Origin of the sequence: Empedobacter sp. UBA6745 (assembly GCF_002453775.1) — a bacterium.
In the GTDB taxonomy this organism is placed as follows: Bacteria; Bacteroidota; Bacteroidia; order Flavobacteriales; family Weeksellaceae; genus Empedobacter; species Empedobacter falsenii_C.
Window position 1 is genome coordinate 1 of the sequence record NZ_DKHL01000034.1, and the last position, 41708, is coordinate 41708.

General features: G+C 30.8%; 41 protein-coding genes and 1 pseudogene. 26 read left to right on the plus strand and 16 right to left on the minus strand.

Annotated features, from left to right (window positions below; translation table 11 throughout):
- Nucleotides 1–180 (plus strand): annotated as a pseudogene (locus B4H69_RS10290) (ferritin); the annotation flags it as partial.
- Nucleotides 181–763: 583 nt separating this feature from the next.
- Here B4H69_RS10290 and B4H69_RS10295 read toward each other — a convergent pair.
- The 3 genes from B4H69_RS10295 to B4H69_RS10310 form a co-directional block, all read right to left on the minus strand.
- Nucleotides 764–982, minus strand: a complete 219-nt coding sequence (locus B4H69_RS10295) for a hypothetical protein (RefSeq protein WP_180906538.1) — start codon at nt 980–982, stop codon at nt 764–766.
- 628 nt (nt 983–1610) lie between these two features.
- The gene (locus B4H69_RS10305; protein ID WP_291093851.1) at nt 1611–2792 is read right to left on the minus strand and encodes a hypothetical protein; all 1182 of its coding nucleotides are present in this window, start codon (nt 2790–2792) and stop codon (nt 1611–1613) included.
- A 1253-nt stretch (nt 2793–4045) separates the two neighbouring features.
- The gene (locus B4H69_RS10310) at nt 4046–4627 is read right to left on the minus strand and encodes a hypothetical protein (protein ID WP_180906536.1); all 582 of its coding nucleotides are present in this window, start codon (nt 4625–4627) and stop codon (nt 4046–4048) included.
- 469 nt (nt 4628–5096) lie between these two features.
- Here B4H69_RS10310 and uraH point away from each other — a divergent pair, with 469 nt between their 5' ends.
- The 11 genes from uraH to B4H69_RS10365 all read left to right on the plus strand — a co-directional run bounded on the left by uraH (nt 5097) and on the right by B4H69_RS10365 (nt 12758).
- Nucleotides 5097–5426, plus strand: a complete 330-nt coding sequence (gene uraH / locus B4H69_RS10315; RefSeq protein ID WP_244958040.1) for a hydroxyisourate hydrolase — start codon at nt 5097–5099, stop codon at nt 5424–5426.
- A gap of 9 nt (nt 5427–5435) precedes the next feature.
- Nucleotides 5436–6908 (plus strand): phytoene desaturase family protein, encoded by a 1473-nt coding sequence (locus B4H69_RS10320; protein ID WP_291093855.1) that lies wholly within the window; start codon nt 5436–5438, stop codon nt 6906–6908.
- Between the two features lie 6 nt (nt 6909–6914).
- Nucleotides 6915–7751 (plus strand): phytoene/squalene synthase family protein, encoded by an 837-nt coding sequence (locus B4H69_RS10325; RefSeq protein WP_180906533.1) that lies wholly within the window; start codon nt 6915–6917, stop codon nt 7749–7751.
- Nucleotides 7748–8206 (plus strand): hypothetical protein, encoded by a 459-nt coding sequence (locus tag B4H69_RS10330; RefSeq protein ID WP_180906532.1) that lies wholly within the window; start codon nt 7748–7750, stop codon nt 8204–8206. The genes B4H69_RS10325 and B4H69_RS10330 overlap by 4 nt, the downstream gene beginning before the upstream one ends.
- Nucleotides 8207–8209: 3 nt before the next feature.
- Nucleotides 8210–8668, plus strand: a complete 459-nt coding sequence (locus tag B4H69_RS10335; protein ID WP_180906531.1) for an SRPBCC family protein — start codon at nt 8210–8212, stop codon at nt 8666–8668.
- Between the two features lie 4 nt (nt 8669–8672).
- A complete protein-coding gene (locus B4H69_RS10340; protein WP_180906530.1) occupies nt 8673–9131 on the plus strand; it encodes a sterol desaturase family protein in 459 nt (152 codons plus the stop codon).
- Nucleotides 9128–9829 carry a lycopene cyclase domain-containing protein gene (locus tag B4H69_RS10345; RefSeq protein WP_280046520.1) on the plus strand — a complete coding sequence of 234 codons (702 nt, stop codon included), beginning with the start codon at nt 9128–9130 and terminating at the stop codon, nt 9827–9829. The genes B4H69_RS10340 and B4H69_RS10345 overlap by 4 nt, the downstream gene beginning before the upstream one ends.
- A complete protein-coding gene (locus B4H69_RS10350; RefSeq protein WP_280046519.1) occupies nt 9819–10364 on the plus strand; it encodes a lipocalin family protein in 546 nt (181 codons plus the stop codon). The genes B4H69_RS10345 and B4H69_RS10350 overlap by 11 nt, the downstream gene beginning before the upstream one ends.
- Nucleotides 10365–11669, plus strand: coding sequence for a cryptochrome/photolyase family protein (locus tag B4H69_RS10355; RefSeq protein WP_291093859.1), 1305 nt, complete (start codon nt 10365–10367; stop codon nt 11667–11669). It begins immediately after the preceding gene.
- Nucleotides 11670–12013: 344 nt separating this feature from the next.
- Nucleotides 12014–12433 carry a transposase gene (locus tag B4H69_RS10360; RefSeq protein ID WP_180906526.1) on the plus strand — a complete coding sequence of 140 codons (420 nt, stop codon included), beginning with the start codon at nt 12014–12016 and terminating at the stop codon, nt 12431–12433.
- A gap of 46 nt (nt 12434–12479) precedes the next feature.
- A complete protein-coding gene (locus tag B4H69_RS10365) occupies nt 12480–12758 on the plus strand; it encodes a helix-turn-helix domain-containing protein (protein WP_260442850.1) in 279 nt (92 codons plus the stop codon).
- A gap of 597 nt (nt 12759–13355) precedes the next feature.
- Here B4H69_RS10365 and B4H69_RS10370 read toward each other — a convergent pair.
- Complete coding sequence (locus B4H69_RS10370; RefSeq protein ID WP_291093862.1) at nt 13356–13829, minus strand: DUF4265 domain-containing protein; 474 nt, start codon at nt 13827–13829, stop codon at nt 13356–13358.
- A 98-nt stretch (nt 13830–13927) separates the two neighbouring features.
- On the opposite strand from B4H69_RS10370, the gene B4H69_RS10375 reads away from it, so the two are divergent.
- The 4 genes from B4H69_RS10375 to rimO all read left to right on the plus strand — a co-directional run bounded on the left by B4H69_RS10375 (nt 13928) and on the right by rimO (nt 18218).
- A complete protein-coding gene (locus B4H69_RS10375) occupies nt 13928–15085 on the plus strand; it encodes a THUMP domain-containing class I SAM-dependent RNA methyltransferase (protein ID WP_221855924.1) in 1158 nt (385 codons plus the stop codon).
- Between the two features lie 5 nt (nt 15086–15090).
- Nucleotides 15091–15525: a DUF2750 domain-containing protein gene (locus B4H69_RS10380; RefSeq protein WP_286512850.1), complete on the plus strand. Its 435-nt coding sequence runs from the start codon at nt 15091–15093 to the stop codon at nt 15523–15525.
- 6 nt (nt 15526–15531) lie between these two features.
- Nucleotides 15532–16569 (plus strand): glycosyltransferase, encoded by a 1038-nt coding sequence (locus tag B4H69_RS10385; RefSeq protein ID WP_291093864.1) that lies wholly within the window; start codon nt 15532–15534, stop codon nt 16567–16569.
- Nucleotides 16570–16913: 344 nt separating this feature from the next.
- On the plus strand, nt 16914–18218 hold the full coding sequence (gene rimO, locus B4H69_RS10390) for a 30S ribosomal protein S12 methylthiotransferase RimO (protein ID WP_291093866.1): 1305 nt from the start codon (nt 16914–16916) through the stop codon (nt 18216–18218).
- A 53-nt stretch (nt 18219–18271) separates the two neighbouring features.
- Here the strand turns inward: rimO and B4H69_RS10395 are convergent, their stop codons facing one another.
- From B4H69_RS10395 to B4H69_RS10410, 4 genes are all read right to left on the minus strand, one after another.
- Nucleotides 18272–18403: a hypothetical protein gene (locus tag B4H69_RS10395; RefSeq protein WP_257468234.1), complete on the minus strand. Its 132-nt coding sequence runs from the start codon at nt 18401–18403 to the stop codon at nt 18272–18274.
- An 85-nt stretch (nt 18404–18488) separates the two neighbouring features.
- Entirely contained in the window at nt 18489–20774 is a 2286-nt protein-coding gene (locus tag B4H69_RS10400; protein WP_291093868.1) for a GH92 family glycosyl hydrolase, read from the minus strand.
- A gap of 89 nt (nt 20775–20863) precedes the next feature.
- Nucleotides 20864–21520 carry a 3-oxoacid CoA-transferase subunit B gene (locus B4H69_RS10405; protein ID WP_291093870.1) on the minus strand — a complete coding sequence of 219 codons (657 nt, stop codon included), beginning with the start codon at nt 21518–21520 and terminating at the stop codon, nt 20864–20866.
- A 6-nt stretch (nt 21521–21526) separates the two neighbouring features.
- Nucleotides 21527–22240, minus strand: coding sequence for a CoA transferase subunit A (locus B4H69_RS10410; protein WP_038331757.1), 714 nt, complete (start codon nt 22238–22240; stop codon nt 21527–21529).
- A 149-nt stretch (nt 22241–22389) separates the two neighbouring features.
- On the opposite strand from B4H69_RS10410, the gene B4H69_RS10415 reads away from it, so the two are divergent.
- Genes B4H69_RS10415 through B4H69_RS10450 form a run of 8 tightly spaced genes read left to right on the plus strand, consistent with a single transcriptional unit; the run spans nt 22390 to nt 28342 of the window.
- Complete coding sequence (locus B4H69_RS10415) at nt 22390–23025, plus strand: hypothetical protein (RefSeq protein WP_180904552.1); 636 nt, start codon at nt 22390–22392, stop codon at nt 23023–23025.
- 20 nt (nt 23026–23045) lie between these two features.
- Entirely contained in the window at nt 23046–23786 is a 741-nt protein-coding gene (locus B4H69_RS10420) for an intradiol ring-cleavage dioxygenase (protein WP_115002068.1), read from the plus strand.
- Nucleotides 23787–23792: 6 nt separating this feature from the next.
- Nucleotides 23793–24599, plus strand: a complete 807-nt coding sequence (locus tag B4H69_RS10425) for an intradiol ring-cleavage dioxygenase (protein ID WP_180904551.1) — start codon at nt 23793–23795, stop codon at nt 24597–24599.
- A complete protein-coding gene (locus tag B4H69_RS10430; RefSeq protein WP_180904550.1) occupies nt 24586–25098 on the plus strand; it encodes a hypothetical protein in 513 nt (170 codons plus the stop codon). Before B4H69_RS10425 ends, B4H69_RS10430 begins: the two co-directional genes overlap by 14 nt.
- Nucleotides 25091–26131 carry a sensor histidine kinase gene (locus B4H69_RS10435; protein ID WP_180904549.1) on the plus strand — a complete coding sequence of 347 codons (1041 nt, stop codon included), beginning with the start codon at nt 25091–25093 and terminating at the stop codon, nt 26129–26131. The genes B4H69_RS10430 and B4H69_RS10435 overlap by 8 nt, the downstream gene beginning before the upstream one ends.
- The gene (locus B4H69_RS10440) at nt 26124–26810 is read left to right on the plus strand and encodes a LytR/AlgR family response regulator transcription factor (protein WP_291093874.1); all 687 of its coding nucleotides are present in this window, start codon (nt 26124–26126) and stop codon (nt 26808–26810) included. Before B4H69_RS10435 ends, B4H69_RS10440 begins: the two co-directional genes overlap by 8 nt.
- Before the next feature lie 12 nt (nt 26811–26822).
- Nucleotides 26823–27734 (plus strand): hypothetical protein, encoded by a 912-nt coding sequence (locus B4H69_RS10445; RefSeq protein ID WP_291093875.1) that lies wholly within the window; start codon nt 26823–26825, stop codon nt 27732–27734.
- Complete coding sequence (locus B4H69_RS10450) at nt 27734–28342, plus strand: class I SAM-dependent methyltransferase (protein WP_291093877.1); 609 nt, start codon at nt 27734–27736, stop codon at nt 28340–28342. Before B4H69_RS10445 ends, B4H69_RS10450 begins: the two co-directional genes overlap by 1 nt.
- A gap of 34 nt (nt 28343–28376) precedes the next feature.
- On the opposite strand, the gene B4H69_RS10455 is transcribed toward B4H69_RS10450, so the two are convergent.
- From B4H69_RS10455 to B4H69_RS10470, 4 genes are all read right to left on the minus strand, one after another.
- Nucleotides 28377–29132 (minus strand): acyl-CoA desaturase, encoded by a 756-nt coding sequence (locus B4H69_RS10455; protein WP_038331764.1) that lies wholly within the window; start codon nt 29130–29132, stop codon nt 28377–28379.
- 203 nt (nt 29133–29335) lie between these two features.
- Nucleotides 29336–30421, minus strand: a complete 1086-nt coding sequence (locus tag B4H69_RS10460; protein WP_291093879.1) for an NAD(P)-binding domain-containing protein — start codon at nt 30419–30421, stop codon at nt 29336–29338.
- A 49-nt stretch (nt 30422–30470) separates the two neighbouring features.
- Nucleotides 30471–31334, minus strand: coding sequence for a hypothetical protein (locus B4H69_RS10465; protein WP_180904544.1), 864 nt, complete (start codon nt 31332–31334; stop codon nt 30471–30473).
- A complete protein-coding gene (locus B4H69_RS10470) occupies nt 31335–32045 on the minus strand; it encodes a hypothetical protein (RefSeq protein WP_180904543.1) in 711 nt (236 codons plus the stop codon).
- Nucleotides 32046–32605: 560 nt separating this feature from the next.
- Between B4H69_RS10470 and B4H69_RS10475 the strand changes: the two genes are divergently transcribed.
- Together B4H69_RS10475 and B4H69_RS10480 are read left to right on the plus strand one after the other, a co-directional pair.
- Nucleotides 32606–33292, plus strand: a complete 687-nt coding sequence (locus tag B4H69_RS10475; protein WP_180904542.1) for a hypothetical protein — start codon at nt 32606–32608, stop codon at nt 33290–33292.
- 43 nt (nt 33293–33335) lie between these two features.
- The gene (locus B4H69_RS10480; protein WP_291093882.1) at nt 33336–37109 is read left to right on the plus strand and encodes a carbohydrate binding domain-containing protein; all 3774 of its coding nucleotides are present in this window, start codon (nt 33336–33338) and stop codon (nt 37107–37109) included.
- Between the two features lie 575 nt (nt 37110–37684).
- Here B4H69_RS10480 and B4H69_RS10485 read toward each other — a convergent pair.
- The 4 genes from B4H69_RS10485 to B4H69_RS10500 all read right to left on the minus strand — a co-directional run bounded on the left by B4H69_RS10485 (nt 37685) and on the right by B4H69_RS10500 (nt 41523).
- Nucleotides 37685–37945 (minus strand): hypothetical protein, encoded by a 261-nt coding sequence (locus B4H69_RS10485; protein ID WP_280046248.1) that lies wholly within the window; start codon nt 37943–37945, stop codon nt 37685–37687.
- A gap of 438 nt (nt 37946–38383) precedes the next feature.
- On the minus strand, nt 38384–39310 hold the full coding sequence (locus tag B4H69_RS10490) for an alpha/beta hydrolase (RefSeq protein WP_280046249.1): 927 nt from the start codon (nt 39308–39310) through the stop codon (nt 38384–38386).
- Nucleotides 39311–39400: 90 nt separating this feature from the next.
- On the minus strand, nt 39401–40261 hold the full coding sequence (locus B4H69_RS10495) for a helix-turn-helix domain-containing protein (RefSeq protein ID WP_280046250.1): 861 nt from the start codon (nt 40259–40261) through the stop codon (nt 39401–39403).
- A 281-nt stretch (nt 40262–40542) separates the two neighbouring features.
- A complete protein-coding gene (locus tag B4H69_RS10500) occupies nt 40543–41523 on the minus strand; it encodes an IS110 family transposase (RefSeq protein WP_280046252.1) in 981 nt (326 codons plus the stop codon).
- Between the last annotated feature and the right edge of the window lie 185 nt (nt 41524–41708).

Here is a 41708-nt window from a genome sequence, read left to right on the forward strand (position 1 = left end):
CAATGGTTGGTTGCTGAACAAAGAGAAGAAGAGAAATTAGCACTTGATTTATTAGACAAAGCTGAATTGGAAGGAGGAGCTACAATGTCGGATGTAGCAAAATTTGAACTGAATAAAACAATTGGGACTACTGGACAAGATTTTCCTACTGCAGACCAAATCAACCCATTAGCAGAATAAATTAATTCTTGTAAAATCAAAAACCCCTTAAGTTTTATTAAACTTAAGGGATTTTTGATTGCTAGAAAATAAAGAGAAAATATTAGAGATTATTCTTAATCTCTTGATCTAAATGATATTGAACAACTTCTATTGCATTAGTTNNCCACATCACTTAAAGCAACTACAAAATCACCTTTTTTAGCCATAGCTATACTATGTGCTATTGCTTCGGTTTCTTTTGAAATAATTTCATAAGGAAAACTTGAATTAACTTCATGAATTCCTTTTACAAGCAAATCTATAATTTCTTCTTCTGTTCTACCTCTCAAATTTATATATCGAATATTGTTATAGGATTTAATTTATTAAAATTTTGTAGATTTTAAAAAAAACATTGTCTGGAATTCAATGAGAACATTGAATATAACATTTTGAATTTCTTAATTTTAGTTGGATGCCTCAAGTTTACAAAAGAATTAAAAAAATAAATGATAGATTTTATAATAAATCGCAACTCATAGATATCAATAAAATTATGTAAAATTCAAAATATAAAGAATACGTTTTAATGATTCTTAGTAATTAAGGAAAAAACAAATTATTATTTTAATGCTTTTTTTAAAATTTCGTCTAGATTTTTAAGAGTTTGTTCATTAACTAAAATAGTAGATTTTTCAATCATTTTAGTTTTAAAATTTTCACAACAAGCTATAATACTATAACCATTAGCACTTTCAATAAATTTGGGATTTTCATTATGTTCAGGACAAACTTCAAATTCTATTTTATATTTAAGGAATTTATAATCGAAGCGATTCATAGTTATTGTTTTAATAAATATAGTGATAAAACATTATTGTAATTAAATGAACATTCATTAAAAAATAAAACCCAATGAATATAAAAAATATCATTAGGTTTTATTCTTTAATTTTGAAACTTCAAATTTTTATTTCCAATAGTTCCAATTTGTTCCATCAAATACAGCGAGCGTTTTACTCACTGTATCATAACACATCATTCCTGCATAGGGACTTTTGACGGTCAAATGAGGATTCGAAATTTTTGGTAATACCATGGCTTTATCCGTAGCCTCTAATACTAAAATACCTGTTGCTGCAGAAGTTTCAGCACCCATAATGACCCCATTTCCTATATCATTGGATGTATTTGAAATAAGGTTTGATGTATTTCCTATATCGCTGAGATCTTTCCATACATTATTTTCAACCATACGTACCTTTTTTGTATTAATGTCAAAGACAAATGTTCCATTAGTAGGTGATACATTTGTAGTATTGGTTACAGCAGGTAAAATAATGCCTTTTGAATTTGTAGGACTCTGATCAAAATCTAATAAAGTATTTGAACCTACAACGTTTGTTTTTCCTATTGCAACTTGAGCATAAGAAAAACCNNATAAACAAGATTTTTCATAATTAAAACCATTATTCGTTACAAGATTTTGATATACATTTCCAAGTCGCTCCATTGTACAATTTGATACAACTCGCACTGGTATCATAAATTAACATTCCTTCCTGTGGTTGTAGTACATTTGCTGGATTAGATACTCTCGAAATGACAAAACCTTTATCCTTAGATTCTAATACAACAAAGCCATTTGGCACATCAGCAGGCCATGTTGATCTTGGAGAAGCTAAAGACGATATTCCTATACCTGTAGATGGTATACCTGCAGTTGAAAAATCACCTTGTTTAACACATACATTATTTTGACAAATTAGATTTCCATCATTCGCAGTTGGATTACTTACATCTATTTTTAGATTATATATATTGATAGTATTAATTACACTTGCTAAAGAAGATATTTCAAATTTTACTTCATTAAACGGTTTGGTTGTTTTAAAGCCATAATTTGTTTGACCCGTACCTACATTTATTATTCCCAGTAAAGATAAATCTAATAAATCAGTTCCTGCTATTGTTTCTTGCAAATTGCCATTTAAATAAGTTTTAATAAAAAATGTTTCTAAAAGATCTAATTTTACAATACCGACTACATCTGCAATTGTAAATCCTACATTAGTACCAGTTGGATAAATATTTGTTAAATCTAACACGCTTATTCCTGCCTTTCCTGCAACACCAATACCTAAACTTAATGTTGCATAATCTGTAGTAGAAGGACTAATCAAATTTTGAGAATTACTTACACTACATAAAGCACAAACAATACCTTCTAACCCTGTTTTAAACTGATTAATAACAACTGGATGAGTAGGTGTGTTTTCAATAGGATGATTAGTACTACAATCAATTGGATTTTGACATGGATTCAGGAGATATAGATCGTATATCTTAATAGTTCCTAACGAAATTCCTACAGGTTGTTCATAAATTAATTGTATTTCATCAAATGCGGCAGGCGCTTTAAATCCTAATGTCTTTCGGATGTTGGTCGCGACATTTGCTCCCAAAAGGAAATTGCTTCCTTCTATAATCCCTACTTGTGCATTATTTCTTAATAATCGAAGTTTTAGTTTAGGCAGAACAGCTACATTAATCAAACTTGTAAATTCAACATCAAAAGAAACATATGCTCCTACACTAAATGGTGTCAATTGTTTGTGAATAGCTATTGTCGCTGTACTAAGTGCTCCCACCGGAATATTAATGCTAGCATATGTTAAAGGATCATTATCTAATATATGATCAATATCTACAATATTACCGACTGTTGCAATGCCTGTAACTCCTGTATTATTACCAATACTAACAGGATATTGATTCTTCCCTATTAATGTATTCGTATTACACGCAAATGCTGGTCCTTCACAAAATTGTTTGACAATCATATTATAAATCCNNCATCAAATGGTTTTGTTGTAACAAAACCGACAACACTGCGAGGCGCACTACCTAAAACGCCTACATTTAATAATAACGAATTTGAAGTTGAAGTTTCTTGCTCTACTCCATTTAAATAAGTTCTGATTGAAATTCCTCCTAATAGATTAACATTTAACAAATTTGCATTCGAAATTTCAAATCCTGCAAAATAGCCTGCATTGAATTGCTGACCACTTGCCACAGATAGAGTAGCTGTACCTGCTACTGCTGCAGTTATATTAATTGAAGCATAATCATTTATGTCACTATTCACAACATTATTTGAATTACTTATTGAAGCAACAGTCACTCCTCCCGTTCCGGTACGAATTTGTTGAACAACCGCTGGATATGTAGGAGCTACAATTCTAGTATCTACATTACAAGAGGGCGCTGATCCTAAACATAATTTTTTCACTATCATATTATGAATTCGTGTGCTACCTAATAAATTAAGATTCAATAAAGTTGATATTCTAAATTGAACCTCATCAAATGGTTTTGTTGTAATAAAACCCATAACACCTCGGGACGTACCACCTAAAGCACCTACATTTAATAATAAATTATTTGCATTGGATGTTTCTTGTTCTACACCATTTAAATAAGTTCTGATTGAAATCCCTCCCAATAAATCAACATTTAACAAATTTGTACTTGAAATCTCAAATCCTGCTAGATGTCCTGCATCAAATTGCTGACCACTTGCCACAGATAGAGTAGCTGTACCTGCTACTGCTAGAGTTATATTAATTGAAGCGTAATCATCTGTATCATTATTCACAACATTGCCTGCATTAGCTATAGAGCCTACTGCTAATCCAATAAGGCCCGTTCTTTGCGAAACAATAGATGATGAAAAACTTGGAGCTACAATTTTAGTTTCCACATTACAATTAAGTTGGGCAAATGTCAAATTAGGTGATATAGTTATAAAAAATAGAAAAAAAATCTGTATAATATTTTTCATGTTTATAGTAGTTGTTTAATTAATAAATCTTTGATTGGCAGTAGAAATATTAATTAATTAACTAAATAATGAAGGAGAGCGTATTTCTAAGTGAGACAAGCAAATTGCATAATCACAAAAAATATAATTATAAGTTGAAAGTTTTAATTTAATCTTAGGTTCGTAATTCTTATTAAAAGAATTTGAATAAAAAATAATTATATTAAAAGAATTGATAGTATAGAGTGCTAAAAGAATTGATTTACTACTAATGAAAAATGTTGATTCTTTATATGGTAAATAACATATTTTTTTATTTATTAGTGTAGATAAATCATACGAATTATTTCTGCTTTTTTTAAGATTTGAGTTATTTGTATTTTTTCTTTTGATTTTTTCTTTTGATTTTCTTTTTTTTATATTTTTTTCATGGTTAATAGAATCTTTAATTTCACAATTAGATATAATTGTATTTTTAGAAATGTAAAAAGTCGTATTTTCTTTTATTGTTACTAAACCTTTAGAAATTGTTGGAATAGAATCATCTCTTTCTTTTATTTCAACATTATAAGCATTAACATAAATTGAACAAAAAAAGCAAAACAATAAAAGGTAAGTAGATGAGAAATGATCGAGAAATAGAAATAAAACTCGTCTCATAGTCATATTAAATTAGTTAATTTAACTAAATTTAGTTATTATTAAATAAATAACGAAATTTTTTATAGAATTTATCAAATAATATAAACATTACCTAACAAATCAATAAAATATTTATAAAAACATAAATTATTATTTTTTGAATAAATCTTTTATTAACTCTTAAAAATAATAATTTAACTAGATAGCTATAATTTTTTAATTCAATGTAAACTACATTTAAATAATACCTTTTTAAAATCTCACCGTAATCATCATTTCAATTCTTTTAAAATTATATATAAATAGATTTGGCTACAACAAATAGTGTGTTTTAAAATTTATTTTATATTTATTAGTATTTTATTATACTATTATTTATTACATTTGCTAAAATTATTAAATAAGAAAAAATATGAAAAGAAGAATTTTAATATTACTCATAGTAGTATTTTCTACTTTTTGTAGTGCTCAAGTAGAAATCTATCAATTGTCCAGTCATATTTTAGATAACTCTACAGGAGAGCCTGCACCATCTGTTTCGGTTACATTAGAGAAAATGAATGTAGACAATTCGTGGACTAAGGTAAGTACTCAAATAACAGATAAAGATGGTAGAATAGGGAATTTTTTACCTTATGGCCAGAATAATGACGGTGTTTATAAACTCGTATTTCATATTCAATCTTATTTTGATAGTAAAAAATTGCAAACACTTTATCCTTTTATCGAGATTGTTTTTCGTATTAAAGGGAATAAGCATTTCCATGTACCATTGACTGTATCTCCTTATGGTTATTCTACATATAAAGGAAGTTAAAAACGAGATATGAAAAAAAGAATAGCCATTATTGGGTCTGGATTTTCTGGTTTATCAGCTGCTGCTTATACAGCGAAACAAGGACATGAAGTACATGTATTTGAGAAACATAATCAGCCAGGCGGAAGAGCAAGACAATTAAAAACAGAAGAAGGTTATGTATTTGATATGGGACCTAGTTGGTATTGGATGCCAGATGTTATACAAGATTTCTTTGAGGATTTTGGTTATGCCACTTCTTCTTTTTTTGAATTGATATCGTTAAATCCTCAATTTGAGATGATTTTTTCTGACGAAAAATTAGATATACCTGAAAATTTTGAAGTATTAAAAGAAACCTTCGAAAAAATAGAGAAAGGAGCTAGTTTTCAATTAGAAAAATTTATGAAATCTGCCAAATTTAAATATGAAGTAGGAATGAAGGATTTTGTACATAAACCTTGTACTAATTGGACTGAATTTGTATCTCTTAAAATTGCTAAAAATGCATTGAAATTGGATTTACTTTCTAATTTCAGAACATATGTTGCACGATATTTTAAAGATAAGAAATTGAGAGCTTTGATGGAGTTCCCAGTTATATTTTTGGGAGCATCTCCTGAAAAGATTCCTGCATTGTATAGTTTGATGAATTATGGCGGTTACGTATTAGGTACTTATTATCCTAAAGGAGGTTTTTATCAGCTGGTATTAGCAATGAAAAAAGTAGCAGAAGAACAAGGGGCGCACTTTCATTTTAATTGTAATGTTGATAAAATAAATGTAATAGATAAAAGAGTAAGTTCCATTGTTATAAATGATGAAATCTATGAATTTGATGAAGTGATTGCTTCTTCTGATTATCATCATACAGAAACACTTTTGAACGCAGAATATAGAAATTATACGGCTGACTATTGGGAAGAAAGAACATTTGCTCCATCTAGTCTGATTTTTTATCTTGGTTTTAATGAAACTATTCCGCATTTAAAACATCATACATTATTCTTTGAACATGAATTAGATCTACATATAGATAGCATATACGAAAAGAAAAGATGGCCTGAAAAACCTTTGTTTTATGCTTGTTGTCCATCAAAAACTGATCATTCTGTTGCACCAGAAGGGAAAGAAAATTTGTTTTTACTAATGCCGATTGCAACAGGAATAGATGACAATGAATTTGTGCGTCAGAAGTATTTAATGGAAATGCTTTCACGATTAGAAAAGCATACAGGTATTGTAGATTTGCAATCTAAAATTGACTTTAAAAGAAGTTATTGTGTCAAAGATTTTGTGTCCGATTATAATGCTTATGGTGGTAATGCTTATGGATTGGCTAATACACTTGATCAAACAGCAGTATTAAAACCTAAAATAAGAAATAAAAAGCTAAAAAATTTATTTTATACCGGTCAGTTAACTGTTCCTGGACCAGGAGTTCCTCCCTCTATTATATCTGGTAAAATAGTGGCCAATGAGATCAACAAAATAAAAAAATAATTCTATATGAAACAATTATTTGATGAGCTTTCTTATTCGGTGAGTAAGATGACAACTCAAAAATATAGCACAAGTTTTTCTTTGGGGATTCTCGCTTTAAAACCTTGTATTCGATCGGCTATTTATGCGATATATGGTTATGTAAGGTTGGCAGATGAAATCGTAGATAGTTTTCATGCATATAACAAAGAGAAGCTTTTAAAAAGATTAAGAAAAGAAACTTTACATGCATTAAATGAGAGGATATCGCTTAATCCCATCTTACAATCATTTCAAGAGACTGTAAATTATTATAAGATTGATAAAGAACTTATCGATCAATTTTTGAGTAGTATGGAAATGGACTTGCAACAAATAGAATATGACTCGGACTTATACAAAACCTATATTTTAGGTTCTGCTGAGGTAGTAGGACTCATGTGTTTACAGGTTTTTACAGATGGTAATAAAGATAAGTATGCAGAATTAAAACCTTATGCAATGAAATTGGGTTCTGCTTTTCAGAAAATTAATTTTCTTCGAGATTTGAAAGAGGATTATCATATTTTGGGAAGGACTTATTTTCCGAATGTGGATATAAGTGGTTTTGATAATAAGATAAAATACGCAATTGAAAAAGAAATAGAAGAAGAATTTGATGAAGCGTTGATTGGGATTAAAAAACTTCCAGCTTCTTCAATTTTTGGTGTTTATCTTGCTTACAAATATTATCTTTCTTTGTTTAAGAAGATCAAAAAAAAATCATCCAAAGAAATTTTAAATGGAAGAATTAGAATAGCTAATTCTGAAAAAGCTTTTGTTGCGTTTAAAAGTTACATAAGATATAAAGCTGCTTGGTTATGATTAAAATGTTAGGGTTTCTCATTGTGGGATTTTTAGGTTTTATAAATGACACTGAGGTAGTTCTTGAAGAGGTAAGGGCTAATTATTCTAAGTTATCTAATGACAAAGAATTATGTGTAAATGTAATAGCTGAATTAGAACGTATAAAAAATAAATCCGCTATTTATTTGGGTTATCTAGGAGCTGTACAAACGATCAATGCTAAACATGTGTCTCATCCTTTAAATAAACTTAAAACTTTTAATAAAGGTAAAAAGAATATAGAGGAGGCGATACGTATAGAACCTGAAAATTTGGAATTGCGATTCATTCGGCTATCGGTACAAAAAAACGCACCCTCATTTTTGAACTACTATTCAAAGGTTGAAGAAGATACGCAAATCTTATCAGAAAACTGGCATAAAATAACGTCTATAAATTTGCGTAGAAATATTGAAAAAATTTTAAACAAATAAGTGATGAAGTACCGTTTGTATAGAGAACAACAGCTGTATTGTGATATTGATACAGCTTGGCGATTTTTTTCTTCTCCAATGAATCTTTCGGAAATCACACCTAAAGATATGGCTTTTACAGTTTTGTCAGAAGATCAGGATCAGCCAATTTTTGAAGGTATGCTTATCGATTATAGTGTGTCACCGCTATTGGGTATTCCTTTGAAATGGCAGACAAAAATTATTCAAGTAGAGCCGCAGCAAAGTTTTACAGATTTTCAACAAAAAGGTCCATATAAATATTGGAAACATTTTCATGAATTTATTCCCAATGAAAAGGGGATTTTAATGAAAGATACAGTAGAATATGAGCTTCCTTTTGGAGTTTTGGGAAATGTTGTTCATTCTCTTTTGGTGAAAAAAAAGTTGAATAGAATATTTGATTATCGTCATCAAGTATTAAAGCAATTATTTAATACTTAGGTGTATGAATTTATTTTTAGTATTGCTAGTATTTGTACTTATGGAGCCTGTCACATGGTTTATTCATAAATATGTGATGCATGGATTTTTATGGTTTCTCCACAAAGATCATCATGATCATAGCCATAAAGGATCAGTTGAAAAAAACGATTATTTTTTTGTGATATTTGCGATTCCGACTATTGCTTTGATGTATTTTGGTTCGCTCAATAATTATAGTTACTTGTTTTTTGTAGGGGTAGGAATTATGCTTTATGGCATGGCGTATTTTTTTGTGCATGATGTTTTTATTCATCAACGACTAAATTATTTTAAACGAATAAAGAATCCGTATTTTCTTGCTCTTCGTAGGGCTCATAAACAACATCATAAGCATCTAAATAAAGATGATGGAGAATGTTTTGGGTTTCTATATGTTCCTTTCAAGTATTTTAAAATGTACTTTAATTCTGCGCAAAAATGATGTCCTATACTTATATTTTGATTTTATTTTTTACAATAATTATTTGTTTCTTATCATCTTTTGATTCTCGTATTCTTTTTCACCGTCATTTTGGAGCTTTTTTTAAGGCAGCACTTGTTGTAGCTGTTCCATTTATTGCATGGGATATTTATTTTACAGCTAAAGAAGTATGGTGGTTTAATACAGATTATACACTTGGTTTTTTTATAGGAGGTCTACCTTTAGAAGAATGGTTGTTTTTTATTTGTATACCATTTTCCTGCATATTTACCTATTTCTGCTTTGATAAATTTTTTAAATTAGATTGGCTTTCCTGTTTTAATAACCTGATTGTTTTTTTTAGTGTGATTGTTTGTTCAATCGTCGCTTTACTTTATTATGATAGAATTTATACCCTATTAACAGCTGTTATAACATTGGTTGTTTTACTGTACTTACACTTTGTTCGTTGTGTAGATTGGATAGGAAAAGCTTCGTTTGTTTTCACTATTCTTATGCTTGGTTTCTTTCCTGTAAATGGTATTCTAACAGGTACAGGATTAGAGTCGCCAATTGTAAATTATAATCCTGATGATTTTTTGGGAATCAGAATGGGAACTATACCAATAGAAGATGCTGTGTATGGATATACGCAATTTCTTTTAGTTCTCTATTTTTTTAAACAATTTAAATCAAAATCTCATGAAAATGAAAAATAAAATACTATTGAAAACAGCTTGTATAGGATTGTTAATACTTTCCAATTCATGTTCCTCTATTCCTAAAAAGGCAGAAGCTGTTCGAAATTTTGAAGTTGATCGGTATTTAGGTATTTGGTTTGAAATCGCTCGTTTAGATTTTCGTTTTGAAAAAAACTTGGATAATGTCTCCGCTAACTACACTTTTGATAAAAAAGGAAATCTGATGGTTTCAAATAGCGGATTTAATAAGGATAAACAAGTATGGAAGCAAGCTATAGGTAAAGCAAAATTTAGAGACGGTAAGCAAATAGGAAAGCTAAAAGTAAGCTTTTTTGGACCTTTCTATGCTGGTTATAACGTAATTGCTTTGGATAAAAACTATCAATATGCATTGGTTATAGGTAAAAATCTAAATTACTTATGGATTTTATCTAGAACAAAAGATATTCCAGATAATATTAAAACAAACTTTCTTGCATTAGCTTCAGAAATTGGTTTTGATATATCGAATTTGGTTTGGGTAGAACATAATCGAAATGATAATCCTTTTTAAATGAAAAATAAAATTTCCATTTTTTGGTTTCGAAGAGATCTTCGTTTAGAAGATAATGTTGGACTGTACCACGCTCTTTCATCTGGAGTTCATGTGTTACCTATTTTTATTTTTGATGAAGGTATTCTACGACAACTGGATGACAAGAAAGATAAGAGGGTGGATTATATTCATCAAGCCCTTCAAAAGATTAATGATCAATTAAAATCCTTTGGGACAAGTCTCCACGTATATTATGGTGATCCTTTCAAAATTTTTCAGCAACTTTCTACAGAGTTTGCTATTCATTCTATATTTTGTAATCGTGACTATGAACCTTTAGCAATTAAAAGAGATACTTCAATTTACAATTATTTTAAGTTATATAACATTTCGTTTAAAGCATTTAAAGATCAAGTAATTTTTGACAAGAAAGATATTTTAAAGAAAGATGGTTCTCCTTATACAGTATATACTCCGTATGCAAAAAAATGGAAACAGATTTTGAAAACTGAAGATTATAAATGTCATAAGCCTGATTATAGTAAATTTTTGAAAACAGAATTCAAAACGATTCTTTCACTGAAAGAAATTGGTTTTTTGAAAACTTCTATTTTATTTGAACAACCTATATTAGATATTCAAATCATTGATAATTATCATTCTTATAGAGATTATCCCGCTAAACAAGGTACAACACAATTAGGTATAGCTCTTAGATTCGGGACTATTAGTATACGAAAATGTGTCGCATTTGCGATAAAGCACAATGAAACGTGGTTAAATGAATTAATTTGGAGAGAATTTTTTATGCAAATACTCTATTATTTTCCGTATGTTGTTCAACAACCTTTTAAAGCCAAGTATAGTGCTATTAAATGGAAGAATAATGAGAAAGAATTTAAATTATGGTGCGATGGAAAAACAGGCTATCCTATTGTAGATGCAGGAATGAGAGAACTTAATCAAACTGGGTTTATGCATAATAGAGTAAGGATGATAACAGCAAGTTTTTTATGCAAGCAGCTACTCATTGATTGGCGTTGGGGCGAAGCTTATTTTGCATCAAAACTAAACGATTATGATTTGTCTGCAAATAATGGTAATTGGCAATGGGTTGCTGGATCAGAATGCGATGCAGCACCTTATTTCAGAATCTTTAATCCAATTCTTCAAGCAGAGAAATTTGATCGAGAATCACTTTACATTAAAAAGTGGGTGATGGAATTTGGAACTAATGATTATCCTTCTCCTATAATTCCTCATAATTTTGCTCGAGACAGGGCTATAAGTATTTTTAAGGAATCTATTAAAGACAACTATTAATTTATGAATAAATTATTATTCTTTTTATTTTAATATTTTGTAAATTAACAATACATTTAAGAAAAGAAAAATACAAATGATTAACTTATTGATTTGTAAAAAAAATAAATTTCTTAATTATACAATGACTAAAAGATTTAAAAATTTTAAGACTTCTAATAAACAAATATCTTATACAGATATTATTGTTATTATAATTACAATAATTATTTTAACTTACATATCATTAACATAAATCTTTATTAATTAATAATCAATTCTATTAATAAATATTACTATAGTATTGATTTAATTTAAATTGTACTCTCTTTACTACCTTATTATTTAATCTTAAATACGACAAAATGAGTTTATTTTATAAAATCCATTTAGGTAGTATGATTCATAAAAGAGTTGATGAATTAGATTACAGTACTGAAAAACTATGTAAATTCTTAAAATTAACTAACGCAGAATTATTAGAAATTTATAAAAAAGAGTCTTTAGAAAGTAATCTAATCCTTAAATTTTCTAAATTGTTAGATTACGATTTCTTTAGAATTTATTCACAACATTTAATATTATATTCTGCAAAAGAAAATAAATCAGAAAACAATATTAAAAGTAAACTACCTAACTTTAAAAAAAATGTATATACCCATGAAATAATAGATTATATTCTTTCAAAAATAAATTCAAATGAAATGACTCCTTCTGAAGTTATAAAGAGATATAATATACCTAAGAATACTCTATATAAGTGGTTAAAAAAATATAGTAATTAATTTCGTTATGAGTAGCCCAAATTATAAACTAATTTTTGAGGATATTTTGAGTGATTTGTATCCTGAAAAAAAAGACTTATGCACTAAAATTTTATCAAAAGATAATCTTAACATTTTTGATATTCTTACTTTAAATAAATTAATTTTTGGAAATAGTTTAAATAATCGAAATAATAAATTTAAAACTTATTCAGAAGAAGAAATTCTATATATTTTAAAATTTAAAAAAAATAACAAATTAAAAAATATAGAAATTGCTGAGCATTTCAATTTAAGTAGAAATACAATAACAAAATGGCTGAAAAAATACAACGATAATTATTAAAAAAGAAGAATTTATTATAGAAAATAAAAATCAAATACTATTAACTACAAAAGGTAATAGTATTTTATATAAAGATTTAAAAATTATCTTCAATTTATAATTGAAAATAAATAATCATTAAATAAATAATTTCTATATCCATCAAAATCAATAATTTATATAAACCTAATTAATGTAAAAACTTTTTGTAAAGATTCATAATCTTAATAAAAAAACGTATTATTTAAGAATTTATACAAAATATTAAGTATCAAATAATACTATTTTAAACAATTATAATTATTTTTGTTAATATTAATCTAGTAGGTTTTGGATTAAAAGTAATTTATCAAGAAAGTAAGTTATTCATTTAACTTACTTTCTTTTATTTATATTAACTTCAATTTAAATTACTTTTATTCAAAATTTTGTTTACCGTTAAATATTTTTCATTTGCTACATCTAACAAATTTTCTATTTTCGCATTTTTATCAAAAATTTGCTTATGAAAAAAGTTTAATTTCTTTAAGCTGAATTACAATTATTTATTTTTAGAACTGGAGATGTTTTTAAGAAAATAATTCAACATCATAAAATAAAAAAATATTATTAAGATTATTATCTGGTTTCATCACGGTGTTTTTCTGATAAAACAGGTTCTGCAAAAGCAATTAGCTCATTTTCCTGAAATTCGGTTAATTTATCAAAAACAGATTTATAATTTATTTTGAAAGGAATTTCTAGAACAAAATATTTTTCATTCAGCGCTTCACTTTCACAATTCAAATTCTTGAAAATATTTCTAATATTATCTCTATCAATTTCATCATTCATTATAATGACTTGAATTGTTGAGTTACCAGAAAATTCAATTACTTTTCTAAAAGTCAAACATTCTTCATCGTTATCATACTCAGCAAAAACGATATCGTCACTTGAAAAACATGGACCATAAAATGGAATATTGTCTATTTTATATAATCCTTTTTCTTTGTCTATGGTTTCTGTCCAAAGTGTTTCAACTATTTCTTCTTCTAAAACCTTACTATAATATCGAACCAATATTTTTTCATATTTAGTTTCTTGATCCATGAAATATTTTTTGTTAAGATATAAATTAGTTTAGAATATCGAAAAACAATTATTCCTTTCTCAATTTCCTTTATTTCCCGTACTTTTGTAAAAATTTTATTTCCTTGGAAAATTTCAGAATGATTGCGAAAACCTTTTTTGGTTTCGAAGAAATATTAGCGCAAGAATTAAAAGCGTTGGGTGCGGCAGATGTTAAAATTCAGAACCGAATGGTTGAATTTAATGGCGATTTAGGTTTCATGTACAAAGCAAATTACAGCTTGCGTACTGCACTTCGTATACAGAAGCCAATTCTTTCGTTTTCTGCGAAAAATGATCATCAATTGTATGAGAAATTCAAGAAATTCCATTGGGAAAATTATCTGAATGTTGATCAAACTTTTATGATTGATCCAACTGTTCATTCAGATTATTTTACGCATTCGCATTACGCAGCGCTTAAAGTGAAAGATGCTATTGTAGATCGATTCAAAGAAAAAAATGGTCGTCGTCCAAGTATCGATAAAGATTTTCCAGATGTACGTTTCAATTTACATATTTCGCACGATAAAATTACGTTGTCGTTAGATTCTTCGGGAGAATCTTTACACAAACGTGGTTATCGCGAAGAAACTGGTCCAGCTCCAATTAATGAGGTTTTAGCAGCAGGTTTGTTGTTACAAGCGGGTTATGATGGAAAAGGAAATTACCTTGATCCGATGTGTGGTTCGGGAACAATGTTGATTGAAGCGGCGATGATTGCGAATAATATTCCGCCACAAATTCATCGTAAGCATTTTGCTTTTCAGAATTGGCCAGATTATGACGAAACATTATTTACGCAAATTCGTAATACGCGTCTAAATCGAATCAAAGAATCTGAATATAAAATTGTAGGTTACGAAATTTCTCCAATGATGGTAAAAATCGCGCAGATGAATATAAAATCTGCTGATTTAGAAGATTTCATTGAAGTGAGAAATCAAGATTTCTTTACATCTAAAAAGGAATTATTCCCAGTATTATTGGTGTTCAATCCGCCTTATGATGAGCGTATCGAAAACAATAACCAAGAATTTTACAAACAAATTGGTGACACGTTAAAATCGAGTTATCCAAATACATTGGCGTGGTTTATCACATCAGATTTACAAGCCAAAAAATATGTCGGTTTGCGTCCTTCGAAAAAGGTAAAAGTATTTAACGGTAAGTTAGAATGCGACTTTTTACAATACGAAATGTACGAAGGAAGTAAAAAAACTAAAAATCAAAATTAAGAGTAGTGAATCAATTTATAAAAGAAATTTGTCAAGATCAAAAAGTATATCTTTTAACTTCTGAAGAAGGTTTTGCTATTTCATATTCAGAGGAATTTGAGTACGAAGATGGCTCTAATTTAGAGGTAATTTGCTTTTGGTCGAATACAGATTTAGCTGAAAAAGCGAAACAAAATCAATGGGCAAATCATAAAATTGATTCGATAGATTTGAATACTTTTTTAGAAGAATGGTTGTTCGGAATGATTGAAGAAGTTTCTTTGGTCGGAATTAATTTTGACGAAACTTCGAAAGGAGAGGAGCAAAGTCCATTGGATACTATTTTGGCAATTGTTCACGAATTGAAACAATCAAAATCAACTTTCAAATTGAATCATTTTAAGAGTTTAGATGAAATTCAGAAAGTGACATTAGAGTTGAAAGAATCATTCAATCAATAATATATTTTGGGAAAAGAAGATTTGCAACTTTCGATAATTATTGCCGTTTACGAACGTCAAGATGAATTGACAGAATTATTGTCAAGTTTAGCGAAACAAACGGATAAGTTATTCGAAATTATTATTGTAGACGATGGTTCTCAAAATAAATTGGATACAGTTTGTGCTAAATTTGAAACTCAATTAGATCTTCATTATTATTACAAAACAAATTCAGGTCCAGGAAAATCTAGAAATTTTGGAATGGAAAAAGCGAATGGAAATTATTTCATTTTCTTAGATTCTGACACGATTATTCCTTCGACTTATATCGAATCGGTTAAAAAAGAATTGACAAGCAATTTTGTTGATGCTTTTGGTGGTCCAGATGATGCAGATGATTCGTTTACAGATTTGCAAAAAGCAATTACTTTTTCGATGACTTCTTTTTTGACAACAGGAGGAATCCGTGGAGGAAAAAAACAAATTGGTAGATTTCAGCCGCGAAGTTTTAATATGGGAATTTCTCGAAAAGCCTACGAAAAAACAGGTGGTTTTGCGGATTTACGCGTTGGAGAAGATCCAGATTTATCGATGCGTTTATGGGAAAATGGTTTTGAAACACGATTATTTCAAGATTCGAAAGTGATTCATAAACGTAGAACTTCGTTAAATAAATTTGCAAAACAAGTCTATCAATTTGGAGTTGCGCGCCCAATTCTTAATCAACGTCATCCAAATTATATCAAACCAACTTTTTGGTTTCCGAGTTTATTTTTTGTCGGAACTTTAGTTGCGTTTCTACTTTTATTGTTGAGTTTTATTCTTCCGAAACATCAATTTATACTACAAATTCCATTTGTTTTTTGGTTAATTTATATGTTTTTGATTTTTATTTTCTCGACTATTCGTTTCAAATCTGCGGTTGTAGGTTTATTATCAATTCAGACAACTTTAATTCAATTTTTCAATTATGGTTACGGATTTTTAGAAAGTCAATTCAAGTTGAATATTCTCAAACAAAATCCTAAAAAGGCTTTTCCGAGCCATTATCATATCGATTAAATATAAAAAATAAAGGTCAAGATTTCTCTTGACCTTCTTAATTTCAAAGCATTGCTTTGACATCTAACTTAAAATACTAATAAGCTCAAATTTAACATTTATTGTTGAAATTAAACTATAAATAATTTGTTATATTTTGTTAATCAGTTAGTTAAAATTATTTTTAATGATAATAACGTAATAGTTGATTAATTTTCTAAAATAGTTTATTGTATAGAAATCTATTCTATTTAAAGTTATTTAGGTTTAAAATTTTTTATTTTAACTATTTATACTTGTTCCATTCAATCTTTTCGGTTAGTTCTCTCAAATATTTCGTAATTTTGCAAACTTAAATTAGAGTAATGCGTACAAAATCGACTGGAAAAAAGAAAATTAATGTAATTACGTTAGGATGTTCTAAAAATGTATACGATTCTGAGGTGTTAATGGGACAGCTGAAAGCCAATGGGAAAGAGGTTGTACATGAGCAATCTGGAGAAATTGTGGTGATTAATACTTGTGGTTTCATTGATAATGCAAAGGAGGAAAGTGTTGATACAATTTTAGATTACGTGCAACGTAAGGAAGATGGTTTGGTGGAAAAAGTTTTCGTGACAGGATGTTTGTCAGAGCGATACAAACCAGATTTAATTGAGCAAATTCCAAATGTTGACCAATATTTTGGTACGCGCGAGTTACCATTATTGTTAAAAGCTTTAGGAGCAGATTATAAGCACGAATTGGTTGGAGAACGTTTAACAACAACTCCTCGTCATTATGCTTATCTTAAAATTGCAGAAGGTTGTGATCGTCCTTGTTCTTTCTGTGCAATTCCTTTGATGCGTGGAGGAAATGTTTCTCGTCCAATCGAAGATTTAGTTACAGAAGCTACTAAATTGGCTAAAAATGGAACGAAAGAATTAATTTTGATTGCGCAAGATTTAACGTATTATGGATTAGATATTTATAAAAAACGTGAATTAGCAACTTTATTAAAAGAGTTAGTGAAAATTGAAGAAATCGAATGGATTCGTTTGCATTACGCATTTCCAGCTGGTTTCCCAGAAGATGTTTTGGATGTAATTCGTGAAGAACCAAAAGTTTGTAATTACATTGATATTCCGTTACAACATATTTCGACGAAATTATTAAAATCTATGCGTCGTGGAACAACACACGAAAAAACGAATGATCTGTTAGATGCAATGCGTACAAAAGTTCCTGATATGGCGATTCGTACAACGTTGATTTGCGGTTATCCTGGTGAAACGGAAGAAGATTTTCAAGAAATGAAAGCGTGGGTACAAGAGCAAAAATTTGATCGTTTGGGATGTTTTACTTATTCTCACGAAGAAAATACGCATGCCTATAATTTGGAGGATGATGTTCCTGAAGAAGTAAAACAACAACGTGTTGAAGAAATTATGGAAATTCAATCTCAGATTTCGTACGATTTGAATCAAGAAAAAATTGGAAAACAATTCAGAGTAATGATTGATCGCAAAGAAGGTGAGAATTTTATTGGACGTACAGAATATGACTCGCCAGACGTTGATAACGAAGTTTTGATTTCTGCAATTGATACCTATTTACCAGTTGGTGATTTTGTAAATGTAGAGATTATAGAAGCTTACGAATTCGATTTAATTGGAAAAGTAATTGATTAATCAATTTTAGATATAACAAAAAACCACTTCGCGAGAAGTGGTTTTTTTTATATTTAATTTTTTGCGTTATTGCGACGTTTTTTCTTTAAACGATTCGTTTGAACTAATTGTTTATGTTTTGGATCTTTTAATTTATCCACTAAAACTTGTAAATGATTTTCTTCTTTTTTTGCCTTTTTAGCCATTTTTCTTGGTTTTAAATTTGATTTAAATTAATCATTATTCCTCAAGTAGTCAAACTTATTTGTTTAATTATAAAATATTTAACGTTTACTTTTTAGGTTTATCACTCATGTAGAAAGTGATTTTTCCGCCATTCACAATATCAAAATGATTCAAATTAAAAGATGAATAAGTTTTTCCGTTCAATTCTATTTTTTGGATGTAAACATTCTTCTTCGATTGATTTTTAACGTCAATTTCAAATTGTTTTCCATTTTCTAAATTCAATATAGCGTGATCAATCAACGGACTTCCAATTGCGTAATCTGTCGATCCTTGCTGAACAGGATAAAAACCTAAAGCACTAAAAATATACCACGCACTCATTTGTCCTGTATCATCATTTCCGCCCAAACCATCAGGCGTTGGCTTGTATTGCATATCCAAAATCATTCTGATTTTTTCTTGAGTCTTCCACGCTTGTCCCGCCCAATTATATAAATATGCAACATGGTGTGCCGGCTCATTTCCATGAACATAACCTCCGATTATACCTTCACGCGTAATATCTTCTGTATCTGCAAAATATTCGTCAGGTAAATGCATCGTAAATAATTCGTCCAATTTTGCTCCAAACTTCTTTTTTCCACCCATTGCTTCAATTAATCCATTTGGATTTTGAGGAACAAAAAAGCTAAAATTCCACGAATTTCCTTCAATAAAACCTTGTCCATGTGTATTTAATGGATCAAATTCTTTCTTGAAACTTCCATCCGCTAAACGAGGACGCATAAATCCAACCGAAGAATCGTAATTGTTTTTCCAATTTTCAGAACGCTTCATAAATGTTTCGTATACATCCATTCGATTCAATTTTTTAGCCGCTTGCGCAATCGACCAATCATCGAAAGCATATTCTAACGTATTCGAAATTGATGTACCATTTTTTTCTGCCGGAATATAACCTTTGTCGATATAATCGCCAATTCCTTCGTAATCGCGCTTATTTGCTGTCGCAACACAAGCATTTAACGCCGCATTAGCATCTCCATTATAAATTCCTTTTACAATTGCATCTGCGATTACTGTAACCGAATGATAACCGCTCATACACCAGTTTTCGTTGGCATAATGCGACCAAATTGGCAACATTTTGATTGGATTTTGCTCATAATGTTTCATCATCGATTTTACCATATCATTGTTGCGTTTTGGCTGAATGATATTGAACAACGGATGCAATGCACGATAGGTATCCCAAAGCGAAAAAGTGGTGTAATTTGTAAAATCTTTGGCTTGATGAATTTCTTGATCCAAACCTTTGTATTGCCCATTCACATCCATATAAGTTGTCGGATTGATGAAGGTGTGATACATCGCTGTATAGAAATTTATTTTATCATTTTCTGAAGCTTTAATCTGAATTCGATTCAATTCTTTGTTCCAATTTTCTTTTGCTTCATTGCGCACTTGTTCAAAATTCCAATGTGGAATTTCTGTTGTCAAATTTTCTAACGCATTGGTTTGACTGACTGGAGAAATCGCAAATTTAATCTTTACTTTTTCATCTTTTTCTGTATCAAAATCAAAATACATTTTGATCTTTTTTCCTTCAATTAAAGGAAAATTCTGCGTTTCGTTCCATTTACGCCAAAAGCCTTTATAATCAACTTGTCCGTCTTCATTTTTTTGTCCATAATTTTTGAATGGTTTTGAAAAAGTCATCGCAAAATAAACTGTTCTATTTCTTGCCCAACCACGTGTTTGTCTATAACCTGTAATCAATGTATCATTCACCACGCGAACATATGTCCATGTATTTTTGTCATCGTAATTATAAATTCCAGCATTCAAATCCAAAATAATATGTGAATCAACCGATTTTGGAAATGTATATTGATGAAAACCAACTCGAGTAGAAGCGGTCATTTCTGCCCAAATATTGTAATCATTCAATTTCACTTTGTAATATCCCGCTTCGGCAGTTTCATTTTGATGTGAAAATCTAGAACGATAACCACTCTCAGGATTTTGAGCAGTTCCGGGATTCAGTTTTAATTTTCCAACGGTAGGCATAATCAAAAAATCACCCAAATCAGAATGTCCTGTTCCATTAAAATGTGTATGACTAAATCCAGTTATTGTTTTATCTTCAAAACGGTAACCCGCACAATAATCATAAACTTTTGGATTGTATTTGTGATTGACAGCATAAGGAATAGAATCCGTTTCGGGGCTTAATTGTACAGCGCCAAAAGGAACAGTTGCGCCAGGGAAAGTGTGTCCCATTTTTTCTGTTCCAATCATAGGATTGACGTATTTCACTAAATTCGGTTGCTGTGCAAAAGCAAGAGAATTGAATGAAAGTAGAGCGATTACTAATTTTGTTTGCATCGATTTTTAAGTATTAATTTGAATAAAGTTAAACAAATCGAGCATAAAAAAAGGAAAGCTTTTCAACTTTCCTTTCTAATCTTTATTTTTTATAAAATCATTTCTGGAATTTCTCCTTCAATAATTAATTTTCCTTCGGTTGCATTTTTGATGTATTCCACAGAAATTCCAGGTGCTCGTTCCAATAATTTGAAACCACCTTCTGGTAAGACTTCTAAAACAGCTAATTCAGTCACGATTTTTTTGACACATTTTATTCCAGTCAAAGGAAGTGTACATTCTTTCAGAAGTTTAGATTCTCCAGCTTTGTTCACATGTTGCATCGCTACAATAATATTATCAGCCGAAGCAACCAAATCCATTGCGCCTCCCATTCCTTTCACCATTTTTCCAGGAATTTTCCAGTTGGCAATATCACCATTTTCCGAAACTTCCATTGCACCAAGAATTGTTAAATTGATTTTTCGTGCGCGAATCATTCCAAAACTCATTGCCGAATCAAAGAAAACTGAACCTGGTAAAGTTGTAATCGTTTGTTTACCCGCATTGATAAAATCAGGATCCTCTTCACCTTCGACAGGAAAAGGTCCCATTCCTAATAATCCATTCTCTGATTGTAATACAACGTTTACATTTTCGGGAATATAATTGGCAACCAACGTCGGAATTCCAATCCCTAAATTCACATAAAATCCGTCTTGTACTTCTTTTGCAATACGTTTTGCAATTCCATTTTTATCTAACATTTTTTCTTATGATTTAGGTTGAACAGTTCTATTTTCGATACGTTTTTCGTATTTCGCACCTTGAATAATTCGATTGACATAAACGCCAGGCGTATGAATTTGATTTGGATCTAATTCTCCAATTTCTACCAATTCTTCCACTTCGGCAATTGTAATTTTTCCGCACATAGCAGCCGGATGATTGAAATTTGCAGTTGCACCACGGAAAACTAAATTCCCTGCAGTATCACCTTTCCACGCTTTTACAATTGCAAAATCAGGCTCGAAAGCATATTCTAACAAATATTCTTTTTCGATTCCGTGAAACGTGAATTTTCTGATTTCTTTACCTTCAGCAACTTCAGTTCCAACTCCAGCAGGTGTAAAAATTGCAGGCATCCCATAACCAGCAGCCATCAAACGAGTAGCTAAAGTTCCTTGCGGAATCAATTCAACTTCTAATTCACCCGAAAGCATTTGACGTTCAAATTCTGCATTTTCTCCAACATAAGAAGAAATCATTTTTTTGATCTGTCGTCCTTGTAATAATAATCCCAAACCAAAATCATCAACACCAGCATTATTACTAATACAGGTAAGATTATTGATTTTTTTGTCCACTAAACCTTGAATAAGATTTTCGGGAATTCCAGAAAGTCCAAAGCCTCCAACAGCCAGCGTCATTCCGCTTTCTACACCTTGCAGTGCTTCTTCGATGCTGTTTACTTTTTTGTTTATCATTTTTGTTGTGTTTGATCGTATAAATTCTATTGCTAAAGATAAATAAAATCGAATCATAATTCAATTAACCTACAAAAATCTTGGGTTAACCTCTAAAATTTAGTTGAATTAACATGATAAATTACATTTGTTTCAAGATAATATGAAGTATGATAAAGTTGTGTAAAGCCGAGAATCGAAATTTATTTGAGAATAAATATATCAGAATTAATGCATTAAATGATGATAATTCTATTTCTGATTTTGCTTTTATTGATGATGTTGCTGTGAACGGTCAAGGTACTTATCAAAAAGTAATTAAAGAAAGTGGTTATTTGATATTGTTGCCTTTGATGAATAATATTCGCTTGAATATGAATGGTTTTAATTGGAAAATTGAAGTCAATCAATCGTTTATTTATTATTTAGAAAAAGGAACCATTATCGATATCGAAGGTGAATACAGCAACGATTATTCGTATTTCTATTCGTTGTTTTTGGTAAAAGAAAAACAGCAAATTGCTAAAATGATTGTTCCAATTGATTTTGAACGTGAAAATAGATTAGAGAAAATTATTCGCCATGATTTGTTTAATGTCTTTTTAGGAAAATTTGATTTGAGAAGAGAATCAGAAATACCAATGAAAAAAGTTGAAAGAAATTGGTTAGTCATTTCGTTAACAGGAATTTTTGAGATTCATAATCGTTTAATTGAATCAAGAGATTTATTGGAAATTAAGTCAGATGAACACGTCGAATTTGAATCGTTGAGCGAAAATTCTTTGTTAATGGTAATTGATTACTAATGCTAAAAATACATAACAAAATGGAAAGAAAAGATTTTATCAAAAATAGTTTGGGTTTATTGGGTGCAAGTTTAATTGTTCCGAAAGTTATATCGTCTTGTTCGAGCGATGATGCAATAAATGATGTTTCGACTTCGACAACAGAAGGTGGAACCAATCAATCGTGTACGGTTTGGCCAACCGAAACAGAAGGACCTTTTCCTACAAAAACTCCGTCGAGTTATATGAGAAGCGATGTAAAAGGCGACCGAACGGGTGTTGATGCGACGATAGAAATTGTGGTGCAAAATGCGAGTAACAATTGTTCTGCTGTAGAAGGAATTATCGTTGATATTTGGCATTGCGACAAAGATGGAAATTATTCTCAATATGGAGGGACGCAAATGCAACAAACCAATTATCAATCCTATAATTTTTTGAGAGGTAGACAAATCACCGATTCTGAAGGAAAAGTGAAGTTTACAAGTATTTTCCCAGGATGGTATTCAGGTCGTGCAACGCATATTCATGTACACATTTACAACGCAAATGGTGTTTCGATAAAAGTGACGCAAATTGCTTTTCCAGAAGGTACAAGTAGTGCAGTTGCAACGGTAAATTCGGCTTCGTCTTATGGTTATACAAAAGGCTTGACGGGTTATACATATAATGCAAAGGATAATGTTTTTAGTGATGATAAAGAAGGGTTGCAAATAGCAACTGTTTCAGGAAGTTTGAGTGCTGGATACACCATTTCATCCAATATTAAAGTTTCAATTTAAAAGAAAATGGAAAGAAAAGATTTTATAAAAAATAGTTTAGGATTATTAGGAGCAAGTTTAATTGTTCCAAAAGTGTTGATGAGTTGCAAAGACTCTAATGTTGTAAATGATTGTGAAGTATGGGCCTCTGAAACAGAAGGTCCATTTCCTACAAAAAAGCCAGAAGATTTTTTATCTAAAAATATAAAAGGCGATCGAACAGGAGTAGAGGCGACAATTAAAATTAATGTAACAAATGTTGATGAAAGCTGTCAACCTTTAATAGGCGCGATTGTTGATATTTGGCATTGTGATAAAGATGGAAATTATTCGCAATATGGCGGAATGCGTATGCAACCAACCGATTATAAATCATATAAATTTTTGAGAGGTAGACAAGTAACCGATGAAAATGGAAATGTTGAATTCAATTCTATTTTTCCTGGTTGGTACGAAAGTCGCGCAACGCATATCCATGTTCATATTTACGATCAAAAAGGGAAATCATTAAAAGTGACTCAAATTGCTTTTCCAGAAGGTGAAAATTCTGCTGTAAAAATTGTAAATTCAGCCAAAGAATATGGTTATACAAAAGGTTTGAATGGTTATACGTATAATGCGAATGATAATGTTTTTTCGGATGATACAGACGGAAATCAATTGGCAAAAGTGAGTGGAAGTTTAGAAAAAGGCTATACAATTGAAGCAAATATTGTAATTTCTACAGAAAATATAGAGGAAGCAAAAGAGCCGATAGGCGGAGGACCAGGAATGCCACCACCTCCAGATGGAATGCCTCCTTTTGATAGAAAACCAAAAGATGAAAACAATTAAAAAGGTTCAGTTTGCTTATCGTTTAGTGATTGATGCTACAACAACTTCAATTTGGGAGAAATATGTTTTTGATGCGACGTACAAAGAGTATTATTTGCAAGAGCAGCTTTTTCAGCAAGAAACGAATAAAGTAGAAACTTTTCGAGAATTGTTGCGCCAAAATAAAAAAGCTGAGCAATTGAATTATTTGGTGGGAATGGCGGCGATTCCGTATATCGAACAATTGGAAGGAAATTTGTATCAAATCACAGATAACTTGAACAAAACCCACCTTAATTTTGTAGATTTCGAGTTGGATATTATAAATTCATCTAATCAAAATCACACAAATCACAAGGTTGCGCTTACATTTTATACCAAACAATATTTCTATTTTGGAGAAGTGAACAATCATTATTTAATTTCTTCGGATGAAGAATTAAAAACTAATATAAAAACATTGATGATTCCAAATAGACAACATTTTTCTATTGTTTCAATTGAGTTAGAAGATGAATAAAGTAAAAATTACAAAGAGAGAAATCGTTATTTTCAGCATAGTTTCAATCATATTTCTGTTGATTCCTTTTATTGCTGCGCCAAATTTTTCGAGCGATCAATCCATTTTCAAAACAGGTTTTTTCAAGCGAATGCTTTTCGAAAACATCTTATTGTTAGTGTTCTTTTTGGTGAATTATTTTGTATTAATTCCAAAATTATATTTTCAGAAACGTTATTTTTTCTACATCGTCATTCTTATAATTTTCTTTTTTGTGGTGTATAAATTTCCAGAATGGGCGTTTCATTTCAATAAAATGCCTCCGAAAAAGCCACCTTTTGATCAATTTCAACCTCGAAAACCGCCACGTGATTTTATGATGTGGAGTCCGAAAATTATTATGTTCTCGATGATGGCGATTGTTTCACTTTTTATTCGTCAAAATAAGCGTTATCAAGAGGTGAAATATGAAAAACAATTGTCGGAAATTGCTTATTTAAGAGCGCAAATTAATCCACATTTTTTGTTCAATACGTTGAATAATATTTATGCTTTAACGCTTCAAAAGTCAGATTCTGCTTCGGATGCTGTGATGAAATTATCCAAAATGATGCGATTTGTGGTTTCGGATTCTTCCAAAGATTTTGTGCCGTTGCAACAAGATTTAGATTATATCAAGAATTATATTGAGTTACAAAAATTGAGATTAACGCACAAAGATTCTGTTATTTTTGAAGTTGAAGGAAATCCTGCGGATTTAAGAATTTCGCCATTAATTTTAATTAATTTTATCGAAAATGCATTCAAATATGGTGTAATTGATGAAGCTTCGCAACCTGTCATTATTTCGATAAAAGTTGAGCAACAAACATTATTTTTGAGAGTAGAAAATACCATTTCGAAAGAGGTAAACCCTGAAACTGAGAAAAGTGAAATTGGTTTGAAGAACACGAAAAAGAGATTAGATTATTTTTACTCAAATCATTATAAATTAGCTATTCATAATGATTTATCTAAATTTATTGTTGAACTAAAAATTTTCTTGAATGATTAAAGTAATTGCGATAGATGACGAACCGTTGGCATTGATGGTCATCGAAAATTATTGTTCTAGAAATGAATATGTTGAGTTAGTAAAAACCTTCTCAAATTTGAAAGATGCGCAGAAATATATCAATCAATTTCCAATCGATTTGATGTTTTTGGATATTCAAATTTCGCGTACAAATGGAATGGAATTTTACAAAAATATGGAGAAGAAAATTCCCGTTATTTTTACCACAGCTTTTGCGGAATATGCGGTTGATGGCTTTAATGTTGCGGCGATAGATTATTTGTTGAAACCGATAGATTACGATAGATTTGAGGAAGCGGTGAATAAAGCGGTGCTGATTTTGGTGGATAAAAAACTGAATGAAGACAAAGAGTTTTTGACGATTCGAGCTGATTACAAATTGAATAAAATCGCCTACGACGAAATTGATTTTATCGAAGGTTTGGATGATTATGTAAAAATTCATCTCGAAAATGGAAAGCGAATTACGGCTCGAATATCGATGAAATCTATTTTAGAAAAACTGCCCGATCAACTTTTTGTGCGTGTTCATCGATCTTATATTGTTTCGATAAAAAAAGTGAAATCAATTCAAAATAAAGTCTTATATTTGAAAGACGAAGAAATTCCGATTGGCGAAACGTATAAAAATGTCATTCTAGAGTTTTTCAAAGTTTAAGTTGTTAGGAAAATGGAAAAAAAAGTGATTAGTCGATTTATCGTAAACATTTTTTTTTCCAATTTTTTTTTAATTCTACTTTCTATTGCGCTCAATATCGAGACGAATATCAAAATTGGTTTACCTTTTAATTCGATTGCGTATTATGCTTTTATTAGCACCATTACGGTATTGTTTTATTTATACGCCTACAGAATTCCAAAATCTTTAAAATCATCTAGTAATCCCAGAACTCAGTTTTACATTACGCATCGTAAATCTGTTCGTATTTATACATTTATTTTAGCTGTAATCGCTTTAATTTCTGGAATTATTTTAGCGATAAATTGTTTACCGAATTACGAAATATTAACTTGGAAATGGTTGACTGTCTTATTTTTTACAACAATTTTATCCTTTGGTTATTATGATTTCAAATTAGGTATTTCGTTGCGTAAAACGATGTTGTTAAAGCCATTTTTAATTGGCTGGACTTGGGCGATTACAACTGTTTTTTTACCTGTTTTATTTTTGATGTTGAAGAATGAAACGCATTATGTCATTGATGCAAAATTCTATTTTCTATTTTCTCAAACCTTTATGTATTGCGTTGTGAATGCGATTTTGTTTGATTTGAAAGATTATGAAGATGATAGCAACCGAAATTTAAAAACCTTTGTTGTAAAATATGGTTATCATTTTACGTTAAACCGCATTATTTTGCCCTTAATATTTTTAGGATTTTTGAGTTTTGTAATCTTCGGAATATGGTATGGATTACCACTTCACCGCATTTTGTTTATGTTAATTCCGATTGTTTGTTTAGCTATTTTTGCTTTTAAACTCAATCGTCCAAAAGCCATTTTATATTATTTAATTGCGATTGATGGAATGATTTTATTGAAAGCAATTTGTGGAATTTTAAGCGTAATTTTATTCGAATAATGAACTATAATTTTATCGCGCCATATTATCATTCGTTAAGCCAGTTGATTTTTTTGAATCGTCAACATCAAGCTCATTTTGTTATTTTGAAACATTTGAAAGAGAATGATAAAATCTTGTGGGTTGGAGGAGGAGCGGGAAAATTTATCGCTGAAATAGAAAAATTAAATCTAAAATTGGAAATAGATTATGTTGATTTTTCTTCGAGAATGATTGATTTAGCCCAAAAAGAAAAAACGTCAAATTTAAATATCAATTTTATTGGTGCTGATATTTTTGATTTCGAAACGGATAAAAAATATGATGTAGTGATGACAACATTTTTGTTCGATCATTTTAATCAACCTAAAGCAGAAGAATTATTTAACCAATTAAATTCGTATTTGAAAGTAGGAGGATTGTGGTTTTATGTTGATTTTGTACAAAATCAGAAAGGTTGGCAAAAAAGTGTAACGAACGTAATGTTAAGCTTTTTTAGAATTGTTATTGGTTTGGATATTTCTCAATTACCTAAAATGCAACAAAGTTTTATGTCGTATTTTGAAATCGTCGAAAACAAACTATTTTTCAAAAAATATATAGAAAGTATTGTTTATCAGAAGAAATAAAAAAAGCGATTCAATAATTTGAATCGCTTTCATTTTACATATAATCGGTGTCTAATTTACCTTTTTTGAACTGAATAATATTCAGTTTATTCATTGCCCAAATGCATGGATACATCGGATCGAATTCCCATTTCTTAACTGCGAAATTAGGACGTCCACCAAATTTATGGTGATTGTTATGCAAACATTCTCCCCACATTAACCAGTCAATCGGCATCAAGTTTGTCGAAGTATCTCCAACATCATAATTACGGTAACCTAATTTGTGTGAAAACCAGTTGATGATTACACCATGTAGTGGGCTCATTAAAACTTGCATTGGAATGAATACAAAATACGTCCAAAGTGGTGCGTCAACAGCAACATAAATTAATATGTAAATGATTACCCAAGCTAAACGTACAGCATTATTTCCAGCAAATCTATCCCAAGAACGCCAAGAAGGAACACCTTTTTTGAATTTTTCTAAAACTTGTGTTTTATCGTGGTCAATTTCGTTGTAAACAATACGTGTTCTCCACATCATCGCAAAGAAATTTGGATCATATTGTGGCGAATGTGGATCCTTTTCTGTGTCTGCATACGCGTGATGATGTCTGTGCATAACCCCGTATGTGTAGGGACTTAGATAAGATGAACCTTGAAAAATCCACGCTAAAACGTGAAAGATTTTTTCCCAAGCTCTTGACATCGTAAACATTGCATGTGATGCATATCGGTGATGAAAAAAAGTTTGGAAAAATAAAGAAGCATACCAATGTATAACAAAGATAATGATTACTGCTGTCATTACTAATTTTAAATTTTTACAAATATAATCGTTAGGATTGTGAATTCCACTAATTAAAATCATAGAACTCATAAAATTATTGATTATTTATAATGAAAAAATTTAATTATAATTCGCTCTAATCAACTAAATTATCCATTTAATATTAGATTTTTATATGTAATTATTTAATACTAAATACGTTGATTAAATAAATGTTAAAGTTATAAACCTAAATAAGCAATTATTTCTCTTGCAACAGCTGAGCCGGCTCTATTTGCACCAATTGTAGAGGCAGATGGACCGTATCCCGTTAAATGAATTCTTGGATCTTTTGCAACTTGTGTAGCTAATTTTCCACTCATTTCAATTCCACCTTTTTCATTTTGTAAATGAAGAGGAGCAAGATGGTCCAATGAATGTCGAAATCCAATATTCCAAAAGATTACATCAGCATTTAATACCGTTCCGTCGTTCCATTTAACGCCCTTTTCTGTAATTTCATCGAACATCGGTTTTCGATCTAAAACATCTGTATGCAACAAACTTTCGATTGCAGGGGTAATAGGTAATCCAGTAACTGAAACTACCGATTGAGTAGGCAAGCCTTCTCTCACGCGTTTATCTACCATTGCTACGGCTTCTCGTCTTAATTCTTCGGTGAATTTGTTATCTCTAAAATCGGGCGGTCTTCTTGTTACCCAAGTTGTTTCGGTAACTTTTGAGATTTCGCCTAATAATTGAACGGCAGAGATTCCACCTCCCACAATAATCACATGTTGTCCAATAAATTCTTCGGCATTTTTATATTGATTGGTATGCAATTGTCTTCCTTCAAACTTTTCGATTCCAGGATAATGAGGAATATTAGGCGTTTTCCATGTTCCTGTTGCATTTACAATTCCTCTTGCACTAAATTGAACACCATTTGTTCGGATAAGAAATCGACCATTATTTTCTTCTACTTTATCAACGCGCAATGGTCTAATAATGGGAAAATCATATTCTTTTTCATACTTTTCGTAATAAGCAGGAACAGCTTTATTCGCTTGCAATTCCTTGTCTTGTATATGTACAGCTTCAGAAAAAGTCAAGCCTGGTAAATCATTAATTCCATTCACTATACTCAATGTCAACGAATCCCATCTATGTTGCCAAGCACCGCCAGCATGTGGTTCGTCATCTAAAATCACAAAACCTTTTCCGGGGTTTATTCCTCTTTTTTTGAGATGATAGGCCGCAGATAAACCAGCTTGTCCAGCACCAATCACAACGATATCAACTTTGTAAAATATTTCTGAATGATTCATAATATAAAGCTAATTAAAACTATTTGTAAATTTATGTGAAGAAATGGTTTTATTTGGGTTTCTTCTGAATGCGATATGTAAATTGTGAAACTTTACATCCCCAAAGTTTTAGTGTCTGAATTGCTCGTAAATGATTATCTTTTTCTTTTACAATTAATTGATCAGTAAACGAAGAAATAAATTGTGCCCAATAATTGTGTTTTGCATCATTCAATAAAAAGTAGAAACCAGCATCGCCAAATTGTTTTCCACTCGAATCTAAAATCAATTCATTTTCAAGACCAACGCTTGGTTTCATAATAACCGTTGCATTACCTTTTGGTAAAGGAAAAACAGCTTTGATACACGTTTTTCCAGAAGGAAGTGTACAGGTTCCGTAAATTCCCGAATAAATCACTTTACCTGAAGTTTTGAATTTTCTCAACCAAATGGTGTAAATAGTTTTATTGTTTTGCGGGTGATTTAGCGTAATAATTTCACTTACCAAATCTTCGGATTGCGCAATATTTTTTGTCGGAATATTTAATTGATTAATCCGTTGGCTAAATAATCGGTTGACCAAATAACCAAAAAATGAAAAATAAGGATTCCATTTTACATTAAATTCTAAATCGTAATTTGCTGTAGCTTCATAAAAAGCAATCACTTTTTTTGATAGATTTTCTAGCTGATGATCTGTTAAATTTAATTCATGAATAGAACTTAATAATCCTTTTGAAGTTGAATTTCGAGCGATAATTAAATTCTCTTTTTTTGCTAATTGATACATAAACTCTTCACCAATTCCGTACAATTCACCGAAAGGAGCAATCAACCACGGAAAATCAGTTGGATTAATTTTTCTTCCCCAAAGAATCACCCATTGTTGCGTAAACCAATCCTGAAATTTTTGCATTGTAAAAGCTAAATTCATCTAAATATTTTTAATTTTAGGAAGAAAAGAATTGCAATTATTCCATTGTCCATGTTCAGAAATTGGCTTAAAACGAAGAGTTGTAAATTCAAAATGAAAATCCTTTCGATTACGCTCTTTCATTGCGTTAGCATGTCTTTTTGGATCAGGCATTTTGCTATGTCCATTCACCATATCCGTCATTTCTGATTGAGATTTCCAAATCGAAAATGTCGAAATAATATTGGGATATCGAATAGAAGCCAACGAAAGTGTAGTGCCTTTGTGATCTCGAACTAACTTCTCAACAGGTCTTCCCCAGCGTAGAAAACGAGGAATTTCTGTGTATTTCATTCGTGCAATTGTTACCGCAACAACAGGCTCATTTTTCCTGTTTTCCTCCATTTTTTCTGTCGGAATTTGAAAACCAGAAATATTTCCCCATTGTCTTAAAAAATCTAATCGAACATGCCAGCCTCTCGCTAAAAGTTTACCATATGAATTATTTTTTAGAAAGTTTTCTAAAGATTTTTCATCTTCCCATTGTGCAAATACAACAATAGTTTGGTTAAAAATTCTCGTTTTCGAAAAAATAGGCGAACCTAATTTCATAGCAGACATCGTTTCGGAATGACTCAATCCAATAATTTCACTTGTTTTCAAAGGAAAAAGCATCAATTTAAAGGCTTGAAAATGACTAAGCTTTGCGATATGATAAGAGAAAACATTCATCTATGCAAAATACTATTTTAAAAATGAAAAGGTAAAGTTGTTATTAAAAATTTTGAAATATAATGTTCTGTTTGCTTAGCTGAGTTAGTTTTTATATTTTAATCATTACTTATAAAACAATTAGAAACTTCTAATCTAACTGAGAATAATTTGTACTCAGCTAAAGTACAAACGGGATACTTTATAAATAGAAAACGTATTCAACTTACGACCTTACTTACAATATCATATGAAAATAATCTGTTATTTCCAATTTAAAATTAATAAAAAGAGGTTTGGTAAATGAAAATTTATGTTATTTCTATTTTATTTATTTGAAATTTTATTTAATCCAAAAAAAAATGAAGATTATATGATTTTTCACAACTAACCTATAAAGTGTTAAAAATCATATTGATTTAAGTCATTTAAAATGAGTTTGTTTTTAATTGTATGGGACATAAGGAATTATTCTTTTTATAAAGAATTAAGTTATTTATAAATGTCTGTATTTGATAAATATCATCATGTCTTCCTATTATACTTTGTAGTTTTAAGTTGGTTTAATTAATAAAAAAATTATGAAAAAAGTTTTACTTGCTATTGCATTTGCTGCACCCTCAGTATTTGTTTTGGCTCAGGTAGGTATTGGAACTAATGATCCTAAAGCGACATTAGATGTTACAGCAGTTAATTCAACAGGAACTTTAGAAACTGTAGAAGGTGTTTTAATTCCAAGAGTTGATAGAGAGAGAGCACAATCGATGCTTAATGTAGATAAGTCTACAATGGTTTTTATTAATAATATTAGTACAGGTTCTCAGACAGGTACAGCTGTTAATATAAATGCAGAAGGTTTTTATTATTTTGATGGCCTTGTTTGGGTTAAATTATCTTCTGGAAATGGGAATTCAGGATTCTTTTACATGCCTTCTATTGTATTACCTACAGTGGTAACAGACAGTAGAGTAGTAGATACATCAAATTTGTCGTATACTTATGATAATACAACGTCTATTTTTACAGTAAAGTTACACGATTTGTATCAACAACAATTTAAAACTCCGATTGCAACTAGTACGACAAGCAATGGTCTTCAAGAGATTGTATTAAAAGCAGATCATTATGAATATTTTGTAACATATGCAGATAATACTGTTTTTACAGATATAAAAGTAGATGATAATGGAATTCTTACATACAAAGTAACGCCTAATGCTATTATTAGAAATGGTTCTTTTATGAATATTGTGCTAAAGGTTAAGTAGTTAATAGGGGTTAATGATTCGTTGAATCTTTAGAAATTACAATATGGAATTAAATATAAAAAAGAATCTTATAGGTTTACTTGCGTTGTTTGCTTTACAACAAACTAATGCACAAATCATCTTTAAAGAAGATTTTGGACAATCAACTACACGAAAATCATCTCCTTATGTACCACAAGCTGGTAATGATTTAAATTTAGAAGTTTCACCTTATACATGTACACCTTATTATAGGGCTGCAACATCATATTACGTCGCTGCAACAAGACCAACTTGTAAGGATAATCCTATCGGTACACCTGCAAGCAACTATGGATTAACTAATTATAATGGATGGCTAAAAAATATCAGTGATGGTTATTATGTTGTAGTCGCACCAGCTAATTTGAAAGATGTATTTGATAATGGTACAGCTGGAACTGGAAGTTGGTGGTTAAGTGTTTCGGATCATACAGCCAATACAAATGGAGCTGTAATGGTTGTTAATGCTGGTACGATAAGAAATCAGTATTATCGCAGAGCTGTTACCCTGAAAACAGGTACAACATACAAATTATCAGCTTGGGTAATGGGTAATGGTAGTAGTGTATTTGACCTTAAAATGGAGGCGCAAAATATTCTTACAGAACAGCTTCTAGGTAGTAATTTAACTGGGAATAATCAAAAGACTTTGAAATTAAGTGAAGCCAATAAATGGGAACAGTTATTTTGGACTTTTACTACACCGACTGATCAAAATTGTAATACAGATATCGCTGTTTCTTTAAGAAATAACTATACGACGAGTGAAACAGGAAATGATTTTTATATAGATGACATCGTTTTAGAAGAAGTTGTTGATCCTTCGGCTGATATAATAGATTGTAATCCACAAAATGGAGTTATTGATGATATTATCAAAGCGAATGATGATGCTATCACAACCACATTAGAGGGAGGAGTATATTCAATCATTGGTAATGATTCGTATTCTAAAGTTGTAGGAAGTATTGTTTTGAATGGAACAGGTAAAAATTCATCTATAATTCCATTGGGTACTTGGCCTACAGGTTATTCAATTGATACAAATGGGCAATTAGTAATTGCAGCAAATGCTCCAGCATTAACTAATCCGTTAGAATATCAAATTACAAATTTGTTAGGCGTATCTTCAATTGCAAAAATTACAGTAAAACAGGATTTAGGCGTATCTATTAAAGGAAATACTGATGTTTATGATTGGGTTGCTGGCCCTAAAACATATTCAACTGTTAGTTCAAATGATATTTATAATGGAGGTATAGCTGGACAAGGATTTATTTTTTCTGGAATAGAACAGAATGCTAAGATCTCTCCAAAAGGAACTTGGCCTAATGGAATTAGTTTGAATACTACAACAGGAGAAATTACTACTACAGCTGCCGCAGTGAAACCAACAGGTGCTATTTATTATACACTATGTAATATGGTTGGTGTTTGTCAAGATATTGCTGTTACTTTTTTGGGAAGTGAATCTCCTTATTCTGGTTGGGATCCAGGGAGTATTTTTGTAGAAAATTCTGGGGTATGTTATAATTCTAGTGCGAAAATTGTAGAACAAAATGCAGGTGGAGGTAGTTCTACACCATTTTCTTTAGTTGGTAGAAAATATAGTTGGGAAATTAGTTTTGATAAAGGAGTAACTTGGACTAATTCTGATAATATGCTAAATATTACACCTCCGTCAGGTGAGAGTAGTGGTGAGTCAACCATAGGATCAATTGGAAGTATAAAAGTTGATGGCAAAAATTCGATAATCGTAGAAAATGTAACAAAACCTTTTTATGTAAGACGAAAAGCAAATATCTATCATACCTTAGCGGTAAGTAGATTTGATAGTTATACAGCTCCTGTATTGGTTATACCATCTGAAGAGAATACAATTACTCTACCTGATAATATCAATGCTTTTGCAGCAGAACAAGGAACAAGTTTTACTTTTCCTACTGTGTCAACAAAATTCCCTTCTACCATTACAGTTTATGATGCTGATGGTAAAAAAGTTGATGGAAATACAGTTTCAAATCTTAAGAAAGGAGAATATTCTTATACAATAGAAGCGACTACTACAGGTGGAGCTAGAGTAGGATGTAATACATATACAACGATAAAATTGATTGTTTATGATTTAAAAGATTGTGATATTGTTAAGAAAAAGATTTTTGCAACAGATGTTAGAGATTGGAGTTCTGGATTAAGTGGTGTTGCTAATAAAGAAAAAGCAGTAAATGGAAACCGTGCTGATTATGCAACAATTATTGGAGGTGTTGTTGTTTTGGGAATTGGTACTGTAGGTGTAGATTTATATTTTACAAAATTATCTGATCCAAATGATCCAAAATCTAAACGTGTTTTATATACGGCTGAAGAGTTAAAAGGAAAAAAAGTATCCATAAAATTAGGTGAACAATATTCTGGACTTAAAGTCGCTGGAGGTTTATCGGTAGTAGGGCGATATACTAGTGCTACTGATCCAAATGATATTGGATTAACAAGCGGTATCCCAATAGGCATTACAAATGAGAATGCAGGAACGTCGTTTGGTGTAAAAGGAGGCGTATTAGATTTATTGAAAGGAGATAATGTATTCGATTTTTCTTTTATTCCTGCCAAAAGCAATGGTACTCATGTAGCTTATAATGGGGTTCGTGTACAATTAGGTTCTTTACTTTCTGTAGCTGATTTGGCTACTGTCTTCCATGCATATATAGAAGAAGAGGAACTTGTAACCGATCCAAATTATAAACCGCTAGGCGATATTACTGTCAACCCACCTTCATCATTACTTTATCCAACGGAACAAAAAGATATAGATGGAACAGATTTAACAGGTATCAAAAATGTAGATATTAAGTTGAATGAATTTACACATGATGTCACTTGGGGTAACCGTTCAGAAGTGTTGAATGTTGCAAGTAGTTTATCTTCTGTAGTACATCCTTATTATGCTGTAGATGATAATTATGATAGTTACACCTTATTTAATGCAACGGCAGGGGTGTTGAATCAACAATTTTTACGTACACATTTGAGACAAGCTGCTCGACCTGGAGATCAAATTCAAGTAACATTGGCTTATCCAAATATTAATGTCTTAAACTTGAGTTTATTACAATTAGGAAATTTTAAAATTGTTTATTATTTAGGTGATACAAAAGTAGGAGAAGAGAATATGGAGAAATTTAGAATTTTAGATATAGGTTTGTTTAACTTTAAAAATAAACGTAGAGCTGTAATATCTAAACCAATTACAATCCCATTCGATTCTTTCGAAATTCAGCAATTTAATACGGTTTCTGTAAACTTAGGAGATGGTTTACATGTTCATGATATTCGTGTTGCGCCAATGATGTTATTCGAAGGACAAGAAGATTCAAAAGAAGTGACAAAAATTTGTGCAGCAGACTTTTTAGCAATTAAAAGTCCCGATTTTTGTACAGAATATGAAATTTCTTTTGCAAAAGTAGTTAAGTTTGGTGGTATTTATACGCTTCCTGACGAAGATGAGGATCCGGATAATAATTTACCTTTATTAGATAAAGATGGAAATCCAATCAAAGAAATTTTAGAGGTAGAAGATATTCTAAATTCTCAGTTAAAATATAGTCATTCAGGAGCAGGAGTTATGTATTATAACATAGACAGATTATATACAGAATTCGAAAATGAAGGAATTATTCTTGTTAAAGTGCAAACTAAACGACAAGGAGTAAATTATGGTAATCCACAATATTTAAGAGTAAAGCTTCAAAATTGTCAAGAAGCTTTAGTTAATCCAGTTATTAGATTATCTAATTAAATTTAAAAATTGATCATAAAAAATCCAGACATATCGTCTGGATTTTTTTATAATTTATATAAGTCTGGATTATTTATTTGATGAGATTCTGAAACGAGTTCAAGATGACATTTAGTAAATGCAATTATGTTAATAATAACGTATAAGTTAAGCTGAATTATCCTTTGATTTTGCTCAGGAGGCTTGATTTGTCAGTCAGAGTGACGTTTGCAAAACGTTGTATCGAAGACTTAGACGATAAATATACATAATTCCCTTCTTGAATGGAGTTAGTGGAGCTTAGGTAAAATTGTTACAAGTTGATAATAATTATATGTTCATTTTTATTCATGAGTTATTATTGTTTTTAAATGAATTCATATGCCCTTCGGGGAAGTCTTGACACAAAAACATTTATCTTTCGTTTTACACCACATCAAATCAATTTTTCCATTTGGGATAATAATTCCTTTATCTATCTCTGCGACATTCGTCAAAGTCGAAAACGCATAGACAAAGTCGACTAAATCAGTATCTGGCTTTTTAAAATGAAAATTAAGCGGGTTCATTGTCGCAAGTTGGTATTTTATCTGGTTCTATTTTATTAAAAGCAATCCCATAATCATTCCTATCGCTCCATCTCCGCCTTTTTGATAGCGTAGGAATTGTAAGTCCTCCTTCGCAAGATTAAATTTTCGCGAAATTTCTTCGTCAACGTGACCGTAGATAAAATTTTGCAGAGATTCTTTGGAAACGTCTAATCTTTTTTCAATTCCGATTGTAATATTACCATATATTAATTCTTGCAAATCGTTTTGATTGATCTTACATTTTAGGGCTATGTTACTGATGTTCATATTGTATATTGCTTTTGGATAAACTATTTCGTGATATTGGCTAATATACTAATTTCAAAATGATTGGTATTTCTGAAATTGAATTGTTTTTTTTGATGTGTTTTCTCTTCGAGAACGGTTTTTTTGTGATTGAGAATGAGTATTAAGTATTATTACAGATTAGATTCTTGAATTGTAAAAAGTAAAAAGTAGATTTTAGATATTAGTATTGAGAGGATTGTAAAATGTTAAGATGTAAAATGTATAAAGTCGTATGTAAAATGTACTAAAATAACAAAACGTTAAGCTGAATTCATTTCAGTTTCGCATAAAATTTGTTCGTTTATATTCTATCCAAAACATTGATTTGTACAAGAATTATCAATCTTAGTCATATTTTTTATACACAAAAGTCGGGAGAATAGAACTTCCGACTTTTGTGTTGGTTTACCTTTACTTTTAGGCAAGATTTTTTTTGAAAAATGGAATTATTTTGTCCAAAGCCTGAGAAGTGTATTCGGGAATATCGTATAAATCATAATGACTTGCTCCTGAAACAACCTGAATACTTTTATCTTTTGAGGCTGCTTTATTGAACAGCTCATAACCGTCTCTATACGAACCAAATGCTCCGACCTTATCTCCAATCACAATATGTAAAGGCTGTGTTAGTAAATGGTCTGCTAAATGAAAAGCATCAAACGCAACTGCGGGAGCTAATCCTGAAAACAACAGTTTATTGGGAGAATTGGGGTGCTGTCCTCTTGGAGTGGTATAGTAATCAACCGCTTCTACGATATCAATATCGTTTAATCCTGCCTGTATTCTTGCGTCTTCATTTGGGGCTACATAAACGGTAATCAATGGTTCTGCTCCGTTAGCTTCTGCTGTACGCTGGTCTGCAATGGTTTCTAATGTTTTGATTGCTGCATCGGCAGAAAGGTCGCCTTCACGCATCAATCGACCATAATTGGCACCTACAACAGTCACTACCGCCTTAAATCTTCTTTCGGTCATCGCTGCATTGGCAGCATAACCTCCGCCACCACAAACACCCAAAACACCGATTTTATTCTTGTCTACAAAAGCAAGTGTAGTTAGATAATCTACTGCACAACGGAAATCCTCTACACGGGTAGAAGGGTCTTCTAAAAATCTGGGCTCACCACCGCTTTCGCCCTGATGTGAGGCATCAAAAGCTAATGTAACAAAACCTGCATCAGCTAATGCTTTACCATATATATTACCTGCGGTTTGTTCCTTGCAACTGCTGATTGGGTGTGCACAAACTATGGCAGGATATTTTTGATTTTCGTCAAAGTTTTCTGGGAATTGAAGGATTGCTGCAACTTCCCAATTTTTGTTTTTGAATTTTACCGTTTTCATTCTTGTAATTTTTAAAATTATCTGATGAGACAAAGTTCATTAATGTTATACGGTAGGTTCTTAAACATTTTACCTTAATGCTTCAACAATTTACTGATTACGGAAAAGAGTAGGGGAAATACCTGTTTCTTTTTTGAAAAATGTTGTAAAATAAGAAGGATACTCAAATCCTAAGCTATACGCTATTTCGCTTATAGTATGCGAAGTGTTTCTTAATTTGGTTTTCGCAATCTGAATGATATGCTGATGAATATGTTCCTGTGGAGAATTACCCGTAAAATGCTTGATTAAATCGCCAAAATAATTGGAAGATAAATTAGCTAATTCCGAAAAATAGGAAACATTAGGCATCTTTATTTCTTGCGAATTGTCGTAATAGTTCTCTAAATTTTTATAGAAATCTGAAACGGTTTTGTTGTATAATTCTTTTCGGGAATCGAACTGACGGTTGTAAAAATTCTGAATATAAGAAAGAATTAGAGAAGCATAGGAAACTACAATGTCTTTCGAAAAATTTTGGCTTCGGTTGTATTCCGTAAATGCTTTTTGAAACAAATCGGTTATAATTTTTTCTTCTTCTTTTGTGATGAAAAGTCCTTCGTGATTACCGTAATGTGTGAAACTGTATGTTCTTGCTATTTTCTTAAAGAGGCTCGAATCAATTAAAATGTGATAGCCCGAAATGGGGTTGTCGATATCCCATTGGATAATATCATCGGGTTGGTCGAGGTAAACAAAGGATTCTGCAGGATCAAATTCGGTTTGTCCATAAAAAATAGTCTTATCGAAATTGAGCTTAATAGCCAATAGGTAGAAATCAATCTGAATGGGGGCTGATTGTTTTCGAATATTGGGGTGCATATCGTAATCTGTCAGATGTATTTGATGATTCTTAACGCCTTTTATATTGGTGTATTCTGCAAACTCTTGTATGTTGTATTTCTTCTCCAAATCCGTTCGATGTTTTATTTACAAATTTCAGAAAATAATACATGTGTATTCTTTAAATTTTTACGGATTTTCTTTTAGTTTTTACAGCAGTTTGTTGAGTGTACGATATAATATGTATTAAGTAGATATGAGTATTGAGAGGATGGTATAATGTAGTAAGTAGATATTAGAATTGAGATTTTAGATGTGAGAATAGAGATTTTAGAGTTGTACTATGTATTATGTAAAAAGTAGTATCTGATTGGAAATGTCATTGAGCATTCTAAGATAAATCCAAATTTTTAAGCACTTAATTTCACAAAAGGTTCATCTCTTTTTACCACAGCAAATATTCTAAGTACAATTTTGTTTGCTACAGCATTAAGAATGGTTAATTTATGTTTCCCTTTTTCAATCTTATTGAGATAATAGTTTCTCAATTGTGGATCGTGTTGTATAGCTGATCCAGCAGCATTAAACAAAATAGCTTTAAGAGTTTTATCTCTAAGAAAATGTGTTTTGGTTCGCCCTTTTATACTGCTTCCTGATTGATATGGAAACGGTGCTAAACCACAATGACAATTGAATTTGCGCGCATCAGTAAACTTCATAAAATTATCCGTTTCAATAATACATTTCAATGCAGTAATGGGACCTACACCAATTATTCCAGTAATTTTTTTGTATGAAAGATTTAATTCATCTATAGATTTCAACATATCCATCATCTCTTTTTCTAAAGTCTTGATCGTTTTTTCAATGATATTTAATTGTTGATTTTCAAGTCTAATTAGCTTTTTTATATCCACTTTCGTTGCTAAAATCTCTTCGGCTTTCAAACTGTTTTTAATCTGTACAGCAATTTTTACATAACGTTCTCTGGCTGTCATTAATACTTTTAATTTCCGTAAACCTTCACTTGGAAGTTTAAATGGGCTTAATTTATGTTTATTCCCAATGGTATACTCTGCGATTCTGTAAGCATCAACAACATCAGATTTCCCACGCTGAATGCCCAACGAACGCTGGAGATCTAAGGGATTGATTATATAATAAACAAATTTTGAATCTTCCAAAATCCAGGCTAATAGGGCTCCGTAGTGACCTGTGTGCTCAAAACTGATTATTGTATTTTTAACATCAAAATCTCCTAACCACTTCAGTATAGCTTTTTCTTCATTAGCAATGGTTCCTTTATCAATTTTTAAATGACTCTCTACATCCAAGATGCAATAATCAAGTGTATCTCTAGATACGTCAATACCAATTACATTTTTTTTCATAAATTTAGATTTAGGAAAATAACTCTGGCAACCAATTGGTTTTATTGCTAACGCTATTAATAAGCCTCGATGCTTCACATTCTAAATGGCACTATAAACCAAAGAGGGAAATAGGACTAATGCTCAGTATAAACCTTGCTGTTTAAGAGCCGAACTAGTTCACCTATTCCCTCTGGTTGTTCAGA

What these genes read in the sequence shown, in the direction of transcription:
- B4H69_RS10295 (WP_180906538.1), bottom strand. Translation starts at nt 982, where the DNA reads ATGAATCGCTTCGATTATAAATTCCTTAAATATAAAATAGAATTTGAA.
- B4H69_RS10310 (WP_180906536.1), bottom strand. Translation starts at nt 4,627, where the DNA reads ATGAGACGAGTTTTATTTCTATTTCTCGATCATTTCTCATCTACTTAC.
- B4H69_RS10320 (WP_291093855.1), top strand. Translation starts at nt 5,436, where the DNA reads ATGAAAAAAAGAATAGCCATTATTGGGTCTGGATTTTCTGGTTTATCA.
- B4H69_RS10325 (WP_180906533.1), top strand. Translation starts at nt 6,915, where the DNA reads ATGAAACAATTATTTGATGAGCTTTCTTATTCGGTGAGTAAGATGACA.
- B4H69_RS10330 (WP_180906532.1), top strand. Translation starts at nt 7,748, where the DNA reads ATGATTAAAATGTTAGGGTTTCTCATTGTGGGATTTTTAGGTTTTATA.
- B4H69_RS10335 (WP_180906531.1), top strand. Translation starts at nt 8,210, where the DNA reads ATGAAGTACCGTTTGTATAGAGAACAACAGCTGTATTGTGATATTGAT.
- B4H69_RS10340 (WP_180906530.1), top strand. Translation starts at nt 8,673, where the DNA reads ATGAATTTATTTTTAGTATTGCTAGTATTTGTACTTATGGAGCCTGTC.
- B4H69_RS10345 (WP_280046520.1), top strand. Translation starts at nt 9,128, where the DNA reads ATGATGTCCTATACTTATATTTTGATTTTATTTTTTACAATAATTATT.
- B4H69_RS10350 (WP_280046519.1), top strand. Translation starts at nt 9,819, where the DNA reads ATGAAAAATAAAATACTATTGAAAACAGCTTGTATAGGATTGTTAATA.
- B4H69_RS10355 (WP_291093859.1), top strand. Translation starts at nt 10,365, where the DNA reads ATGAAAAATAAAATTTCCATTTTTTGGTTTCGAAGAGATCTTCGTTTA.
- B4H69_RS10360 (WP_180906526.1), top strand. Translation starts at nt 12,014, where the DNA reads ATGAGTTTATTTTATAAAATCCATTTAGGTAGTATGATTCATAAAAGA.
- B4H69_RS10370 (WP_291093862.1), bottom strand. Translation starts at nt 13,829, where the DNA reads ATGGATCAAGAAACTAAATATGAAAAAATATTGGTTCGATATTATAGT.
- rimO (WP_291093866.1), top strand. Translation starts at nt 16,914, where the DNA reads ATGCGTACAAAATCGACTGGAAAAAAGAAAATTAATGTAATTACGTTA.
- B4H69_RS10395 (WP_257468234.1), bottom strand. Translation starts at nt 18,403, where the DNA reads ATGGCTAAAAAGGCAAAAAAAGAAGAAAATCATTTACAAGTTTTAGTG.
- B4H69_RS10400 (WP_291093868.1), bottom strand. Translation starts at nt 20,774, where the DNA reads ATGCAAACAAAATTAGTAATCGCTCTACTTTCATTCAATTCTCTTGCT.
- B4H69_RS10405 (WP_291093870.1), bottom strand. Translation starts at nt 21,520, where the DNA reads ATGTTAGATAAAAATGGAATTGCAAAACGTATTGCAAAAGAAGTACAA.
- B4H69_RS10410 (WP_038331757.1), bottom strand. Translation starts at nt 22,240, where the DNA reads ATGATAAACAAAAAAGTAAACAGCATCGAAGAAGCACTGCAAGGTGTA.
- B4H69_RS10415 (WP_180904552.1), top strand. Translation starts at nt 22,390, where the DNA reads ATGATAAAGTTGTGTAAAGCCGAGAATCGAAATTTATTTGAGAATAAA.
- B4H69_RS10420 (WP_115002068.1), top strand. Translation starts at nt 23,046, where the DNA reads ATGGAAAGAAAAGATTTTATCAAAAATAGTTTGGGTTTATTGGGTGCA.
- B4H69_RS10425 (WP_180904551.1), top strand. Translation starts at nt 23,793, where the DNA reads ATGGAAAGAAAAGATTTTATAAAAAATAGTTTAGGATTATTAGGAGCA.
- B4H69_RS10430 (WP_180904550.1), top strand. Translation starts at nt 24,586, where the DNA reads ATGAAAACAATTAAAAAGGTTCAGTTTGCTTATCGTTTAGTGATTGAT.
- B4H69_RS10435 (WP_180904549.1), top strand. Translation starts at nt 25,091, where the DNA reads ATGAATAAAGTAAAAATTACAAAGAGAGAAATCGTTATTTTCAGCATA.
- B4H69_RS10440 (WP_291093874.1), top strand. Translation starts at nt 26,124, where the DNA reads ATGATTAAAGTAATTGCGATAGATGACGAACCGTTGGCATTGATGGTC.
- B4H69_RS10445 (WP_291093875.1), top strand. Translation starts at nt 26,823, where the DNA reads ATGGAAAAAAAAGTGATTAGTCGATTTATCGTAAACATTTTTTTTTCC.
- B4H69_RS10450 (WP_291093877.1), top strand. Translation starts at nt 27,734, where the DNA reads ATGAACTATAATTTTATCGCGCCATATTATCATTCGTTAAGCCAGTTG.
- B4H69_RS10455 (WP_038331764.1), bottom strand. Translation starts at nt 29,132, where the DNA reads ATGACAGCAGTAATCATTATCTTTGTTATACATTGGTATGCTTCTTTA.
- B4H69_RS10460 (WP_291093879.1), bottom strand. Translation starts at nt 30,421, where the DNA reads ATGAATCATTCAGAAATATTTTACAAAGTTGATATCGTTGTGATTGGT.
- B4H69_RS10465 (WP_180904544.1), bottom strand. Translation starts at nt 31,334, where the DNA reads ATGAATTTAGCTTTTACAATGCAAAAATTTCAGGATTGGTTTACGCAA.
- B4H69_RS10470 (WP_180904543.1), bottom strand. Translation starts at nt 32,045, where the DNA reads ATGAATGTTTTCTCTTATCATATCGCAAAGCTTAGTCATTTTCAAGCC.
- B4H69_RS10475 (WP_180904542.1), top strand. Translation starts at nt 32,606, where the DNA reads ATGAAAAAAGTTTTACTTGCTATTGCATTTGCTGCACCCTCAGTATTT.
- B4H69_RS10480 (WP_291093882.1), top strand. Translation starts at nt 33,336, where the DNA reads ATGGAATTAAATATAAAAAAGAATCTTATAGGTTTACTTGCGTTGTTT.
- B4H69_RS10485 (WP_280046248.1), bottom strand. Translation starts at nt 37,945, where the DNA reads ATGAACATCAGTAACATAGCCCTAAAATGTAAGATCAATCAAAACGAT.
- B4H69_RS10490 (WP_280046249.1), bottom strand. Translation starts at nt 39,310, where the DNA reads ATGAAAACGGTAAAATTCAAAAACAAAAATTGGGAAGTTGCAGCAATC.
- B4H69_RS10500 (WP_280046252.1), bottom strand. Translation starts at nt 41,523, where the DNA reads ATGAAAAAAAATGTAATTGGTATTGACGTATCTAGAGATACACTTGAT.